Annotated in this window: 54 protein-coding genes and 4 tRNA genes (2 of these 58 cut by a window edge); 35 read left to right on the forward strand and 23 right to left on the reverse strand. The window is 58.8% G+C overall.

Annotated elements, in window-relative coordinates:
• The 3 genes from KDX39_RS20450 to yjiA all read left to right on the forward strand — a co-directional run.
• Positions 1-1,129, forward strand: partial view of a carbon starvation CstA family protein gene (locus tag KDX39_RS20450; RefSeq protein ID WP_099226423.1) — the 3' portion only. It extends 947 nt beyond the left edge of the window; the window shows 1,129 of its 2,076 coding nt (coding positions 948-2,076); the start codon falls outside the window, past its left edge; it ends in the stop codon at positions 1,127-1,129.
• Positions 1,130-1,156: 27 nt separating this feature from the next.
• On the forward strand, positions 1,157-1,354 hold the full coding sequence (locus tag KDX39_RS20455) for a YbdD/YjiX family protein (RefSeq protein WP_231661622.1): 198 nt from the start codon (positions 1,157-1,159) through the stop codon (positions 1,352-1,354).
• Between the two features lie 95 nt (positions 1,355-1,449).
• Entirely contained in the window at positions 1,450-2,427 is a 978-nt protein-coding gene (yjiA, locus tag KDX39_RS20460) for a GTPase (RefSeq protein WP_231661623.1), read from the forward strand.
• A 27-nt stretch (positions 2,428-2,454) separates the two neighbouring features.
• On the opposite strand, the gene KDX39_RS20465 is transcribed toward yjiA, so the two are convergent.
• The 3 genes from KDX39_RS20465 to KDX39_RS20475 all read right to left on the reverse strand — a co-directional run bounded on the left by KDX39_RS20465 (position 2,455) and on the right by KDX39_RS20475 (position 8,082).
• Positions 2,455-2,763 (reverse strand): hypothetical protein, encoded by a 309-nt coding sequence (locus KDX39_RS20465; protein WP_231661624.1) that lies wholly within the window; start codon positions 2,761-2,763, stop codon positions 2,455-2,457.
• Positions 2,764-2,874: 111 nt separating this feature from the next.
• Positions 2,875-4,128 (reverse strand): serine hydroxymethyltransferase, encoded by a 1,254-nt coding sequence (glyA, locus tag KDX39_RS20470; RefSeq protein ID WP_099226420.1) that lies wholly within the window; start codon positions 4,126-4,128, stop codon positions 2,875-2,877.
• 117 nt (positions 4,129-4,245) lie between these two features.
• Positions 4,246-8,082 (reverse strand): sensor domain-containing protein, encoded by a 3,837-nt coding sequence (locus KDX39_RS20475; protein ID WP_442964566.1) that lies wholly within the window; start codon positions 8,080-8,082, stop codon positions 4,246-4,248.
• A 383-nt stretch (positions 8,083-8,465) separates the two neighbouring features.
• Between KDX39_RS20475 and ettA the strand changes: the two genes are divergently transcribed.
• Positions 8,466-10,130 carry an energy-dependent translational throttle protein EttA gene (gene ettA / locus KDX39_RS20480; protein ID WP_004884041.1) on the forward strand — a complete coding sequence of 555 codons (1,665 nt, stop codon included), beginning with the start codon at positions 8,466-8,468 and terminating at the stop codon, positions 10,128-10,130.
• Positions 10,131-10,172: 42 nt separating this feature from the next.
• Here the strand turns inward: ettA and KDX39_RS20485 are convergent, their stop codons facing one another.
• The 4 genes from KDX39_RS20485 to KDX39_RS20500 all read right to left on the reverse strand — a co-directional run bounded on the left by KDX39_RS20485 (position 10,173) and on the right by KDX39_RS20500 (position 13,753).
• Positions 10,173-10,673 carry a GreA/GreB family elongation factor gene (locus tag KDX39_RS20485; RefSeq protein WP_231661625.1) on the reverse strand — a complete coding sequence of 167 codons (501 nt, stop codon included), beginning with the start codon at positions 10,671-10,673 and terminating at the stop codon, positions 10,173-10,175.
• Between the two features lie 78 nt (positions 10,674-10,751).
• Positions 10,752-11,105: a hypothetical protein gene (locus KDX39_RS20490; RefSeq protein WP_231661626.1), complete on the reverse strand. Its 354-nt coding sequence runs from the start codon at positions 11,103-11,105 to the stop codon at positions 10,752-10,754.
• A gap of 244 nt (positions 11,106-11,349) precedes the next feature.
• Positions 11,350-13,203: an Lnb N-terminal periplasmic domain-containing protein gene (locus tag KDX39_RS20495; protein ID WP_231661627.1), complete on the reverse strand. Its 1,854-nt coding sequence runs from the start codon at positions 13,201-13,203 to the stop codon at positions 11,350-11,352.
• A 61-nt stretch (positions 13,204-13,264) separates the two neighbouring features.
• Positions 13,265-13,753: a DUF3015 domain-containing protein gene (locus KDX39_RS20500; protein WP_099226415.1), complete on the reverse strand. Its 489-nt coding sequence runs from the start codon at positions 13,751-13,753 to the stop codon at positions 13,265-13,267.
• A 286-nt stretch (positions 13,754-14,039) separates the two neighbouring features.
• Between KDX39_RS20500 and KDX39_RS20505 the strand changes: the two genes are divergently transcribed.
• The 5 genes from KDX39_RS20505 (at position 14,040) to KDX39_RS20525 (ending at position 18,805) form a co-directional block, all read left to right on the forward strand.
• Positions 14,040-16,475: a Lon protease family protein gene (locus tag KDX39_RS20505; protein WP_231661628.1), complete on the forward strand. Its 2,436-nt coding sequence runs from the start codon at positions 14,040-14,042 to the stop codon at positions 16,473-16,475.
• 173 nt (positions 16,476-16,648) lie between these two features.
• The gene (locus tag KDX39_RS20510) at positions 16,649-16,981 is read left to right on the forward strand and encodes a PA4575 family protein (RefSeq protein ID WP_231661629.1); all 333 of its coding nucleotides are present in this window, start codon (positions 16,649-16,651) and stop codon (positions 16,979-16,981) included.
• 93 nt (positions 16,982-17,074) lie between these two features.
• Positions 17,075-17,581 carry a TIGR00645 family protein gene (locus KDX39_RS20515; protein WP_099226412.1) on the forward strand — a complete coding sequence of 169 codons (507 nt, stop codon included), beginning with the start codon at positions 17,075-17,077 and terminating at the stop codon, positions 17,579-17,581.
• A gap of 145 nt (positions 17,582-17,726) precedes the next feature.
• A complete protein-coding gene (locus tag KDX39_RS20520; protein WP_004884049.1) occupies positions 17,727-18,035 on the forward strand; it encodes a DUF6482 family protein in 309 nt (102 codons plus the stop codon).
• A 152-nt stretch (positions 18,036-18,187) separates the two neighbouring features.
• Positions 18,188-18,805 carry an FKBP-type peptidyl-prolyl cis-trans isomerase gene (locus KDX39_RS20525; RefSeq protein WP_025995629.1) on the forward strand — a complete coding sequence of 206 codons (618 nt, stop codon included), beginning with the start codon at positions 18,188-18,190 and terminating at the stop codon, positions 18,803-18,805.
• A 79-nt stretch (positions 18,806-18,884) separates the two neighbouring features.
• Here the strand turns inward: KDX39_RS20525 and KDX39_RS20530 are convergent, their stop codons facing one another.
• Complete coding sequence (locus tag KDX39_RS20530; protein ID WP_004884051.1) at positions 18,885-19,127, reverse strand: PA4570 family protein; 243 nt, start codon at positions 19,125-19,127, stop codon at positions 18,885-18,887.
• Positions 19,128-19,377: 250 nt separating this feature from the next.
• Complete coding sequence (locus KDX39_RS20535; protein WP_029243818.1) at positions 19,378-20,346, reverse strand: polyprenyl synthetase family protein; 969 nt, start codon at positions 20,344-20,346, stop codon at positions 19,378-19,380.
• A 240-nt stretch (positions 20,347-20,586) separates the two neighbouring features.
• On the opposite strand from KDX39_RS20535, the gene rplU reads away from it, so the two are divergent.
• The 5 genes from rplU (at position 20,587) to KDX39_RS20560 (ending at position 24,357) form a co-directional block, all read left to right on the forward strand.
• The gene (gene rplU / locus KDX39_RS20540) at positions 20,587-20,898 is read left to right on the forward strand and encodes a 50S ribosomal protein L21 (protein WP_002551971.1); all 312 of its coding nucleotides are present in this window, start codon (positions 20,587-20,589) and stop codon (positions 20,896-20,898) included.
• A 33-nt stretch (positions 20,899-20,931) separates the two neighbouring features.
• Positions 20,932-21,207, forward strand: coding sequence for a 50S ribosomal protein L27 (gene rpmA / locus KDX39_RS20545; RefSeq protein ID WP_002551972.1), 276 nt, complete (start codon positions 20,932-20,934; stop codon positions 21,205-21,207).
• Between the two features lie 216 nt (positions 21,208-21,423).
• On the forward strand, positions 21,424-22,647 hold the full coding sequence (gene cgtA, locus KDX39_RS20550; RefSeq protein ID WP_004884053.1) for an Obg family GTPase CgtA: 1,224 nt from the start codon (positions 21,424-21,426) through the stop codon (positions 22,645-22,647).
• A gap of 90 nt (positions 22,648-22,737) precedes the next feature.
• The gene (proB, locus tag KDX39_RS20555; RefSeq protein ID WP_231661725.1) at positions 22,738-23,856 is read left to right on the forward strand and encodes a glutamate 5-kinase; all 1,119 of its coding nucleotides are present in this window, start codon (positions 22,738-22,740) and stop codon (positions 23,854-23,856) included.
• 30 nt (positions 23,857-23,886) lie between these two features.
• Positions 23,887-24,357, forward strand: a complete 471-nt coding sequence (locus tag KDX39_RS20560) for a CreA family protein (RefSeq protein ID WP_184321341.1) — start codon at positions 23,887-23,889, stop codon at positions 24,355-24,357.
• A 138-nt stretch (positions 24,358-24,495) separates the two neighbouring features.
• Here KDX39_RS20560 and rpsT read toward each other — a convergent pair whose 3' ends face one another.
• Positions 24,496-24,774: a 30S ribosomal protein S20 gene (gene rpsT, locus KDX39_RS20565; protein ID WP_003344603.1), complete on the reverse strand. Its 279-nt coding sequence runs from the start codon at positions 24,772-24,774 to the stop codon at positions 24,496-24,498.
• Between the two features lie 251 nt (positions 24,775-25,025).
• Between rpsT and murJ the strand changes: the two genes are divergently transcribed.
• From murJ to ispH, 6 genes are all read left to right on the forward strand, one after another.
• Positions 25,026-26,564: a murein biosynthesis integral membrane protein MurJ gene (gene murJ / locus KDX39_RS20570; RefSeq protein WP_099226408.1), complete on the forward strand. Its 1,539-nt coding sequence runs from the start codon at positions 25,026-25,028 to the stop codon at positions 26,562-26,564.
• A gap of 132 nt (positions 26,565-26,696) precedes the next feature.
• The gene (ribF, locus tag KDX39_RS20575; RefSeq protein ID WP_231661630.1) at positions 26,697-27,647 is read left to right on the forward strand and encodes a bifunctional riboflavin kinase/FAD synthetase; all 951 of its coding nucleotides are present in this window, start codon (positions 26,697-26,699) and stop codon (positions 27,645-27,647) included.
• On the forward strand, positions 27,644-30,475 hold the full coding sequence (gene ileS / locus KDX39_RS20580; RefSeq protein WP_231661631.1) for an isoleucine--tRNA ligase: 2,832 nt from the start codon (positions 27,644-27,646) through the stop codon (positions 30,473-30,475). The genes ribF and ileS overlap by 4 nt, the downstream gene beginning before the upstream one ends.
• A complete protein-coding gene (gene lspA, locus KDX39_RS20585; protein WP_198692858.1) occupies positions 30,468-30,983 on the forward strand; it encodes a signal peptidase II in 516 nt (171 codons plus the stop codon). The genes ileS and lspA overlap by 8 nt, the downstream gene beginning before the upstream one ends.
• Positions 30,976-31,452 carry an FKBP-type peptidyl-prolyl cis-trans isomerase gene (locus tag KDX39_RS20590; RefSeq protein ID WP_231661632.1) on the forward strand — a complete coding sequence of 159 codons (477 nt, stop codon included), beginning with the start codon at positions 30,976-30,978 and terminating at the stop codon, positions 31,450-31,452. Before lspA ends, KDX39_RS20590 begins: the two co-directional genes overlap by 8 nt.
• A gap of 58 nt (positions 31,453-31,510) precedes the next feature.
• Positions 31,511-32,458, forward strand: coding sequence for a 4-hydroxy-3-methylbut-2-enyl diphosphate reductase (ispH, locus tag KDX39_RS20595; RefSeq protein ID WP_231661633.1), 948 nt, complete (start codon positions 31,511-31,513; stop codon positions 32,456-32,458).
• 6 nt (positions 32,459-32,464) lie between these two features.
• On the opposite strand, the gene KDX39_RS20600 is transcribed toward ispH, so the two are convergent.
• Positions 32,465-32,965 (reverse strand): GspH/FimT family pseudopilin, encoded by a 501-nt coding sequence (locus KDX39_RS20600; protein WP_231661634.1) that lies wholly within the window; start codon positions 32,963-32,965, stop codon positions 32,465-32,467.
• 131 nt (positions 32,966-33,096) lie between these two features.
• On the opposite strand from KDX39_RS20600, the gene KDX39_RS20605 reads away from it, so the two are divergent.
• The 7 genes from KDX39_RS20605 to thiO are packed head-to-tail and all read left to right on the forward strand — an operon-like array spanning position 33,097 to position 40,108.
• A complete protein-coding gene (locus tag KDX39_RS20605; protein WP_231661635.1) occupies positions 33,097-33,579 on the forward strand; it encodes a GspH/FimT family pseudopilin in 483 nt (160 codons plus the stop codon).
• Complete coding sequence (pilV, locus tag KDX39_RS20610) at positions 33,579-34,097, forward strand: type IV pilus modification protein PilV (protein WP_184321330.1); 519 nt, start codon at positions 33,579-33,581, stop codon at positions 34,095-34,097. Before KDX39_RS20605 ends, pilV begins: the two co-directional genes overlap by 1 nt.
• A complete protein-coding gene (locus KDX39_RS20615; protein ID WP_231661636.1) occupies positions 34,094-34,798 on the forward strand; it encodes a PilW family protein in 705 nt (234 codons plus the stop codon). The genes pilV and KDX39_RS20615 overlap by 4 nt, the downstream gene beginning before the upstream one ends.
• Positions 34,799-34,809: 11 nt before the next feature.
• Positions 34,810-35,319: a pilus assembly PilX family protein gene (locus KDX39_RS20620; protein WP_231661637.1), complete on the forward strand. Its 510-nt coding sequence runs from the start codon at positions 34,810-34,812 to the stop codon at positions 35,317-35,319.
• Positions 35,306-38,554 (forward strand): pilus assembly protein, encoded by a 3,249-nt coding sequence (locus KDX39_RS20625; protein WP_231661638.1) that lies wholly within the window; start codon positions 35,306-35,308, stop codon positions 38,552-38,554. Before KDX39_RS20620 ends, KDX39_RS20625 begins: the two co-directional genes overlap by 14 nt.
• Before the next feature lie 11 nt (positions 38,555-38,565).
• On the forward strand, positions 38,566-38,967 hold the full coding sequence (locus tag KDX39_RS20630) for a type IV pilin protein (protein ID WP_231661639.1): 402 nt from the start codon (positions 38,566-38,568) through the stop codon (positions 38,965-38,967).
• 28 nt (positions 38,968-38,995) lie between these two features.
• Entirely contained in the window at positions 38,996-40,108 is a 1,113-nt protein-coding gene (gene thiO / locus KDX39_RS20635; protein ID WP_231661640.1) for a glycine oxidase ThiO, read from the forward strand.
• 193 nt (positions 40,109-40,301) lie between these two features.
• Here thiO and KDX39_RS20640 read toward each other — a convergent pair whose 3' ends face one another.
• From KDX39_RS20640 to KDX39_RS20655, 4 genes are all read right to left on the reverse strand, one after another.
• Positions 40,302-41,642: a sigma-54-dependent transcriptional regulator gene (locus KDX39_RS20640; RefSeq protein WP_099226397.1), complete on the reverse strand. Its 1,341-nt coding sequence runs from the start codon at positions 41,640-41,642 to the stop codon at positions 40,302-40,304.
• Between the two features lie 2 nt (positions 41,643-41,644).
• On the reverse strand, positions 41,645-43,237 hold the full coding sequence (locus tag KDX39_RS20645; protein ID WP_231661641.1) for a sensor histidine kinase: 1,593 nt from the start codon (positions 43,235-43,237) through the stop codon (positions 41,645-41,647).
• Complete coding sequence (locus tag KDX39_RS20650; RefSeq protein WP_099226494.1) at positions 43,227-43,466, reverse strand: PP0621 family protein; 240 nt, start codon at positions 43,464-43,466, stop codon at positions 43,227-43,229. The genes KDX39_RS20645 and KDX39_RS20650 overlap by 11 nt, the downstream gene beginning before the upstream one ends.
• Before the next feature lie 123 nt (positions 43,467-43,589).
• Entirely contained in the window at positions 43,590-44,612 is a 1,023-nt protein-coding gene (locus KDX39_RS20655) for an outer membrane protein assembly factor BamD (RefSeq protein WP_231661642.1), read from the reverse strand.
• A gap of 149 nt (positions 44,613-44,761) precedes the next feature.
• Here KDX39_RS20655 and rluD point away from each other — a divergent pair, with 149 nt between their 5' ends.
• From rluD to KDX39_RS20690, 7 genes are all read left to right on the forward strand, one after another.
• The gene (rluD, locus tag KDX39_RS20660) at positions 44,762-45,724 is read left to right on the forward strand and encodes a 23S rRNA pseudouridine(1911/1915/1917) synthase RluD (RefSeq protein WP_099226394.1); all 963 of its coding nucleotides are present in this window, start codon (positions 44,762-44,764) and stop codon (positions 45,722-45,724) included.
• Complete coding sequence (gene pgeF, locus KDX39_RS20665; protein ID WP_231661643.1) at positions 45,721-46,449, forward strand: peptidoglycan editing factor PgeF; 729 nt, start codon at positions 45,721-45,723, stop codon at positions 46,447-46,449. Before rluD ends, pgeF begins: the two co-directional genes overlap by 4 nt.
• A 179-nt stretch (positions 46,450-46,628) precedes the next feature.
• Positions 46,629-49,193 (forward strand): ATP-dependent chaperone ClpB, encoded by a 2,565-nt coding sequence (clpB, locus tag KDX39_RS20670; RefSeq protein WP_099226392.1) that lies wholly within the window; start codon positions 46,629-46,631, stop codon positions 49,191-49,193.
• A gap of 296 nt (positions 49,194-49,489) precedes the next feature.
• Positions 49,490-49,565, forward strand: a tRNA-Asn gene (locus tag KDX39_RS20675).
• Positions 49,566-49,594: 29 nt separating this feature from the next.
• A tRNA-Pro gene (locus KDX39_RS20680) sits at positions 49,595-49,671 on the forward strand.
• 5 nt (positions 49,672-49,676) lie between these two features.
• Positions 49,677-49,752 (forward strand) — tRNA-Lys (locus KDX39_RS20685).
• Positions 49,753-49,849: 97 nt separating this feature from the next.
• Positions 49,850-49,926: transfer RNA gene (locus tag KDX39_RS20690), tRNA-Pro, on the forward strand.
• A gap of 494 nt (positions 49,927-50,420) precedes the next feature.
• Here the strand turns inward: KDX39_RS20690 and KDX39_RS20695 are convergent.
• The 4 genes from KDX39_RS20695 to KDX39_RS20710 form a co-directional block, all read right to left on the reverse strand.
• Complete coding sequence (locus KDX39_RS20695) at positions 50,421-51,719, reverse strand: NAD(P)/FAD-dependent oxidoreductase (protein ID WP_231661644.1); 1,299 nt, start codon at positions 51,717-51,719, stop codon at positions 50,421-50,423.
• 63 nt (positions 51,720-51,782) lie between these two features.
• Positions 51,783-51,956 (reverse strand): DUF3094 family protein, encoded by a 174-nt coding sequence (locus KDX39_RS20700; RefSeq protein WP_032632672.1) that lies wholly within the window; start codon positions 51,954-51,956, stop codon positions 51,783-51,785.
• 13 nt (positions 51,957-51,969) lie between these two features.
• Positions 51,970-52,515, reverse strand: coding sequence for an MOSC domain-containing protein (locus tag KDX39_RS20705; RefSeq protein ID WP_231661645.1), 546 nt, complete (start codon positions 52,513-52,515; stop codon positions 51,970-51,972).
• Positions 52,512-53,141 (reverse strand): DUF1780 domain-containing protein, encoded by a 630-nt coding sequence (locus KDX39_RS20710; RefSeq protein ID WP_004884092.1) that lies wholly within the window; start codon positions 53,139-53,141, stop codon positions 52,512-52,514. The genes KDX39_RS20705 and KDX39_RS20710 overlap by 4 nt, the downstream gene beginning before the upstream one ends.
• A 124-nt stretch (positions 53,142-53,265) precedes the next feature.
• On the opposite strand from KDX39_RS20710, the gene KDX39_RS20715 reads away from it, so the two are divergent.
• A complete protein-coding gene (locus KDX39_RS20715; RefSeq protein ID WP_231661646.1) occupies positions 53,266-53,727 on the forward strand; it encodes a hypothetical protein in 462 nt (153 codons plus the stop codon).
• Positions 53,728-53,916: 189 nt separating this feature from the next.
• Here the strand turns inward: KDX39_RS20715 and yacG are convergent, their stop codons facing one another.
• The 4 genes in view from yacG to KDX39_RS20735 are tightly spaced (at most 1 nt apart) and all read right to left on the reverse strand, a layout consistent with a single transcriptional unit that may run on beyond the window.
• Entirely contained in the window at positions 53,917-54,126 is a 210-nt protein-coding gene (gene yacG / locus KDX39_RS20720; protein ID WP_099226382.1) for a DNA gyrase inhibitor YacG, read from the reverse strand.
• Entirely contained in the window at positions 54,123-54,746 is a 624-nt protein-coding gene (gene coaE / locus KDX39_RS20725) for a dephospho-CoA kinase (protein ID WP_231661647.1), read from the reverse strand. Before coaE ends, yacG begins: the two co-directional genes overlap by 4 nt.
• Positions 54,743-55,615, reverse strand: a complete 873-nt coding sequence (locus KDX39_RS20730) for a prepilin peptidase (RefSeq protein WP_231661648.1) — start codon at positions 55,613-55,615, stop codon at positions 54,743-54,745. Before KDX39_RS20730 ends, coaE begins: the two co-directional genes overlap by 4 nt.
• 1 nt (position 55,616) lies before the next feature.
• Positions 55,617-56,431, reverse strand: partial view of a type II secretion system F family protein gene (locus KDX39_RS20735; RefSeq protein ID WP_231661649.1) — the 3' portion only. The gene runs 403 nt beyond the window's last position; 815 of the gene's 1,218 nt are visible here — the last part of the coding sequence; the start codon falls outside the window, past its right edge; it ends in the stop codon at positions 55,617-55,619.

Raw genomic sequence — 56,431 nt, forward strand, 5'->3', positions numbered from 1 at the left:
CACCAACGGCACAGGCCCGGTCTGGAAAGGCGCACTGTTCCCGTTCCTGTTCATCACCATCGCCTGCGGTGCGGTGTCCGGCTTCCACGCGCTGATTTCGTCGGGCACCACGCCCAAGCTGCTGGATAACGAGAAGAATGCCCGTTACATCGGTTACGGCGGCATGCTGATGGAATCCTTCGTGGCCATCATGGCGATGGTTGCCGCTTCGGTGATCGAGCCAGGCGTGTACTTCGCCATGAACAGCCCCGCTGCCGTGGTCGGCAGCGACGTGGTGACAGTCGCACAGACCGTGACCAGTTGGGGCTTCACGATCACACCTGAGCAACTGACGGCGGTGGCCAAGGATATCGGCGAGAACACTGTTCTGGCACGTGCCGGTGGTGCGCCGACCCTGGCGGTCGGTATCGCGCAGATCCTGCACCAGGTGCTGCCGGGTGAAAACACCATGGCGTTCTGGTACCACTTCGCGATTCTGTTTGAGGCGCTGTTCATTCTGACGGCAGTGGATGCCGGTACACGTGCCGGTCGTTTCATGCTGCAGGACCTGCTGGGCAGCTTCGTTCCGGCTCTGAAACGCACCGAGTCCTGGACTGCCAACGCCATCGGTACCGGTGGTTGCGTGGCGCTGTGGGGTTACCTGCTGTATCAGGGCGTTATCGATCCGCTGGGCGGCATCAACACCCTGTGGCCGCTGTTCGGTATCTCCAACCAGATGCTGGCCGGTATCGCCCTGATGCTCGCAAGCGTTGTGCTGATCAAAATGAAGCGTCAGCGCTATGTCTGGGTGACCATGCTGCCTGCCACCTGGCTGTTGATCTGCACCGTCACGGCTGGCCTGATCAAGCTTTTCGACTCCAACCCGGCGGTCGGCTTCCTGGCGCTGGCCAAGAAGTACAGCGCAGCGGCGGACGCCGGACAGATTCTGGCCCCGGCCAAGACCATGGACCAGATGCAGCATGTGATCTTCAACGCGTATACCAACGCGGGCCTGACCATACTGTTCCTGTTCGTCGTGTTCAGCATCCTGTTCTATGCCCTGAAAGTCGGTATCGCGGCCTGGGGCAAGAAGGAGCGCACCGACAAGGAATCTCCGTTCCAGGCCATGCCGCCAGCGTCGCAGGTGTGATGATGTTCACCCACAGAGGATATGCCCATGTTCAATGACCTGAGTCGCCTCGGGAAATACCTCGGTCAGGCCGCGCGCCTGATGGTGGGCATGCCGGACTACGACACCTACGTCGATCACATGCAGACCACACACCCGGACAAGCCGATGATGACCTACGAGCAGTTCTTTCGGGAGCGGCAAGAGGCGCGTTACGGCGGAAAGGGCGGCCCGAAGTGCTGCTGATCCTCTGATCTGCGTTATCGTTTGACCCGACGCGCCACAGGCTGCTACCTGTGGCGCGTTTTCATTTCAGCCCAATTGCACCTGTCTGGAGCCTTATGAGCGAGTTGCAACCTATCCCTGTTACCGTCCTGACCGGCTTTCTGGGCGCAGGCAAGACCACGCTGCTGCGCCACCTGCTCAAGGCCGAACATGGCCTGAAAATCGCGGTGATCGAGAACGAGTTCAGTGATGCCGGCATCGACAGCCAGTTGCTGGGCACCGATCCTGTACAAGTCATGACTCTGTCCAACGGCTGCGTCTGCTGCACCATCCACACCGACCTCACCAAAGCGCTGTACCTGCTGCTCGAGCGGCTGGACAGTGGCGAAATCGCTTTCGACCGGTTGGTGATCGAGTGCACCGGTCTGGCCGATCCCGCACCGGTTGCCCAGACTTTTTTCATCGACGAAGAACTGCGCGAGCGCTACATCCTTGACGGCATCATCACCCTGGTCGATGCCGCTCATGCCGATACGCATCTGACCCAGACCATCGCTCAGGCGCAGATCGGCTTCGCCGACCGTCTGTTAGTGAGCAAGCGTGATCTGGTGGATGACGCGGCCTTCGAGGCCCTGAGTGCACGCCTGACCCGTATCAACCGCCGCGCGCCGATCCGTATCGTCGAAAACGGAAAGATCGACCTGGCCGAACTGCTCGACGTGCGTGGCTTCAACCTCAATGCCGATCTGGGCGGTGGCATGGTTCTGCGTCCGCTGGCACCGGTTGGCAACTCGGGCGACCGCATCACGAGTCTCGTGCTGCGCAGCGACAAACCACTCGATCTGGATCGCCTCAGTGAGTTCATGAACGAGCTGCTGGAAGACCACGGCAAGCAACTGCTGCGTTACAAGGGCGTGCTCAACATCGCAGGCGAAGACCGGCGCATGGTGTTTCAGGGCGTACTCAAACTGTATGGCTTCGATTGGGACACTGAATGGGCCGAAGGCGAGTCGCGCGAGAGCGTAATCGTGTTCATCGCCGACGAGTTGCCGGAAGGGAAGATTCGGGCCGGGTTCGAGGCGATGGTTGGGTGAGATGGCGCTGCGGGCTACCTGGCCCGATCAGCTCCTGGCCGTCCACCAGTAGGCAGGCAGCGCCACCACTTCCCGGGCGATGGAGTACAGGTCGCGCCACTCGAAATAACGCGCGTGTGCAGTCGAGACCTGCGTCACACCGGCCTGCTTCAGGGCGTATTGGCTGCGGGTGATGTGAAAGTACTGGGTGACCACGACTGCGCTGGTGAAGCCTTTGTTTTTCATGATCCCGGCGCTGTTGATGGCGGTGTCGGACAGGCCATCTGTCACGATAGCGCCCGCAATCAGCATGAACAGCATCGGCAGGCTTATCGCAACGGTGCGCAACAGCTTCATGGATCGTCTCCCGATCGGTCAGAGGGCTCTCTGCTCTCGTCAGCGGTGTCACAAAAAAGCCCCGGCTCTTGCGAGTCCGGGGCTTTGAGTTACTGCTTCAGACGATACGGATCAAGCGCCGTAGACTGGCAGTTTTGCGCAGATGGCCTTGACCTTCTCGCGAACCGCGTCGATCACGGCTTCGTTGTTCAGGTCCGCCAGGATGTCGCAGATCCAGCCAGCCAGTTCCTTGCACTCTGCTTCCTTGAAGCCGCGCGTGGTCACAGCCGGGGTGCCGAAGCGCAGGCCGGAGGTGACGAACGGGGAGCGTGGGTCGTTCGGTACGGAGTTCTTGTTGACGGTGATGAAGGCGCGGCCCAAGGCGGCGTCGGCATCTTTACCGGAGATGTCCTGCTTGATCAGCGACAGCAGGAACAGGTGGTTTTCAGTACCGCCGGAAACCACGTCGAAACCGCGCTCGATGAACACACCGGCCATGGCCTTGGCGTTTTTGACCACTTGCTGCTGGTAAGCCTTGAACTCAGGCTGCAGCGCTTCCTTGAAGCACACGGCCTTTGCTGCGATGACGTGCTCCAGCGGGCCGCCTTGCGCGCCCGGGAATACGGCCGAGTTCAGCTTCTTCTCGATGTCGGCGTTGGCGCGAGCCAGGATCAGGCCGCCACGTGGACCGCGCAGGGTCTTGTGGGTGGTGGTGGTCACGACGTCAGCGAACGGCACCGGGTTCGGATAGACGCCAGCAGCGACCAGACCGGCCACGTGGGCCATGTCGACGAACAGGTACGCACCGACCTTGTCTGCGATGGCGCGGAAGCGCGGGAAATCCAGAATCTGCGAATAGGCAGAGAAACCGGCCACGATCATTTTCGGCTTGTGTTCAACGGCCAGACGCTCGACTTCGTCGTAGTCGATCATGCCGTTGGCGTCGATGCCGTACTGCACAGCGTTGTACAGCTTGCCGGAGGACGAAACGCTGGCGCCGTGGGTCAGGTGACCACCGTGGGCCAGGCTCATGCCCAGAATGGTGTCGCCGCCCTGCAGCAGCGCCAGGTAGACAGCGGAGTTGGCTTGCGAACCGGCGTGTGGCTGAACGTTGGCGTAATCGGCGCCGAACAGTTCCTTGGCACGGTCGATGGCCAGTTGTTCGATAACGTCGACGTATTCGCAGCCGCCGTAGTAACGCTTGCCTGGGTAGCCTTCGGCGTACTTGTTGGTCAGGACCGAGCCCTGAGCTTCCATGACGGCCGGACTGGTGTAGTTTTCCGAGGCAATCAGCTCGATGTGTTCTTCCTGACGCAGAGCTTCTTGCTCCATGGCGGCAAACAGATCGGCGTCGTACTTCGCGAGAGTCAAATCACGGCTGAACATGGCAGTCCTCAAGGGGGCATGGCGGAAAAGGGGGGCATTCTAACCCATCGGGTTTTATCTGGCATATGAAAGGCAGTCATGTGCCGGATGAATGGGGCGCATCAGCGACACGCCCATTCAATCCAGCATGAACAACGCATCATTGCTGAACTGCGCCTCGAACTGGCTGGCGGGCATCGGGCGGCCGAAGAGGTAACCTTGCACCTCGTCGCAGCCGTGTTCACGCAGGAAGTCCAGTTGCTCCTGGGTTTCCACGCCTTCGGCAATCACCGCCAGATTAAGACTGTGGGCCATGGCGATGATTGCCCGGGCGATCTGAGCGTCCTGTTCGCCTGAGGGCAGGCCGTCGACGAAGGTGCGGTCGATCTTCAGGACATCGATCGGGAACTGCTTGAGGTAGTTCAGCGACGAGTACCCCGTGCCGAAGTCATCCACCGCAATGCTCAGCCCCAGATTCTTCAGGCCGTCGAGTATCTGCATGGCTTCGTTGACCTCGCGCATCAGGATGCTCTCGGTCAGTTCCAGTTCCAGGCACGCCGGAGGCAAACCGATGGTGTGCAGAATGCTGGCGATACGTTTGCCAAGCTGGCCATCCGAGAACTGCCGGGCCGAGATGTTCACGGACACTTTCGGCACGCGGACCTTTGCCTGATGCCATTTTTTCAACTGGCTGCAGGCTTCGGTCAGCACCCAGTCGCCGACTTCGACCACCAGGCCGAGCTCTTCGAGCACCGGAATGAAGTCGTTGGGCGGCACCAGGCCACGGCGTGGATGACGCCAGCGCAACAGGGCCTCGGCTCCGGTCAGGCGTTTGCCATCGCCGCTGAATTGCGGTTGGTAATACAATGTGAATTCCTGTTGCTCCAAGGCGTGACGCAGGTCGCTTTCCAGCTCCAGACGCTCGAGCGCCGTCGCATTCATGTCGGCCTGATAGAACTGGAAGTTGTTCTTGCCGCGCTCCTTGGCGTGATACATCGCCGTGTCGGCGTTCTTCATCAACTGGCTCAACTCATCGCCGTCCTGCGGACTCAAGGCGATGCCGATACTGGCGGTCACGAAGAACTCGCGTCCTTCCAGCACGAAAGGCGTCACCAGGCTGTTAAGAATTTTCTCGGCAACGTGAATGGCACGGTTCAAGGCACTTTCCCGCGTCGGACCCGGCTGCAGCAGCAAAGTGAATTCATCACCGCCCATGCGCGCCACCGTGTCGTCGTCTGTGACGCAAGCCAGCAGACGCGTGGCCATTTCCTTGAGCATGCGGTCACCTGCAGCATGGCCCAGGGAGTCGTTGATCGGTTTGAAACGGTCCAGATCAAGGAACATCAGCACGACCCACGCCTGTTGCCGCTCGGCCTGCTGGAGGGCCGAATGCAGACGGTCCTGGAACAGCGTGCGGTTGGGCAGGTGCGTCAGGGCATCGTAGTAGGCCAGGCGATGGATGCGTTCTTCGCTGGCCTTGCGTTCGCTGATATCGCTGAAGAAGCACACGTAGCTTGCCAGATCGCCTTCATCGTCCACCACCGCAGTGATGCCGACCCATGCCGGATAATGCTCGCCATTGCGCCGCTTGAGCCTGACCTCGCCCTCCCAGGTACCGCTATGGTTGAGCTGCCTGAGGACGTAGCGCAGGTGCGCTTCCTGTTCCGCTTCCACCGTCAGCATGCCGGGCAACTGATCGAGCACCTGAGCCACTTCGTAGCCGCTGACCCGGGTGAACGCTTCGTTGGCCTGCACGATGTAGCCCGCAGGGTCGGTGATCAAAATGGCCGATGTGGAGTGCTCGAATACCGTGGCGGCCATGCGCAGGTCTTTTTCCGCGCGGCGTTGCTGGCTGATGTCACGGCCCACACCGAGAAGACCCTCGAAATTGTCATGTTCGTCCCAGACCAGGACCATGCGCAGTTCGACCGGCACCTTGCGGCCATCGGCACGCAGGCAGTCGAACACAAACAGACGCGGCGTGGCGTCGCTGCGCAACTTTGCCAGTTCTTCCGGCTTGTCGAGGACTTTGCGGATGTTGCGGATCAGCGCATCGAACCCCGTCAGCTGCTGCGGGTTGGCAACGGTCACGCCCCAGCCATGGGTAAGAATCCATTCGGCGGTGTAGCCCAGAACGCTCTGGACCGAAGGGCTCACGTAATTGGGCTCGAGCTGATTGTCGGTGGAAAAGATCACGTCGCTGATGCTTTCGGCGAGCATGCGATAGCGCTGTTCGCTGTCACGCAAGGACTGACTGGACGTCACCTGATCGGTAATGTCCTTGGCAACGCCGATGATGCGTGTCACCAGGTCCTGGCTATCCCGCGCCAGCGCCTGCTCGCGAATGTCGAAACAGCGCCACTGGTTATCACGGTCGCGGAAGCGCAGGACACATTGCAGCAGTTCGTTGTGCCCGTGATGACGCTGGCGCAGACGCATGTCCTGATAAGACTTGGCGTCTTCCGGGTGCAGCAGGATTTCCCAGAAAAACTCACCCATCCCACGCAGTTCAGACTTGCTGTAACCCAACGTCTTGCCGAGGTGGTGGTTGCTGTAGATCATCCGCTGGCTGAGCACATCCTGCACGTAGAGATGATCCGGCACGGTGCGGACCACGTCGGACCAGAAGCTTTCACGGTCCAGCAACGACAGTTCGATCTGCTTGCGGCTGGTAATGTCGCCAATGCTGAGAATCACGGCATCGAAGTCGGCGGGGCTTTCCGGCAGCCTCAGTACCAGCCACAGGTGCTGATCCTGGCCGTCCTCCCGGGTGCGGCGGATTTCCAGTTCAAGTCGCGGCTGTCTGTCGAGCACCGCGCGGATTACTTGAATGCCGATGCCGGGGCGCGTACGCGACTCGCCTTCGATCAATTGCTGCCATGCCTGCTCGCCGCATTCGACGTTCAGCAGGCCCAGAGCAACGTCGTTCACCTCGTTGATCCGCAGTTGTTGCAGCAGCCGGTCAAGCAATCCCGGCTGGTTCTTCAGCAGCAGATCGAGGTCTTCGCAGGTCCGGATTTGCAGGGTTTCCAGGCGGTCCGGCAGGCTGGACATGTCCAGCACACAGATGGCAACGCCAGCCCCTTCGAAAATATCGCGATAGCGGCGGCGGCTTTCCAGCAATTGACGCTGCCTGCCGCGCAGGCTCATGAGAGCGATCAGTGGCAGGATGGAAAATAGCAGGCCGACGATGCATTTGCCGACGAGTGGCGCGAGTAAATCCTGGCGAGCCTTGTGCGCGTCGAAAAGCCCGCGAAGCTGCCAGTCGCTGTTGCCCAGAGGCTGGAGCAAAACGGTCTCTGCGTGGCCGGTATCTGTCACGTTGTCAGGCATGGGCTCGCGCAGGATCACCTGCTGGGTGCCACGTTTTTCCAGCCGCCACAGGTGCTGGAAATCCTGTGTTGGCTGCTGGATGAAGCTCTTGAGCGTTTCGGGCAGCATGCGCACGGCCCAGTAGTCGCCGGTCGTGCTGCCGCTCTGACGCATCAGCAGGTAGATCTGCGACCCGTCTTCGTTGCTGGTGTAATAGAAGGGACGCCCCGTGGCGTGCTTCAGCGCACCTTTAAGCAGGGCTGCGTCGCTGCTCATGTCGGCACTGTCCCTGATGACTTCTCCGCCGGGGGAGAGGCTGACAACGCTGCGTAATGTCGGCAAGGCCGCGCGCAGTGCGCTCATTGGCGTCGCCTGCTCCGGCTTGTCTTCGCCTGACTGGATTTCTTCCAGCAGATTCATCGCAATCTGGGCGTTGAGCGCCATGTTCAGACTGATGCGGTCGGAAAGCTGCGTCGCGTAGTCGAGGCTTCGCTGGCGCTGGCGCTCCTGGGTCTGATGGAATTGTTCGATGAGTTGCCAGAGCAGCAGCGCGATCATCAGTAACACCAGCGCCGCCAGGACACCCTTCAGTGAGCCGCGCAGAGGCCTGACGGTACTGCTTTTGGCGATACTCGATGGCGAAGAGGTCGTTGATGTGGGCAAGTCGTTGTTCCTGACTACTGGACTGAAGCAGCGATGCACTATGCAATATAAGCTGGCCACCCAAAAGGGCGGCTAGCATGCCTTGAGTTGTGGCAGAGTGCCAGTCCCGCCGGGCTGGATGGTTTGCCCTGCAGGCCGCATTCGGGTAGCTTTGCGCAACGCGCGATTACAGCCCGACTCCTGCATGAGTGACTCCACTGTGTGCAAACAAGATCCAGCTTCATAGCTGCCCAGGCACTCGAGTCTGTTCTCTGCCTGTTCTGATTCAAGGCGTGGAACGCTCATGCGGCAAGTCTGAAAGACAAATAAAAGCTTTTTTTCGGTCGGGGCTTTAAGCTCGCGTCCCAGATCGGTCCTTATCACAGACACCAGGTTTTCATTCCATGGCTCAATACGTCTTCACCATGCATCGGCTGAGCAAAGTTGTGCCGCCGAAGCGGGAAATCCTCAAGAACATCTCCCTCTCTTTCTTCCCGGGCGCCAAGATCGGCGTTCTGGGCCTCAACGGTTCGGGTAAGTCCACACTGTTGAAGATCATGGCCGGTGTCGATACCGAATTCGACGGCGAAGCGCGCCCGATGCCTGATCTGAACGTAGGTTATCTGCCGCAGGAACCGCAACTTGATCCCACCAAGACCGTGCGTGAAGTGGTCGAGGAAGCGGTCAGCGTCATCAAGGACGCCCAGGCGCGTCTGGATCAGGTCTACGCCGAATACGCCGATCCGGATGCCGATTTCGACAAGCTGGCCGCTGAACAGGCCAAGCTCGAAGCCATCCTGCAGGCCAGCGACGGTCACAACCTGGAGCGCCAGCTGGAAGTCGCCGCCGATGCGCTGCGTCTGCCGGCGTGGGACGCAAAGATTTCCGTCTTGTCCGGTGGCGAGAAGCGCCGCGTCGCGCTGTGCCGCCTGCTGCTGTCCGCACCCGACATGCTGCTGCTCGACGAGCCGACCAACCACCTGGACGCCGACTCCGTCGCCTGGCTGGAGCACTTCCTGCACGACTTCCCGGGTACCGTGGTTGCGATCACGCACGACCGGTACTTCCTCGACAACGTCGCCGGCTGGATTCTGGAGCTCGACCGCGGCGCCGGTATTCCTTACGAAGGCAACTATTCGGGTTGGCTGGAAGCCAAGTCCGATCGTCTGGCCCAGGAATCCAAGCAGCAGTCGGCCCATGAAAAGGCCATGAAAGACGAGCTGGAATGGGTTCGCAAAGGTGCCAAGGCGCGCCAGTCCAAATCCAAAGCCCGTCTGCAACGCTTCGAAGAGATGCAGTCGCAGGAATTCCAGAAGCGCAGCGAGACCAACGAGATCTACATCCCGGCCGGTCCGCGTCTGGGCGACAAGGTCATCGAGTTCAAGAACGTCACCAAAGGCTATGGCGATCGCGTTCTGATCGACAACCTGTCATTCGCCATGCCCAAAGGCGCCATTGTCGGCGTGATCGGCGGTAACGGTGCGGGTAAATCGACCCTGTTCCGCATGCTGATGGGCAAGGAGCAACCGGATTCGGGCAGCATCGAAATCGGTGAAACCGTGCAACTGGCCTGCGTTGACCAGAGCCGTGACGATCTGGATGGCAGCAAGTCGGTGTTCCAGGCGGTCTCGGACGGTTCGGATGTGATCCGTATCGGCAACTACGAAATCCCGTCGCGCACCTATGTCGGCCGTTTCAACTTCAAGGGCGGTGATCAACAGAAGTTCGTCAAGGACCTGTCCGGTGGTGAGCGCGGCCGTCTTCACCTGGCGTTGACCCTGAAAGAGGGCGGCAACGTGCTGCTGCTCGACGAACCGTCCAACGACCTTGACGTAGAGACCTTGCGTTCGCTTGAAGAGGCACTGCTGGACTTCCCGGGCGCGGCCATTGTGATCTCCCACGATCGGTGGTTCCTTGACCGTGTGGCGACCCACATTCTGGCGTACGAAGACGACTCGCAAGCCGTATTCTTCGAAGGCAACTACACCGAATACGAAGCTGACCGCAAAAAGCGTCTTGGCGATGCCGCTGCCCAGCCGCACCGCGTACGTCACAAGAAGCTGGCGTAACACAGAGACAACAGGAGCGCCGTGTCTGGCGCTCCTGTTGTATCAGCTTTCGTCCGTCTCGATCAGCACCACCTCGATCACCTGATCACCCGCCGGTCGTTTCCATAACACTTCATCGCCCAACTGCGCACCCAGCAATGCACGGCCCAGCGGCGAGCCCCAGTTAATCAACCCATTGGCCGCATCGGCCTGATCTTCCCCAACCAGTTGCACACGCTGCTGGCGATCGTCCTCATCGGCAAATGTCACCCAACTGCCAATCTGCACCTTTTCGGTCGAAAGGGCGGGTGTGACCACCTGCGCGCTTTGCAGGCGCTGGTTGAAGTAACGCAGGTCGCGCTCCAGGTCTGCCAGACGCTGCTTGTCGGCATTGTCGCCCAACGTCGTCTGGGCGCTATGCTGCGACTGAAGATCGCTCACGTGCTGTTGCAGTAATACCAGGCCCTGAGCGGTGACGTAATTGGGCTGTTCGCTGACCGTTCGCTCCACCGGCTGGTTGGCATCCGCGGCGGCGTTGTCTTCGTTTACAAATGCGCGACTCATGAAGTGTCCTCCCTAATTGGGTTTGGGCCACGGTGCGAGGTGATTGGTTTCGTTGAAATACCGGATGCGACGTGCCAATCAGTTCGGGCGGTAGGCTTTTGCGGCGCTACGCGTCTTTTCCCGCTCCCAGTCGCGGTCCCGGTCATTGAAGATCTGGCCGGGGCTCAGTCGGTCACGATGGTCCTCGGACGCCTGGCACTGGCGAAAGCCATCGCTCCAGCCTTGAGCGTAAAGGCGATCTTTCAGGTAGCGGGGGACGTTTTTTCTGAACTGCCCGGAAAACGAGCCCGCTGCCGCCTTGCCACTGACGCATCCATCCTGATATCCGTCGGCGAAGCCTGGCGGGTACCCTTCAGCCAGCATCTGGTCACGGGCGGACTGACAACCTGCCAGCCCGATGGCCAGCGACAACAACACCCAATGCAGCTTCATGGCGACTTCCTCGACGTATGAGGTGAGTCTAGAAGCGAATGTGTGAGTTATTTGTAAAAACGATGTAGGAAATAGGTAGTGTCGCTGTGCCAGCCGATGAGCGATTCACGCTGAGTCGCTGGTCTCACGCATCCGCTGCAGTTTTTCACGGCTTCCACAGACTTGGCATCCTTTGCGTTGCTTGTTTTCGAAGCTGCGGGTCCGCGCCCTTTCAAGGGCGCAAGGGATCGCTATCCCAACGGTATCAATAGTGATACCACTTCACTTCGAGCATCACCTCGTTCTGCGGCGAACTCATCTGGCTGAATTCACGCTGGGCACTCAGGCGCAAGCCCACGTTTCGGGACAGTTCCCACTGCTGGTTGAGACTGACGCTGCGGCGTACTTCGCCGTTGGTGAAGTAGTCGCCCTTGGCTTCCAGGCTCAGGTTGCCCAATGGGTTGCGCCACAGCAGGCCGGTGTTGAAACCTGCGGCTGGCGAGATGAATGCCGAAAAATCATTGTTGTGCTCGACGCGCACTGTGCCCAGCGCGAAGCCCAGCACTTCGTCACCCAACTGCCAAGTGCCGCCTGCGCCGCCGTTGACGTGGCTGACCAGATTTTCATCACCATGTTTGCCCAGCACGCGCTCGAGGCCGCCGGTGACTTGCCATGACCACGGCTTGAGCAGTTCGGTACGTGGTGTCAGCGAGCGAATGGTCGCCAGATCCAGTTGCTGGACCTGCCAGTCGTTGCCTTCGTATTGGCGTACCTTGAGTTGCAGAATCTCGATCTGAGCGCCGAGTGGGAAGCCATAGGCATTGTCGTTCAGGTCGTGATACGCCATGCGCAGGCCGTACTCACCGAAAGCCCGGTCGCCCCGTGTGCCGACACCCAGCTGCCAGGTACGGGATTCATGTCCGTCTTCCGGCAGGCCGGGTCGCTGGATGTCCAGTTGCGGCGGTGGGTTCTGGTTGATGGCCTGCAGCAGTTCGAAACTGCGTTGGGAGCGCGCGGTGTCACGTTCCAGTCCGTTGGCACGATAGCGTTCGAGGCGATAGGCAGCGTCCTGAATCAACGCGCGGCGCTCCTTGGGCTGTGCCAGGTATTGACGGTCCTGCAGTTGTTTCTGGTCCGCGCTGACCTTTAATACCCATTGTTGTTCGTCAGCGTTCAGCGGTTCGGCACGGCTCAGCAGTTCGCGTTCGCGAGAAGGGCGGTAATCGATACTCTCCACCAGTCCAGCGGCCTTGATGGCTTTGACGGTGTCGGTCGGGATGGCTGTCAGGCCGAACTGTTCGGTCAGGTGCAGGCCGGGGCGGGCAACCTGCAACAGTTCCAGTAGACGATACGAGCAGTTTTCATCGAAGAAGAAGTAGCTGAAGCGAATCTGTTTCAGCTCCCAGACGTGCTCGACCATGCGTCCGGTTTCTTCGGGCGTCAGGTTCAGCCGGTACTCCCACAGATCGCGGTTTTCCAGGCTGCGGTATTCCGAGAGTTTTTCCTGATACGGCACCAGTGCAAAAAGACCGGGATAGCCGCCCATCAGGCCTTTCCAGGCATAGAGAATGCTGTTGTCCATGCCTTCGATGTAGGCGCCGAAGTTGATTGCGTAGCTCAACAACGTGGTGTTGTTTGCCTTCGCGCTGGCCGGATCGATGCGCAGCAGCGTGTGGCCGAACATGGACGACGGGCTGTTGAGGTAGGCCGCCGGGAAGATCAGCACGGTGCTGTCCGGCGCGACGTCCTTGTACCAGGTCTTGAATTCCTTGCAGTCCAGCACCGGCAGATCGGTCAGTTTCAACTGATCGCGCAGCCAGCGGGTCCTTGCAGGGTAGACGCACTGTGCGTGGGTCTGCTCGTTGGTAACGGGCGCATAAATGGCGTCGAGCGTCGCGCTCAGTTCAGCCGTCGGGTCATACGCGCCATCTGCCGCGAGAAAGAATTTGGGGTCGTCAACGTAACTGCGCCAGCCGCCGAGCTTGCCCGCCTCGTAATGGCCCAGTGAAATCCAGAATGGCTCGTTGGCCAGTTGCTGCAAACGGTCGGCAGCCACACGCGGGGCGGCAGACAAGGGGGCACAGACAAACAGCGCCAGCAAGACAAGACGTTTGAGCATAGAGGGCAACTAGTCAGGGAGAAGAGTCCCGCCCCTCATGAAGAGGGGCGGGCGAACGACTTTAAGCCTGGGTAGCGTACTTGGCCAGGGTTGGATCGTTTTTCAGAACGTTGACGGTGTTGGCGTGAACGTCTTCGGCAGTGGCGTCAGCCTTGCTGAAGATTTGCGAGAAGTGCTCGTGAGTGACAGCGGCGAAATGCGCGCGATCTTCCGGGGCGACACCGAGCACGACCGCGTAAGTGGTCAGTGCTTCGCCTTGGCCCATGGCCATGTCTTTGGAAAGCTCATCCATCATGCCGTTCATGGCCAGCCAGGATTTGCCACCATAAGTGAGGGCGCTGTTGGTAGAGCAGCCGTTGGTGCCGGACGTCATGCCGAACGTGGCGTTGCCCGAAGTACCGTTGGTAGTAGAAGCCAGGAAGTGAGCGGGAGTGCCGCGTTGACCTTCAAACAGCATGTTGCCCCAACCACAATCCGGGCCGCCTGGCGCTTGGGCCATGGCGTTGATGGATACAGCGGCGAAGAGCGTTCCTAGAAGAATCCGTTTCATAGCTTTTTTCTCTTTATGGTCAGCCAAGGGTCGAGTTTCTTTCGTGTCACACCATGCCGGAAAGCTGTTTTCAGCGATCCGCGACGTTTTGAGTTTAGGCAGGCTTCAAGGGTTCCGTGAGCTATTGCAGAATATTGCGTAAAACCGCGTTTTTTATTGCAGATGAAGCGTCTTTCATGGATGTAAAGTCTTTCAGACGTCTGCTGCCTTGAAAGCCTGTCTTGCAAGTCGTGTGCAGCGAGCGCCAGAATGCCTGCATCTGCCCCGCCTGATGTAAGGAACACTGATGCCCGATTCTGTCGCAGCCAACCTACGCCTGGCGCCACACGCGCTGACCCGTCCGTTTTCCGCTGAGCAGTTCAGCTTTACGACCACCAACGATCTGGAACCCTTTCGCGGTGTGCTCGGCCAGGAGCGAGCGGTAGAAGCCTTGCAGTTCGGGGTCGCGATGCCGCGTCCCGGTTACAACGTATTTGTCATGGGCGAGCCCGGCACCGGCCGGTTCTCGTTCGTGAAGCGCTACCTCAGGGCCGAAGGCAAGCGTATGCAGACGCCGTCGGACTGGGTGTACGTCAACAATTTCGACGAACCTCGCGAGCCGCGTGCGCTGGAGCTGCCGCCGGGCAGCGCGCAAGCGTTCATCGCCGACATCGGCGGCCTGATCGATAACCTGCTGGTGACCTTTCCGGCCGTGTTCGAGCACCCCTCGTATCAGCAAAAGAAGAGCTCGATCGATCGCGCCTTCAATCAGCGCTACGACCGCGCGCTGGACGTGATCGAGCGCCTGTCGCTGGAAAAGGACATCGCGCTTTACCGCGACAGCAGCAACATTGCCTTCACGCCCATGGCAGACGGCAAGGCGCTGGACGAAGCCGAGTTCTCGCAACTGCCGGAAGCGGATCGCGAGCGTTTTCATGAAGACATTTCCGCGCTTGAAGAGCGCCTGAATGAAGAGCTTGCCAGCCTGCCGCAGTGGAAGCGTGAGTCGAGCAATCAGTTGCGTCAGCTCAACGAAGAAACCATCACCCTGACCCTGCAGCCTTTGCTGGCACCGTTGTCGGAAAAGTACGCCGAGAACGCTGCCGTCTGCGCGTATCTGCAGGCGATGCAGGTGTACCTGCTCAAGACACTGGTCGAGCAACTCGTCGACGACAGCAAGACCGATGCTCAGGCCCGCAAGCTGCTTGAAGAGCATTACAGCCCGAGCCTGGTGGTCGGTCATACACACGATGGCGGCGCACCGGTGGTGTTTGAACCGCATCCGACCTACGACAACCTGTTCGGCCGCATTGAATACAGCACCGATCAGGGCGCGCTCTACACGACGTATCGTCAACTGCGCCCGGGTGCACTGCACCGTGCCAATGGCGGCTTCCTGATTCTGGAAGCGGAGAAAATGCTCGGCGAGCCCTTCGTGTGGGACGCGCTCAAGCGCACTCTGCAGTCGCGCAAGCTGAAAATGGAATCGCCGCTGGGCGAGCTGGGCCGTGTCGCAACGGTGTCCCTGACGCCGCAGGTCATTCCCTGGAACGTCAAGATCGTCATCATCGGTTCGCGCTCGCTGTATTACACGCTGCAGGACCTGGATCCTGACTTCCAGGAGATGTTCCGGGTGCTGGTCGACTTCGACGAAGAAATTCCGATGGTCGACGAAACCCTGGAGCAATTTGCCCAGTTGCTGAAAACCCGCACCTCGGAAGAAGGCATGGCACCGCTGACTGCCGACGCCGTTGCGCGTCTGGCGACCTACAGCGCGCGTCTGGCCGAGCATCAGGGGCGTCTCTCGGCGCGTATCGGTGATCTGTTCCAACTGGTCAGCGAAGCGGATTTCATTCGTCAACTGGCCAGCGACGACAGGACCGACGCAGGTCACATCGAGCGCGCGCTCAAGGCCAAGGCCACACGCACCGGGCGCGTTTCGGCGCGGATTCTCGATGACATGATGGCCGGTGTCATTCTGATCGACACCGACGGTGCGGCTGTCGGCAAGTGCAACGGCCTGACGGTTCTGGAAGTGGGGGATTCAGCGTTCGGCGTGCCGGCGCGTATTTCCGCCACCGTCTATCCGGGGGGCAGCGGCATCGTCGATATTGAGCGTGAGGTCAACCTCGGGCAGCCGATCCACTCCAAGGGCGTGATGATTCTGACCGGTTACCTGGGCAGCCGTTATGCGCAGGAATTTCCGCTCGCGATCTCGGCCAGCATCGCGCTTGAGCAATCCTACGGTTACGTCGATGGCGACAGTGCCTCGCTGGGCGAGGTATGCACGCTGATTTCGGCGTTGTCCCGCAGGCCGCTCAAGCAGTGTTTCGCGATCACAGGCTCTATCAACCAGTTTGGTGAAGTGCAGGCGGTCGGCGGAGTCAACGAGAAGATCGAAGGCTTCTTCCGGTTGTGCGAGGCGCGCGGTCTGACGGGCGAGCAGGGTGCAATCATCCCGCACGCCAACGTGACCACTCTCATGCTTGATGAGCGCGTGGTGCAGGCCGTGCGTGACGGTCAGTTCCACATCTATGCGGTGCGCCAGGCTGATGAAGCCTTGAGCCTGTTGGTGGGCGAGCCGGCCGGTTCGCCGGATGAGCAGGGCGAATTCCCCGAAGGCAGCGTCAATGCCCGTGTGGTCGAGCGTCTGCGCGACATCGCCGAAATGCTCAGCGATGAAGACCTGAAGGAAGAGCTGGAAAAGGAGCCTGCCCAGCTGCAACCAGAACTCAAGGTCTGATGCCGGACTGAAGGGCACCGGGTGTTCTCTTGAGCATCAGGTGCCCGTTCATCAGGCAAGTTTTTGCAATCCGACTTTTCTTCTATCCTCTCAGGTGATCGTGGTGGCCAAATGGACTGGCGCATTTTCCTGCCGTGGAGGAGGGTGATACCGCTGCTGAAAAGGAGCTCGCCATGTCGCGCAGCCTCTGCCTCAACCGTGAATGCCTCGGGCTCATTACCCGTATCGAATGCGTCATCCGGCCGATGCCCGGCGAGGATGGCCTGTGGATGCTGCTGTTTGCTGCCGGAATGTCTGGCGAGCAACCTTCTGCGCTTCGCTCCCAGGGACCGTTCAACAGTCTCGCTGCTGCCGAGTCCGTTCTGAGCAGCATTGCCGAAAATCTGCTATTGGGCGGCTATCATACTGCCGACGTGCCCATCTGGACGCTGCATATGCAGGCTGAACTGCGCCGGATCAACAGCGACAGTTCCAGCTATCAGCGTTCTTCTCCGTTCAAGTTATAGAGCGTGGTTTCTGCGTTATTTTGTCGCACACCTAGAGCCTTACGTTCCCGCTGATATACTCGCGCGTCTTTTTCAAAACACTTGCGAGTCTCAATGGAACGTTTCTTCGAAAATGCCATGTATGCATCGCGCTGGTTGCTGGCGCCGATCTATTTCGGTTTGTCCCTTGGGTTGCTGGCGCTTTGCCTGAAGTTCTTTCAGGAAATCTTTCACGTCCTCCCCAATATCTTCAGTCTGGCCGAAGCCGATCTGATCCTTGTGCTGTTGTCGCTGATCGACATGGCGCTGGTGGGCGGTCTGTTGGTCATGGTCATGATCTCCGGCTACGAGAACTTCGTTTCGCAGCTGGATATCGATGAAGACAAAGAAAAGCTCAACTGGCTGGGCACCATGGATTCCTCGTCGCTGAAGATGAAAGTCGCAGCGTCCATCGTGGCGATTTCGTCCATCCACCTGCTGCGCGTGTTCATGGACGCCACCAACATCAAGACTGAATACCTGATGTGGTACGTGATCATCCACATGACCTTCGTGATCTCGGCGTTCGCGATGGGCTATCTGGACAAGCTGACCAAACTGGACAAGCTGACCAAGCAGTAAACCCTTCGCTGCTTCAGGCTCATCTCCGCCTGCCCCGCGCTTGAAACGAACGAGGGGCGGGCGGTTTCGTTTCTGGATTGTTGTTTCGGCGTGCTGTAAAAAGTCCGCTGCGATGCTTTCAGCAAACGACGAAAGAGGTTCGATCATGAATTATCAGGAATTTACCGACCATGCTCAGGCTGGCCGGGTCAATGAGCTGAATCTGATCTCGATCGAGGGCGGCATTTATCTGCTGGAGGTGCTGATGAACGGCAGCTCCGGGATGCTCAAGGATCAAGCGGGCAAGACCTTGCATCTGCGCTCTGTCGAACATGCACGCGACCTGCTCAAGAACCTGCCGGTGGTGCCTTTCTATCTGGTCCACTGCGTGGTGCATGACGAACTGTGCGGCATGCCGGTCAATGACCGTTCCGAGATGCGCATGCCGATCTCCTTTCACTCATCCTGGTCCTGACGCAACGTAGCGCTTTGCCACGGTGGTAGGGCCTGTCAGGCCAATTGTGCTAGGCTGTTCGCCCTTTTGGTTCGGGGTGCCACCGAGCGGGTCGTGATTGCCACACAGGTTTTCATGTCCGCCGACAGCGCGCCCCTTTGCGGAGCAGTGTCATGTCCGAAGTCAATCTGTCCACCGACGAAACACGCGTCAGCTACGGTATTGGCCGTCAGTTGGGCGACCAACTGCGCGACAACCCGCCACCTGGCGTCAATCTGGACGCCATCCTGGCTGGCCTGACCGATGCGTTCAACAGCCTGCCGAGCCGCGTAGGTCAGGAAGAAATGTCCGCCAGCTTCAAGGTCATCCGCGAAATCATGCAGGCCGAAGCGGCTGCCAAGGCCGAGAAAGCGGCAGGCGCCGGTCTGGCTTATCTGGCGGAAAACGCCAAGCGTGAAGGCGTGACCACACTGGCTTCGGGTCTGCAGTTCGAAGTTCTGACCGCTGGCACAGGTCCAAAGCCGACGCGTGAAGATCAGGTTCGTACTCACTACCACGGTACGCTGATCGATGGCACCGTGTTCGACAGCTCGTACGATCGTGGCGAACCTGCCGAATTCCCGGTTGGCGGCGTGATCGCTGGCTGGACCGAGGCGCTGCAGCTGATGAACACCGGCAGCAAATGGCGTCTGTACGTGCCGAGCGAGCTGGCTTACGGCGCTCAAGGCGTTGGCAGCATCGCACCGCACAGCGTGCTGGTATTTGATGTGGAACTGCTGGCCGTTCTGTAACGGATTCAGGCGGTACGCAAGGTTGCTGAACGAGTCTTCTTGATCCGTTCAGCAACGGGGTTGTGCTGATGCTTCATGCTCAGTGCAACTCGCCTATCGGGCGCAACGCCCGCGCATAGCAGAACAGAAACAGATTGCGCACCAGCTCCTTGAGCACCACCGGCTCGCTGGAACTGAGGCTGTAAACATCCAGATCGCCCTGATCACGCAACTCCTCCAGCGCTTCCTCTTCCAGTACGGCACACACTTCCCCGGTTTCCCGATGAAGAATCCGCAGGTACGGGTGTGGACGGTCCAGCCATGCATCGATCAAATAAGTCATGTTCCATCTCCTGTGTCGGTTTGATGAGAATAATTCTTATTGAGATAATAGCAAGGCTCTATTGAGATTAATTCTCATTTTGTGCCGGGCGGTTGATGTGGCTCAATAAATGATGAAAGGCATGCCCACCCGGAGCGTGGGAGCGATCAAAGTTGTGTCCGATTATTTGGGGTGGATCAGGGCGATGGGCACGTTTTAGTGAAACAAAAAGCCCGTCACATGGACGGGCTTTTTCGTGCTGCTGATGCAATCAGTGCGTACGCGCGACTGCAAACTCGCTCAGTTCGACCAGCGCGTCGCGGTACTCGCTGGGCGGCAGGGCGTCCAGGCAGGCGATGGCCTTGGCGGCGTAGTCGCGGGCCAGTTGAGCGGTGTAATCCAGAGCGCCAGCGCTTTCGACGGCGTTGCGGATGCTTTCCAGATCTTCAAGGCCGCCTTTCTGAATGGCCTGACGAACCAGAGCAGCCTGCTCGGGCGTACCTTCGCGCATGGTGTAGATCAGCGGCAGGGTGGGTTTGCCTTCGGCAAGGTCATCGCCGACGTTCTTGCCCAGTGTTTCGGCATCGCCGCGGTAGTCCAGCAGGTCATCCACCAACTGGAAGGCGACACCCAGGTGATCACCAAAGGTGCGCAACGCCTCGGTCTGCTCGGCAGAAGCGCTGCACAGCGCAGCGGCGCTGTGGGTCGAGGCTTCGAACAGCATGGCTGTCTTGCCGCGAATCACTTCCATGTAAGTTTCTTCAGTGGTGCTGGCGTCGCGAACCTTGGACAATTGCAGCACTTCGCCTTCGGCGATGACACGTGTGGCCTTGGACAGGATTCTCATCACATCCATCGAGCCAAGTTCGACCATCATTTCGAAGGAGCGCGAATAAAGGAAGTCGCCGACCAGCACGCTTGGCGCATTGCCCCAGAGGGCGTTGGCCGTCGAGCGGCCGCGGCGCATGCCGGACATGTCGACGACATCGTCATGCAGCAGCGTGGCGGTATGCAGGAATTCGATGGTAGCGGCCAGCAGGCGCACATCGTCACCTTCGCGGCCCAGTGCCTTGCCACACAGCAATACCAGCAGAGGACGCAGGCGTTTGCCGCCAGCGGACGTGATGTAGTCGCCGATTTTCGAGACCAGCGGTACGCGTGACGTCAGTTGCTTTTTGATGATAACGTCAACGGCACTAAAGTCGTCCGCCACCGCGCGGTAGAAGGCTTGGGGTTGCATCAGCGACACGTGCTCCGGAAAGGTTGCGCCGCATGCTAGGTCGCGGGGTAGAGCGTGTCAAGGTATGACGAGCGGCCTCTTGCAACCCACCATAGGCTTGCGTACAATCGCGCACCCTAACTTTCCTGGGCAGCACCTGCCTTACGCAATTGCAAACGGGCCGTTCCAGCCTTATGCAGCCATGCCAGCCGATACTCTTCTTATAAAGAGCTGGGTGAGCAGGATTTTCGGAGAAATACCATGTACGCAGTAATTGTTACCGGTGGCAAGCAGTACAAAGTCGCCCCAGGTGAATACCTGAAAATTGAAAAGCTGGAAATCGCTACTGGCGAATCCGTCACTTTCGACCGAGTTCTGCTGGTTGGCAATGGCGACGACGTCAATATCGGTGCTCCGGTTGTTGCTGGCGCTACTGTCGTGGCAGAAGTGGTTTCGCAAGGTCGTCACGATAAGGTTCGCATCATCAAGTTCCGTCGTCGTAAGCACCACATGAAGCGCATGGGCCACCGCCAGTGGTACACCGAGATCAAAATCACAGGTATTCAGGCTTAATTTCAGCCTAATCCTCATTTGGAGAATTGACTCATGGCACACAAAAAAGCTGGTGGTAGTACCCGTAACGGGCGCGACTCAGAAGCCAAACGCCTTGGCGTGAAGATGTATGGCGGCCAGGCTATCATTCCGGGCAACATCATCGTGCGTCAGCGCGGCACCCAATTCCACGCTGGCTACGGCGTTGGCATGGGTAAAGATCACACCCTGTTCGCGAAAGTGGAAGGCGTGATCAAGTTTCAAGTCAAGGGCGCCTTCGGTCGCCGCTACGTGAGCATCGTTCCGAAGACTGAAGTCTCCGCAGCGTAATCATGCAGTAGCTTAAAAGCCCTGTCTTGCGACGGGGCTTTTTCGTTTGTAGAGGTAGAGAGTCAGGTGAGTCTCTTGCAAAACTGTTTGTGCGGGCTGTTGTGATGTTGACCCTTGGGGTCGCTGGTTTCTGATCGGTATCGCAACGCTCATTTTTGCAAGAGTCTTATGTAATTTATGTGGTTCTGCTCGTCCCTGTGGCGGGAGGCGTGCGTTATGAAATTTGTAGATGAAGTATCCATTCGAGTAAAGGCCGGTGACGGCGGCAACGGTTGCATGAGCTTCCGTCGCGAAAAATTCATCGAAAACGGTGGCCCTAACGGTGGCGACGGCGGCGATGGCGGTTCGGTCTATATGATGGCCGACGTCAACCTGAACACCCTGGTCGACTATCGCTATACGCGTCACTTCGATGCCGAGCGTGGTTCCAATGGTGGCAGCACTGACTGCACTGGTCGCAAGGGTGAAGAGCTGGTGTTGCGCGTGCCGGTCGGCACCACGATCATCGACGCCACCACTCAGGAAATCATCGGTGACCTGACTAAAGATGGTCAGCGCATCATGGTTGCCCAGGGTGGCTGGCACGGTCTGGGCAATACGCGCTTCAAATCCAGTACCAACCGTGCTCCACGCCAGACCACGCCGGGCAAGCCTGGCGATCAGCGTGATCTCAAGCTGGAATTGAAAGTGCTGGCAGACGTTGGTCTGCTTGGCTTGCCGAATGCGGGCAAAAGTACCTTCATTCGCTCTGTGTCTGCTGCCAAGCCGAAAGTGGCCGACTATCCGTTCACAACGCTGGTGCCGAACCTGGGTGTGGTCAGTGTCGATCGCTGGAAAAGCTTCGTCGTCGCCGACATTCCGGGTCTGATCGAAGGCGCATCCGATGGTGCAGGTCTGGGGATTCGCTTCCTCAAGCACTTGGCGCGTACTCGTTTGCTGTTGCACCTCGTCGACATGGCGCCGCTGGATGAAACCAGCGCTGCGGATTCGGCTGAGATCATTGTCAACGAGCTGGTCAAGTTCAGCCCGTCCCTGGCGGATCGTGATCGCTGGCTGGTGCTGAACAAATGCGATCAACTGCTTGAAGAAGAGCATGAGGCGCGCAAGCAGGAAATCGTTGATCGTCTGGAATGGACCGGTCCGGTTTACGTGATTTCTGCCATTGCCAAAGAAGGCACCGAGCAACTGACGCGCGACATCATGCGCTATCTCGAAGAGCGCAGCCTGCGCATCGCCGAGGAGCCTGGTTACGCCGAAGAGCTTGCCGAGCTGGATCAGCGCATCGAAGATGAGGCGCGTGCACAGTTGCAGGCGCTGGATGATCAGCGTGCGTTGCGCCGCAGTGGCGTGAAGAGCGTGCATGACATCGGCGACGATGACTGGGATGAAGAAGATGTGGACGATGAAGATGGTCCGGAAATCATTTACGTCCGTGACTGATCGCTTGAAGTAAACTTGAACGCCGCTACGTTTGTCAGCGGCGTTTTTGTATCTCGAATTTGAAAACTCTCTGGCTAAGGTTGGAAGATGATGCGCAGCAAAGTGACGGGTGCCCAGCGCTGGGTCGTGAAGATCGGCAGTGCCTTGCTGACGGCAGATGGCAAGGGTCTGGATCGTGCGGCCATGGGTGTGTGGGTCGAGCAGATGGTGGCGCTGCACGAAGCAGGCGTCGAGCTGGTGCTGGTTTCCTCCGGGGCGGTCGCTGCCGGCATGAGTCGCTTGGGCTGGACTGTTCGACCCAGTGCGATGCACGAGCTGCAGGCTGCGGCCGCCATCGGTCAAATGGGGTTGGTGCAGGCGTGGGAGTCGAGCTTTGCCGAGCATGATCGGCATACTGCGCAGATCCTTCTGACTCACGACGACCTGTCTGATCGCAAGCGCTATCTGAATGCTCGCAGCACGCTGCGCACTCTGGTCGAGCTGGGCGTGGTGCCGGTCATCAACGAAAACGATACCGTGGTCACTGATGAGATCCGCTTCGGCGACAACGACACGCTCGCGGCGCTGGTGGCCAATCTGGTCGAGGCTGATCTGCTGGTCATTCTTACGGATCGTGACGGCATGTTTGATGCTGATCCGCGCAAGAACCCCGATGCGCAGTTGATTTTCGAGGCTCGCGCTGATGATCCTGCTCTGGATGCGGTGGCGGGCGGCACGGGCGGGGCGCTGGGGCGTGGCGGGATGCAAACCAAGCTGCGTGCTGCACGTCTGGCGGCTCGTTCAGGGGCGCACACCGTGATTGTCGGCGGTCGCATCGAGCGCGTTCTGGCGCGGCTCAAGGGTGGTGAGCGGCTGGGTACGCTGCTATCGCCTGAGCGCGGCATGCTGGCTGCGCGCAAGCAGTGGCTGGCGGGGCATTTGCAGACTCGCGGTACGCTGGTGCTGGATGACGGTGCGGTGTCGGCCCTGGCTCGGGATCACAAGAGTCTGCTGCCGGTCGGCGTCAAGCTGGTGCAGGGCAGTTTCCGGCGCGGTGAGATGGTGGTTTGCGTTGCGCAAGACGGGCGTGAAGTGGCGCGGGGCTTGAGTAACTACAGTGCAGTGGAGGCGCAGAAGATCATCGGTCAGTCGTCAGAGGCTATCGTGCGCGAGCTGGGCTACATGGCTGAGCCTGAATTGATTCACCGCGACAACCTGATTCTCGTCTGAGTCGGGTTATTAACTGGAAGGGAAGGCTCGATGCGCGTCATGAAAGGTTTGTTGACTGCTTTGCTGTTCGTGCCTGTGCTGGTCTCGGCAGAAGAGATTGGTCAGGTGTCGACGGTGTTCAAGATGGTCGGGCCGAACGACCGGATCGTGGTGGAGGCCTTCGATGATCCAAAGGTTGATGGTGTGACCTGCTACCTTTCGCGTGCCAAGACGGGCGGCATCAAGGGTGGTCTGGGGTTGGCCGAGGATCGGGCGGAGGCGTCGATTGCCTGTCGTCAGGTTGGTCCGATCCACTTCAAGGAAAGCCTCAAGGATGGTGACGAGGTTTTCAAGGAGCGCACGTCGCTGGTGTTCAAGACTATGCAGGTGGTGAGGTTCTTCGACAAGAAGCGTAACTCGCTGGTGTATCTGGTCTACAGCGACCGAATCATCGAAGGCAGTCCGCAGAATGCGGTTACCGCCATTCCGATCCTGCCATGGTCGCCTGCGCCTGCTCCCTGATTGCGTGCAACTCGAGCTGATCGTTCCTCACGCTCTGCGTGGGGATGCGTCTCGGGGTGCTCTGCGTCCAGGTGCGCTTGCTTTCTCGCAGGCAATAAAAAACCGACCCTGAGGTCGGTTTTTCAACAAGCTGATCGCTTAGGCTGCAGCAGCAAGGCTCAGGGCCTTGATGTGACCGTTCAGGCGACCTTTATGGCGAGCAGCCTTGTTCTTGTGGATGATGCCTTTATCGGCCATACGGTCGATAACAGGTACAGCCAGAACATAAGCAGCTTGCGCTTTTTCAGCGTCTTTTGCGTCGATGGCTTTAACTACATTCTTGATGTAGGTACGAACCATGGAACGCAGGCTGGCGTTGTGGCTGCGACGCTTCTCAGCCTGTTTTGCACGTTTTTTGGCGGAAGGTGTGTTGGCCACCGTCGAGCTCCTCGAAAGACTTTGTGAAATAGCAAACAAAATAGGCCGCGAATCATGCCGATGAGTTGAAGTCTTGTCAAGGGCAGTTAAGGTGTTCCGCTGAGTGGTCGCTGCTTTTATCCGGATGATTTATTTCCGGCGTGCGACCTGTAAACTCGCGGCCTTTGGCTTCGGGCTTTTTATCGGCGCGAAGTATCGCATAAATGGACGGCTTAATCGCCCATCCTTTGCCAAGGCATACAAGTCTTTCAATGAATCTACTCAAGTCACTCGCCGCCGTCAGCTCTATCACAATGGTTTCCCGGGTCCTGGGCTTCATACGGGACACCATCATTGCGCGCACTTTCGGGGCCGGAATGGCGACCGACGCCTTCTTCATCGCCTTCAAATTGCCCAATCTGCTGCGGCGCATCTTTGCCGAGGGCGCTTTTTCCCAGGCATTCGTGCCGATCCTGGCCGAATACAAGAGCCAGCAGGGCGAAGAGGCGACTCGCACGTTCGTGGCTTACGTCACAGGGTTGCTGACGCTCGTTCTGGCACTGGTGACCCTGCTGGGTGTGATCTTCGCGCCCTGGGTGATCTGGGCCACCGCGCCGGGCTTTGTCGACACGCCTGAAAAATTCGCGCTGACCTCGGATCTGCTGCGGGTGACATTTCCTTATATATTGCTGATCTCGCTGTCATCGCTGGCGGGCGCGATCCTCAATACCTGGAACCGCTTTTCCGTACCGGCCTTCGTGCCGACCCTGCTCAATGTCAGCATGATCTTTTTTGCGTTGTTTCTGACCCCGTATTTCGATCCGCCGGTCATGGCGCTGGGCTGGGCCGTGCTGGCGGGCGGTCTGCTGCAGCTGCTGTATCAACTGCCACACCTGAAAAAAATCGGCATGCTGGTACTGCCGCGCCTGAATCTGCGTGATTCAGGTGTCTGGCGTGTGATGAAGCAGATGCTTCCTGCCATCCTCGGCGTCTCGGTCAGTCAGATTTCTCTGATCATCAACACGATATTTGCCTCGTTCCTCGTCGCCGGGTCTGTGTCGTGGATGTACTATGCCGACCGCCTCATGGAGTTGCCGTCTGGTGTTCTGGGAGTTGCGCTGGGTACGATTCTGCTGCCGATCCTCTCTAAGACCTACGCCCAGCGGGATCGTCAGGAGTATTCGCGCATTCTCGACTGGGGCCTGCGTCTGTGCTTCGTGCTGGTTCTGCCTTGCACGCTGGCCTTGGGTCTGCTGGCTGAACCGCTGACCGTTTCTCTGTTTCAATACGGCAAGTTCGATGCACTGGACGCTGCGATGACTCAGCGGGCGCTGGTCGCTTACTCGGTCGGCCTGCTGGGGATTATCCTGATCAAGGTCCTGGCTCCCGGCTTTTATGCGCAGCAGAATATTCGTACCCCGGTGAAAATCGCGATCTTTACCCTCATCGTGACTCAGTTGCTCAACCTGGCCTTCATTGTGCCGTTGCAGCATGCGGGGCTGGCGCTGGCGATCAGTGTCGGGGCGTGCATCAATGCCGGCCTGTTGTTCTGGCAGTTGCGCAAGCAGGCCCTGTTTCAGCCGCAGCCGGGCTGGGCGAAGTTTCTGTTCAAGCTGGTGATCGCTGTGGCGGCCATGTCAGGCGTTCTGCTGGGGATGATGCATGTCATGCCCGCGTGGGATGAAGGACACATGCTGGAGCGTTTCCTGCGTCTGGGCGCGCTGGTGGCAGCCGGTGTGGTGACGTATTTTGCGATGCTTTTGTTGCTGGGTTTCCGACTTCGGGATTTTGCCCGCAAAGCCATCATGTAAGCGGTATTTCAAAGGTGAGCTGTCGGATTTGTGCATTGCGCGCCGACTGCTTTGATCGGGTCCTGGTGTGTTGCCTGTCGTCCAGGGCCGTGTGTGGTTATAATCGGCCACTTTATGAGCAAGAAGTGCGTTATGCAGCTGGTTAGAGGTCTTCACAACCTGCGTCCCCAGCATCGGGGCTGCGTCGCCACGATTGGCAATTTCGACGGTGTTCACCGCGGCCACCAGGCTATTCTGGCGCGTCTGCGTGAGCGGGCTGTCGAATTGGGTGTGCCTAGCTGCGTGGTCATCTTTGAACCCCAGCCGCGCGAGTTCTTCGCGCCGGAGACTGCGCCGGCGCGCCTGGCCCGTTTGCGCGACAAGCTGGAACTGTTGAGTGCCGAGGGCGTGGACCGGGTCCTGTGCCTGTCCTTCAACCAGCGCCTGAGCAAGCTCAGTGCCGCCAGCTTCGTGGAAACCGTGCTGATCGACGGGCTAGGCATTCAGCATCTTGAAGTAGGCGATGACTTTCGTTTTGGCTGCGACCGGGTCGGCGATTTCGACTTCCTTCAGCAGGCCGGAACGACTTACGGATTTACGGTGGAAGCGGCGCAGACCGTTGAAATCGATGGCCTCCGCGTCAGCAGTACCAAGGTGCGTAAAGCCCTGGCTGTCGCGGATTTTGCCCTGGCCGAGCGTATGCTCGGTCGCCCGTTCCAGATCAGCGGACGGGTTTTGCATGGCCAGAAGCTGGCGCGTCAGTTGGGTACGCCCACTGCCAACGTGCAACTCAAGCGTCGTCGTGTACCTTTGAGCGGGGTTTACCTGGTCAGCGTGGATATCGATGGCAAGGCTTGGGCGGGTGTCGCCAACATCGGCGTGCGTCCCACGGTGGCGGGTGATGGCAGTGCCCATCTTGAAGTGCATCTTCTGGATTTTGCCGGCGACCTTTACGACCGGCGTTTGACGGTGGCTTTCCACCACAAGCTGCGTGATGAGCAGCGTTTTGCCTCTCTGGAGGCGCTCAAGACGGCGATCAATGCGGACGTCGCCGCCGCCCGTGCCCATTGGCATGGTCAACCGCTAACCAAGAGCCTGAAATGACCGACTATAAAGCCACGCTAAACCTTCCGGACACCGCCTTCCCTATGAAGGCCGGCCTGCCCCAGCGCGAGCCGCAAACTCTGCAGCGCTGGGACAGCATTGGCCTGTACCAGAAGCTGCGCGAAATTGGCAAGGATCGTCCGAAGTTCGTCCTGCACGACGGCCCTCCGTACGCCAACGGCAACATTCACATCGGTCATGCCGTCAACAAGATTCTCAAGGACATGATCCTGCGTTCCAAGACCCTGGCGGGCTTCGATGCCCCGTATGTGCCGGGCTGGGACTGTCATGGCCTGCCGATCGAGCACAAGGTCGAAGTCACTCACGGCAAGAACCTGTCCCCGGACAAAACCCGCGAGCTGTGCCGCGCCTATGCTGCGGAGCAGATCGAAGGCCAGAAGTCCGAGTTCATCCGTCTGGGTGTGCTGGGTGACTGGAGCAATCCGTACCTGACCATGAACTTCGCCAACGAAGCCGGGGAAATCCGCGCACTGGCCGAGATGGTCAAGGGCGGTTTTGTCTTCAAGGGGCTGAAGCCGGTCAACTGGTGTTTCGACTGCGGTTCGGCACTGGCTGAAGCAGAAGTTGAATATCAGGACAAGAAGTCCTCGACCATCGATGTCGCGTTTCCGATCGCTGACGACGCGAAGCTGGCTGCTGCATTCGGCCTGGCCTCGCTGGACAAGCCGGCCTCCATCGTCATCTGGACCACCACCCCTTGGACCATACCGGCCAACCAGGCGCTGAACGTCCATCCCGAGTTCAACTACGCGCTGGTCGATATCGGCGACAGGCTCTTGGTGCTGGCTGAAGAACTGGTCGAGTCCTGCCTGTCCCGCTACAAGCTGGAAGGTTCGGTGATCGCGACTACCACTGGCCAGTCGCTGGAACTGATCAACTTCCGTCATCCGTTCTATGACCGTCTGTCGCCGGTCTATCTGGCTGACTACGTCGAGCTGGGCGCCGGTACCGGTATCGTTCACTGCTCGCCAGCCTATGGCGTGGACGACTTCAATATCTGCAAGGCTTATGGCCTGAGCAACGACGACATCATCAGCCCGGTGCAGAGCAACGGCGTGTATGTCGAATCGCTGGAGTTCTTCGGTGGCCAGTTCATCTTCAAGGTCAACCAGAACATCATCGACAAGCTGGCCGAAGTCGGCAGCCTGATGCTCACCGAAACCATCAGCCACAGCTACATGCACTGCTGGCGTCACAAGTCGCCGCTGATCTACCGCGCCACTGCGCAATGGTTTGTCGGCATGGACAAGCAGCCCGCCACCGGCGATACGCTGCGTGAGCGTGCGGTCAAGGCCATCGAAGACACCGAGTTCGTTCCGGCCTGGGGTCAAGCGCGTCTGCATTCGATGATCGCCAATCGTCCCGACTGGTGCATCTCGCGTCAGCGCAACTGGGGCGTACCGATTCCGTTCTTCCTCCACAAGGAAAGCGGCGAGCTGCATCCACGCACCGTCGAACTGATGGAAGAAGTGGCGCAGCGCGTCGAGAAAGAAGGCATCGAGGCCTGGTTCAAACTGGACGCCAGCGAACTGCTGGGTGACGAGGCGGCCAAGTACGACAAGATATCCGACACACTGGACGTCTGGTTCGACTCCGGCACCACGCACTGGCATGTGCTGCGCGGCTCGCACCCGATGGGCCACGAAAGCGGTCCGCGTGCCGACCTGTACCTGGAAGGCTCCGACCAGCATCGCGGCTGGTTCCACTCGTCGCTGCTGACCGGTTGTGCCATCGACAACCATGCGCCGTATCGCGAACTGCTGACCCACGGATTCGTGGTCGACGAGAACGGTCGCAAGATGTCCAAGTCGCTGAACAACGTGGTAGCGCCGCAGAAGGTCAACGACTCGCTGGGCGCCGACATCATGCGTCTGTGGGTTTCTGCGACTGACTATTCCGGCGAAATGGCCGTGTCTGACCAGATCCTGCAGCGCAGCGCCGATGCCTATCGTCGTATTCGCAACACGGCCCGCTTCCTGCTCTCCAACCTGTCCGGCTTCAACCCGGCGACCGACCTGCTGCCGGCCGATGAAATGCTTGCGCTGGACCGTTGGGCTGTTGATCGCACCTTGCTGCTGCAGCGCGAGCTGCAAGAGAACTACAGCGAATACCGTTTCTGGAACGTGTACTCCAAGGTCCACAACTTCTGCGTGCAGGAGTTGGGTGGGTTCTACCTGGACATCATCAAGGATCGCCAGTACACCACGGGCGCGAACAGCACGGCACGTCGCTCGTGCCAGACCGCGCTGTTCCACATCTCCGAAGCGCTGGTTCGCTGGATCGCGCCGATCCTGGCATTTACCGCCGATGAGTTGTGGCAGTTCCTGCCGGGCGAGCGCAACGAATCCGTGATGCTGAACACCTGGTACGAAGGCCTGACCGAAATGCCTGCCGACTTCGAAATGGACCGCGCCTACTGGGAGCGGATCATGGCGGTGAAGACTTCGGTCAACAAGGAAATGGAGAACCTGCGCGCTGCCAAGGCTATTGGCGGCAATCTGCAGGCTGAAGTGACCCTGTATGCCGAAGACTCGCTGGTGGCGGATCTGTCGAAGCTGAGCAACGAGCTGCGCTTCGTGCTGATCACGTCCACAGCCAGCGTCGCGCCTTTGGCAGCGGCTCCGGCTGATGCAGTGGTTACCGAGGTCGCCGGTCTGAAGCTGAAGGTCGTCAAATCCAGTCATGCCAAGTGCGCCCGTTGCTGGCATCACCGTGAGGATGTGGGTGTGAACCCTGAGCATCCGGAAATCTGCGGTCGTTGCGTGGACAACATCAGCGGTGCCGGCGAGGTGCGTCACTATGCGTGATTCCGCTCCGGGCCGTTTCGGTCGTCTGAGCTGGTTGTGGTTGAGCGTGCTGGTGCTGGTCATCGACCAAGCCAGCAAGTTCTACTTTGAAAACCGCCTGGACCTGTACGAACAGATCGTGGTGATTCCGGACTACTTCAGCTGGATGCTGGCGTACAACACCGGTGCCGCCTTCAGCTTTCTGGCTGACGGTGCCGGCTGGCAGCGCTGGTTGTTTGCCCTGATCGCCGTTGTGGTCAGCGCGGTGCTGGTGGTCTGGCTCAAGCGCCTGGGGCGCGACGACACCTGGCTGGCCATTGCGCTGGCGCTGGTGCTGGGCGGCGCATTGGGCAACCTCTATGACCGCATCGTGCTGGGCCACGTGATTGACTTCATTCTGGTTCACTGGCAGAACCGCTGGCACTTCCCGGCCTTCAACGTGGCCGACAGCGGCATCACCGTTGGTGCGATCATGCTGGCGCTGGATATGTTCAAGAGCAAGAAAGCCGGAGAGCCTGCCCATGACTGAACAGTCTTCGACCCAAGGCTTGTCCGACGAGCTGCGCATCGGTCAGAACACGCAGGTCACGCTGCATTTTGCCCTGCGTCTGGAAAACGGCGACACCGTCGACAGCACCTTCGAAAAGGCCCCGGCCACGTTCAAGGTCGGTGACGGCAACCTTCTGCCGGGCTTTGAAGCCGCCATTTTCGGCTTCAAGGCAGGCGATCGGAAGACCGTGCAGATCCTGCCGGAAAGCGCCTTTGGTCAGCCCAACCCACAAAACGTGCAGATCATGCCACGCTCGCAGTTTGCGGGTATGGAACTGTCCGAAGGGTTGCTGGTGATCTTCAATGATGCGGCCAACACCGAGTTGCCCGGCGTGGTGAAAGCATTCGATGATGAACAGGTCACCATCGACTTCAATCACCCGCTGGCAGGCAAGACGCTGAGCTTTGAAGTGCAGATCTTCGAAGTGAAAGCGATTCTGGCGTCCTGATCCCGATATCGAGCCCGGCTCCGGCCGGGCTGCTTCGCACGTAACCATGAGGCACAGCATGCAAATCAAACTCGCCAACCCCCGCGGCTTTTGTGCCGGTGTGGACCGCGCGATCGAAATCGTCAATCGTGCCCTGGAAGTGTTTGGTCCGCCGATCTATGTGCGCCATGAAGTGGTTCATAACAAATTCGTCGTCGAAGACCTGCGCTCCCGTGGTGCGATCTTCGTCGAAGAGCTGGAGCAGGTGCCGGACGACGTCATTGTCATCTTCAGTGCCCACGGCGTTTCCCAGGCCGTACGTACCGAAGCAGCCGGGCGTGGCTTGAAGGTGTTCGACGCTACCTGCCCGCTGGTGACCAAGGTCCACATCGAAGTCGCCCGTTACAGCCGTGATGGTCGCGAATGCATCCTGATCGGTCATGAAGGCCATCCGGAAGTGGAAGGCACCATGGGGCAATACGATGCCGCCAACGGTGGTGCGATCTATCTGGTCGAGGACGAAGCCGACGTTGCAAGCCTGCAAGTGCGTAACCCGGATTCGCTGGCGTTCGTGACCCAGACCACGTTGTCCATGGATGACACCAGTCGCGTCATTGATGCATTGCGTCAGAAATTCCCGGCCATCGGCGGCCCGCGCAAGGATGACATCTGCTACGCCACCCAAAACCGTCAGGATGCGGTCAAGCAACTGGCCGACGAATGCGATGTGGTCCTGGTAGTGGGCAGCCCGAACAGCTCCAATTCCAATCGCCTGCGTGAACTGGCCGAGCGCATGTCCACACCTGCCTATCTCATCGACGGTGCCGAAGACATGCAGCGCAGCTGGTTTGATGGAGTCGAGCGCGTTGGCATCACCGCAGGTGCCTCGGCGCCGGAAGTGCTGGTGCGCGGTGTCATCCAGCAACTGCAGGCCTGGGGCGCCACCGGTGCCGATGAACTGGCCGGTCGCGAAGAGAACATTACGTTCTCCATGCCCAAGGAATTGCGGGTCAAGTCGCTGCTCTGAGTCGGCTCAGCCGCACAGTGGCGCCTCAGCTTTCTTATTGTCGATCCTGACCCGCCCGGTCCTGGCCACTATCACGCGATAGTGGCTGACCGGCTGGTCTTTGACGCACACATGTATCGTCCCGTTGGCCGAGTTACGCAGGCCGCCCAGCTCGGTGAATGTCAGATGTTCAGCCACTTTCCTGTTGCCGACGATTCTGGTGTCGGTCGACCTTGCGCGTTCGACGAGCAACACGTCCTGATCGTCGGGGCCTTTGCCGTCCGAGTCGAGAATAATCCGCCAACCGTTACTCCAGTCGCCGTCTATTGCATGGATCGTCGTCCATTGGTTGCGCGTGATGGCCGCTACTCGTGCCGACCGTATTCCGCTGGCCAGTTCCTGGGCAGCGACGAGTCTGCGGTTGTTGTCGATCACGTCCGTAAGAGAAGGCATGGCGACATGAGCAAGAATGGCAACCAGTGCGACAACCACCAGCAGTTCGATCAGCGTAAATCCTGCCTGCTTCATCTGTTTTCCTTCCCTGGAAAGACCGTTTCAAACGCGTCCGGGCGTTCGTCATTGCAAAACAACCGTACGTCCCGCTATAGATTTTCCGACGGCATTGCTGCCTTATAGTCGTAACGTCTAGGAGACACTCAATGCGTCATATAGCCAAGGGATTCAGCCTCATCGAATTGTTAGTCACTGTGTCCCTGGTGGGCATCCTGGCAGCTATCGCGATCCCGAACTTCACCAGCACTCTGCAGAGCAACAAGGCTGATACCGAGCTCAATGATTTGCAGCGCGCCCTCAACTATGCGCGGCTCGAGGCGATAAACAGAGGAGTGAGTGTGCGAATCGCGCCCACCACCGGGACTGCATGGAATACCGAGTTGCAGGTGTATCGAGTCGCCGATGCGACCACGGTCGCTTCCGACTCGACCAAGGTCTTGCGCAAGGTGGCGGCCATGAGCAGCGGCGGCGCGCTCGTGGCGGCCAACGTGAATGCCATTGATTTCAATAATCTGGGCGGACTCATCGCGCCTGCTACGGCGGTAGCCATGACTTACACCCGAGGCTCCGTCACCAGAACCATGAATATTTGCCTGACCGGCCGGATTGTCCTCGGTGGAAGCTGCTGATGCCCAATAAACCCCGACATCGCCAGACCGGCATGACCCTTATCGAAGTACTGGTTTCGGTGTTGATCCTTGCCATCGGCCTGCTGGGCGCGGCGGCAATCCAGCTGAACGCCTTGAAGTACACGGACAGTGCGGCGATGACCAGTCAGGCCAGTTTCATTGCCTACGACATGATGGATCGCATTCGGGCGAATGTGGATGGCAACGCGGCCAGTACAGGCGGACAAAACGTCCTGGCAACCTATGGTCTGAACAGTCTGGCAGCGGCTCCGGGGGCCAATATCAACGTCGCGCGGGATCAGGATCTGTTTGATTTCAAAAACAACATCAACAATTTTGCAGGCGCGACCGGGACAGGGGTGATCAACGTTGCCAATGCGCCTGAAGTGACCATCACCATCACCTGGGACGACACGCGTGCCGCGAGCGCCAATACCGTAGCGAACACGGGGACTGCACCCGCCAGCCCCACGACCCGGACGTTCACGCTTACTTCGCGTATCGGGGTGAATCCATGAGAAGGCTGTCCAGAGGCTTCGGCCTGGTCGAAATCATGGTCGCTCTGGTGCTCGGGCTTGTTGTCAGCCTGGGTATCGTCCAGATATTCACCGCATCCAGAGGCACGTACCAGAGTCAGAATGCGTCGGCACGCATGCAGGAAGATGCGCGCTTTGTGTTGAGCAAGATGATTCAGGAAATTCGCATGACCGGCATGTATGGATGCCTGAGTTTCAGTAACAACATTCCCGTAGCGCCTGCCATTGCTCTGCCGCCAGCGCTTGATAATCCTATCCTCTGGGATAACGCCAACAAGATACTCACGCTGGTGACGGCCGACGTGGGAACCACCGGCAGTGCGCCGACTTGGACAATCGTGTCGAACTGCCTGACTACGACGCAGCTTTATGTTGGTGCAAGAACTCCTGCGACGGGGCAGACGGCGTTTCCGCTGAGGCAGTTGGTCTATGTCCTGACCGGAACCAATCTGATGATCAAATTCGGTACGGGTGGCGATCCGCAGCCACTTCTGCAAAACGTTGCCGATTTCTCTGTTTCCTTCGGCATGGCAGGTAATCCCATGTCCTATAAGACGGCGATCACCCCAGCCAACGCTGGCGACATTCGCAGTGTGCGAATCAACCTCACGTTACTTGATCCGGACAACCGGGTCGAAGACCAGACGTACAGCGTTGTCGCCTATTTGCGTAACCGCTTTTGAACGGGCCGAGCATGAACAAGACCTTTAGACTCAATTTGACCAAAAGCTTCCCGGTCCGTCAGAGCGGAATGGTGCTGCTGGTCAGTCTGGTGTTTCTGTTGCTGCTCACGTTGTTGGGGATTTCCTCGATGCAGAACGCCACATTGCAGGAAAAAATGGCGGGCAGCGTGGTGGTCCGCAATCAGTCGTTTCAGTTGGCCGAAAGTGTGTTGCGTCTTGGCGAGTCGGCTATCAAGGCGGGCAGGGTGGTACCGGCTGCCTGCTCGAGTCTGGCTACATGCGCGCCACCTGCCGAGTCTACCGTGGTAACTTCCGCTGGCCTGGGCCCATCCGGGGTGACCTGGATTTCAGAGGGGGGAGGGTTTTATGCCGTTCAAAACCTGGGGAACACGGCCGCTCCCATAAAGCGGCCTGCCTGCGCGAGTGGCGGTTCAGTTTTTACGTTGTACCGAGTGACCGCTGTTGCGATAAATGGCGGAACGTCGCGAACCGTGCTGGAGAGCATCTATGCCAATTGCTGAAGCGCTTCGCCGTGGAATGAAGTATGTCTACGGTATGTTGCTGGCGTTGTATCTGGCGTCGCCGGTCTATGCCTTCACACCGGCACAGGTGCCGTTGCTCAGTTCCTCGGCAGTGCCGCCCAACCTGATGCTGCTCGTGGACAACTCGGGCAGTATGTACAACATCATCTGGGCGTCCGGGTTTGATCCGAACGTCAATCGCCCTGATATCCAGTATTACTCCACGCAGTGTGTGAGTGGTCTGATTACGGTTCCGTGTCCGTTCATAAGCACCATCTCGGGCGGGGAAACGCTCTCAGTGGGCGCCATCAACGCGACAGGTGTGGCCGGCATTTCACTGTCATGCCTGTTCGGTGGGCGCACGATCTTTCGCAACGGCATTCGTTACTGCGTCGTTTTGCCTGATCCTGCCGGGAATGGCCTGACGCGTTATACCGCAGATTATCTGTCGTATCTGATCGATCTGGTCACGCCTGGCCTCTTCGATTTGGGTGTGCGAAATTACACCAACGGTGTGATCCCCAACGATTTCCGCATGAACGTCGCGAAGACCGTTGCGACCAATCTGGTTTCCAACAACCTTACGCTCAGGATCGGACTGGCGACCTTCAACGAGCCGAATAACTTCGATCTCGGGCCGGGTGGCAGGATTTCCAGAGTGGTCACCGATCTGTCTCCGGTCGCAGCCTCGACGTTTCAGCCAGCAGTCACTCAGACGCAGGCCACCGCCAACGTTAACGCGCTCAAGCAGGCCATCGCCAACCTGACCCCTTCCGCCAACACGCCGCTGGCGGAAACCTATTACGAGATCACCCGTTATTTCCGTGGTATGGCGCCCTTTTATCAGAGTGCTGCCAACTATGTGAGCCCCATTCAATACCGCTGTCAGAAGAACTACGGCGTGGTGGTCACCGATGGTTTGCCGACCTACGACCGCACGTTCCCCACCAATGATCCGGAAGATGTCGCTGACACCACACGTTCATTGCCCAACTGGGATCTGAATGCAGCCAACGACGGAAACAATCTGTCGGGTGATGGAGAGGGTGACACGCTGTATCTGGATGACCTGGCCAAGTTCGCCTACGACATCGACCTGCGTCGCGATGCTTCGGCTGCCGGGGGCGATCTGACCGGGAAGAGCTGGGACACCGCAGGTTTCCCTAAACAAAATCTGAGTACCTACACCATTGGCTTCACAGCCAACAACCAGATGCTGGTCGATGCGGCGAACGACGCTCACGGCCGTGGAAAATACTTCCAGGCCAATGACAGCTCAGGGCTGAATGCTGCCTTGAACCTTGCGCTGAGTGATATCTATGCCAAGGCGGGTTCTGGCGGCGGGGGGGCTGCTAACTCTGCGACCCTGCAAGCAGGTACGCGTTTTTTCCAGACGTTGTATGACCCTTCCGACTGGCACGGGACGATCAATGCGTTCGATCTGGATGCAGCGACCGCAGATACAGGTACTGCGGTCTGGACGACCGACACGACTATAACCTCCAGCTCGGCCGCGCCTACTTTCGAAACCTGGAACACCGCCACGCTCGCCAGAGTGACTCTGGACTTCAATTCGATCTCGCAGCCGCAAAGGGACGCCGTCAACGCTACCTTGCCAACGGGTGTCACTGGCGTTCAGCTGATTTCCTGGGCCAAAGGCACTGCCAATACAGCCTTGCGAACACGTACCCGTCTGCTGGGTGATCTGATCAATACCAATCTGGCCGTGGCGCTTCCGACCGAAAAAACGTCAACTGACATGACGGGCAGCACCTCTTACAGTACTTACCTGGCGAATAAAGCCAGCAATATGGCGTACAACGTGTTGGTAAACGCCAATGACGGCTTTTTGAATGTGATCAGTGCCGACAATGGCAGGCGCACCTATGCCTACATGCCCTCGACTGCGCTGACATCACTGGCAACCGTGGCATCGATCAATTATGGTCTTGGCTTGCACAAATTCACTGCTGACGGTCAGATTTCGATATTCGACACTCAGGCAGGCAGCAATGCTTCATGGCGCACTGTAGCGGTCAGTGGTCTTGGGGCAGGCGGTAAGGCATTCTTCGCCCTCAAGCTGTTCGAGGGGACTGCCAATAACGTCAGTGCATTGTGGGAGGTCAAGGCGCCTGATGTTTCCACACCCACAAACGGCTTCAACAATCTGGGTTACACCTATTCAAAGCCCGAAGCGGCACGTATGGCGGATGGGACCGGGATTGTCGTTGTCGGTAATGGTTATGGAAGTTTTACGGGCCGGGCCTCGCTTTTTGTCCTGAACGCCAACACCGGAGCACTCATCGCTGAGATACCCACCCCTGTAACGGGCAGCGAAACCGATAACGGACTGTCGTCGGTCAGGCTGCGGGTCAATGCGCAGAACGTAGTGCAGGCCGCATATGCAGGTGACTTGAAAGGCCGTCTGTGGAAGTTTGATCTAAGCGGGACATCAGCCAGCAGTTGGAAGGTGGCTTTCAATGGTGCGCCATTGTTCACTACGCCAAGAGGTGCGAACCAGCCGATCACCGTTCAGCCGCTGATTCTGGATCACCCGCTGAACGGCAAGATCATCTATTTCGGGACCGGCAAGTTTCTCGAGACAGCGGACAAGCAGACGACAGCGCTTCAGGATTTCTATGCAATCTGGGACGCTGACACGGCATCGGGCAACTATGTGGAAAGCAACTTGCAGGCTCAGGCAGTCACGGGCACGGTGACTGGCAGCGACGCGACCTACTTCACTTCCACTTCCAATGATGTTGACTGGGCATCGAAGCGGGGGTGGTTCCTGCCGTTGTCCACCGTCGAACCCTATGTTGGCGAACGCATCATTTACCCTGCTCAAACAAGCAGGGGGCGCATCATCTTCACCACTGCCGCCGTTAACTCGACAGACCCCTGTGAAAGCACGGGTACAGGGCGTCTGTTTGAGCTGGAATCTGCAACTGGCAGTATGCTCAATTATCAGGTGCTGGACACCAACGGAGATCTGGACGTAAACGCACTGGACGTGCGTGTTTCGGGCCGTGCGGTAGGCAGTGGCATTCCGATTCTGGCTTCTATTCTGGCGGGAACGGTAAGTCTTGGAACCGATACCAACGGCAATCCAAAGGACCCGGAAGATCGGAAAATATTGATCGATTCCAGTGGCAACATACTCCGGCTTCCTGAGGACAGTGGCTCAGGCGCAAAAAACACATTCCAACGCATCATGTGGCGACAAATCCAATAGGGAAGCTGACCATGCGAGCAACAACCAGGGGCTTTACGCTGATCGAACTCATGATCGTCGTGGCGATTGTCGGTATCCTTGCGGCGGTGGCTTACCCCAGTTACACCGAGTACGTGAGGCGCACCCATCGTGCTGAAATTGCCAGTCTGCTGTCCGAGCAGACACAGGCGCTGGAGCGCTTTTATTCCCGGAGCGGTACTTACGCGGGGGCACAAGGTCTGAGCCAGGGAAACACCTATTACGGCATCGTTCCTGTGCTGAACGCCTCCGACTTCACCTTGACGGCGACGCCCAACGGCAACGCGATGATGAATGGCGACAAGTGTGGCAGTTTCGTCATCAAGAATACGGGTGAGTACAGCAACTCAGGCGCGTCCAGCGGCGTGACGAAGAAAGACTGCTGGGGCCGATAACCTTTTTTCAACTTGCCCAGAGAGCAAAATGCCCAAGCAACACGTAGTGATCGTCGGCGGTGGTGTTATCGGTTTGCTGACCGCCTTCAATCTGGCATCGGCGCACATGAGCGTTGTACTGCTGGACAGGTCGGGCGTTGGGCTTGAGTCTTCATGGGCGGGTGGGGGAATCGTCTCTCCGCTATACCCTTGGCGCTACAGCCCGGCAGTGACAGCGCTGGCGCACTGGTCCCAGGATTTCTATCCGCATCTGGGCGAACGGCTTTTCAGGCAGACTGGCCTTGATCCCGAGGTCCACACCACCGGCTTGTACTGGCTGGATCTGGAGGACGAACAGCAGGCGCTCGACTGGGCGGTACGGGAAAACCGGCCACTGAGCAGCATTGATATTTCTGCGGTGCATGATGCTGTGCCAGTGCTCGGACAGGGGTATTCGCGGGCGATCTACATGGCCGACGTGGCCAATGTGCGTAACCCTCGACTGGTCAAATCCCTCAAGGCTGCCTTGCTGGCGATGCCCGGTGTCGAGATCCGCGAGCAGTGCGAGGTCACTGGCTTCCTGCGTCGCAGCGATAGAATCGAAGGCGTGAAGACGGCTTTGGGCGATGTGCTCGCCGACCGCGTGATTCTCGCTGCGGGTGCCTGGAGTGGTGAGCTGTTGAAACACCTTGGCCTGGAGCTGCCAGTCGAGCCTGTCAAAGGGCAGATGATCCTCTACAAGTGCGCATCGGATTTCCTGCCCAGCATGGTGCTGGCCAAAGGGCGCTACGCAATCCCTCGGCGTGACGGGCATATTCTGATTGGCAGTACGCTGGAGCACGCAGGTTTCGACAAGAGCACGACCGAGGTGGCGCTTGAAAGCCTCAAGGCCTCGGCTGTCGAACTGATTCCGGCATTGGCGGAGGCCGAGCCTGTCGCTCAATGGGCGGGGCTGCGTCCGGGGTCGCCTGAAGGCATTCCGTTCATTGGCCCGGTGCCCGGCTTCGAAGGGCTGTGGCTCAACTGCGGTCATTACCGCAACGGCCTGGTGCTGGCACCCGCGTCGTGTCAGTTGCTCGCTGATTTATTGCTGGAGCATGAGCCGATCATTGATCCTGCGCCCTATGCGCCGCACGGCCGCATCACGCCCGCCCGGATATGAACTGCACCTTCATCAATAAACTATAACGTGCTGAATAATAAATGCGGTTTTTGTGGGAGGCAGCTTGCCGGCGAAGCGATTTTCCAAGCGCCACGCTGGTGACTGCAATGACGCCATCGCCGGCGAGCCGCCTCCCACGGGGTTGTACTGACTGCTAAAGCGCTGAAAGCCTCAAAGGCCAATGCCTTCCCGCTCAATCCAGCCCCAGCTTTTTCAACCGATAACGCATCGACCTGAATGACAGGCTGAGTCGCTGGGCTGCCGCTGTCCGGTTCCAGCGGGTCTCTTCCAGAGCCTGCAGAATCAGCTTGCGCTCGATGCCTTCAAGATAATCTTCCAGGTTGTCGATGTCGGCCAGGTTCGGGCCGTCGCTCTCCTGAGGTCTGGCAGACTCGGCCAGGCGCAGGTCAGACGCATGGATTTCGTCGTTCTCGCACAGCGTGTAGGCACGCTCCAGCATGTTCTCCAGCTCACGGACGTTGCCGGGGAAACGATAGTTTTTCAGCGTATCCAGTGCCTGAGCGTCGAGCGTGGCGGCGGGCAGGCCGCTGTTGGTCGCCAGTCGCTGAAGGACGATGGCCGCCAACTGGTCGATGTCTTCACGACGTTCGCGCAGCGACGGTACGCGCAACTCGATAACGTTCAAACGGTAATACAAATCCTGTCGGAAGCGTCCTGCGGCCACCTCCACGTTCAGGTCCTTGTGGGTCGCACAGAGAATCCGTACATCGACCACCTGTTCCTGCTGACCGCCGACGCTGCGAATGGACTTCTCCTGTATCGCGCGCAGCAGTTTGACCTGCATGGCCAGCGGCAGATCGGCCACCTCGTCCAGAAACAGCGTGCCGTTCTGCGCCGCCTGGAACAGTCCGGGCTTGTCTTCATGGGCGCCGGTGAAGCTGCCTTTGCGGTGTCCGAAGAACTCGCTTTCCATCAGGTCGGACGGAATGGCGCCGCAGTTGACCGGCACGAACGGTTTTTCTCCGCGCGGGCCTTGTTCGTGAATCAGCTTCGCCACCAGCTCTTTTCCGCTGCCCGACTCGCCGCTGATGTAAACGGGGGCCTGACTGCGCGACAGTTTGGCGATCTGGCTGCGCAACGTGCGCATGGGCGGTGAATCGCCCAGCAGGCGGTTGTCCAGAGTTCTCACCGGCTGCACGACGGGTGTGAGGCGCAACGCGCTGTTGACCAGTTCCCGCAGTCGACCGAGGTCCACCGGCTTGGTCAGGAAGTCGAACGCTCCGGCCTTGAGCGCATGGATAGCGGTGTCCAGACTGCCATGCGCCGTGATCATCGCCACCGGGACGTGAGCAAAGCTCTGCTGGATATGCTGCACCAGTTCCAGTCCGTTGCCGTCCGGCAGGCGCATGTCCGTCAGGCAGAGGTCGAATGCTTCGCGAGCCAGACACTGGCGTGCCTCGGCGACGTTGCAGGCGCTGCGGGTCTCCAGCTTCATCCGGCCCAGAGTGATCTCCAGGAGTTCGCGAATGTCCGGCTCATCATCGACGATCAGGATCTTTTGCCGTGGGGTCATGTTCAGCTCGGTTTGAACGGGTGGGCGAAGGTAATCCGCATGCAACTGCCGCCGCCTTCCCGAGGGGCGTAGTCCAGATGGGCCTGATTGCTTTCGCATAGCTCGCGCGACAGGTAGAGGCCAAGCCCCGTCCCTTTGCTTTCGGTGGTGAAGAACGGTTCGAACAATCTGCTCAGGTGCTTCTCGCTGACGCCGGGGCCGTTATCCAGGACCTCCAGCGTCGGCAGATCGCTTTTTCGGTCGTGATACAGCCTCAGCAGCACCTCTGCGCTAGGGTGGCCCTGACGACTGTAGCGCAGGCCGTTCTGCAGCAGGTTGGTGACCACCTGATTCAACTGCTCGGGGTCCATGCGTGTGGTCAGCATGCCGACACCTATTTCGGTCTCGACTCGTTGGTCAGGCAGAGCGGTGCTGCGAAACTCCGCAACAAAGTCTTCCAGCCAGTTTTTCAGATCAAGCAGTTCGCGCTGGGCTTCACGCCGTCTGGACAGTTGCAGCACGTTCTCGATGACCAGATTGATGCGTCGTGACTGATCATGAATGATCTGCCCAAGACGCCTGTCCGGCGCGGTCAATTCTTCCGACTCGTTCAATAACTGCGCCGCATGGCTGACAGCCCCCAGCGGGTTGCGGATTTCGTGGGCGATACCGGCCGTCAGACGACCCAGTGCAGCGAGTTTAAGCTGCTGGGCCTGATGGGCGACCTGCGACAGGTCCTCCAGGAAAATCAGGGTCTGGAGCTGATCGCCTCGGTTGACTGCTGCAAAGCTGGGTTGCAGTTCCGGCCCGATGGCGGAAGTCGAGAGACTGCGCGGCACCATGACCGGATTGATCAGCCAGTGGCGAAGGCGATCCACCAATTGCGGGCAGTAATGATCGATCACCTGGCCGACCAGTTGCTCATGCCCCAGCAGGTTCAGCGCGCCCTGATTGGCCAGCAGCACCTGACGCCGCGCATCCAGCACCAGAATGCCGGTGCGCATGCGTTGCAGAATCAAGGCGTTGAGTTCTTCCAGGTTATCGACATCGGCAGCACGCTGCTTGGCCAGCACTTCGCTATTGAGCATGCGTGCGGTGAGTGCCTGCACCAGCATGGCGGCAGCGAAGCACATGGCACCCAGCAGGCCAGCCTGCACGTAGTCGCTGGAAACCGATGGCGTCCCGAGGCTGATGTAGAAGGTCAGGTAGATGATCCCGATGGCCGAGACTGCAGCGATCAGCAGCCCGATGCGACCACGCAGCAGCACATTACTGATCGCGACCGAGGCGATCAGCAGGTTGCCGATACCGCTCGAAGGGCCCCCGGCTGCGTAGAAAAGGCCGGACAGCATGATCGCGTCTGCCAGTGCCAGGCTGAAGAGATGAGACTGGCGACTCGGCCGCTCCAGCAGCACCACTACCAGGATATTGGACACCAGATACAGCCAGCAGCCTGCGCGGAACAGGTTCGGGTTGGCCATCTGCAACAGTTCGGTGTCCAGGCTGCTGGAAATCAGCGATACCAGCAGGACACCGATGACGAGGCGATAAAGATGATAAAGCCGCAGGATCCGTTGCGCTTGGGCAGTGCCGAGCGAAAGGGGCTCAGCGGTCACGTGCCGCTGGGCCTTCTAGCCTGTGCGCCTCGCTGCAGTACCATTGTTTTTCCTGGCTCAATGCACGGTCACGAGGAAGATGAACGCCGCAATGGGCGCAACGCACCATGGGAGCTGCGGTGGTGTCGGGCGGCGCCGGACGTGATTTTGGTTTCGGGGGATTGAGCAGCCGCTTGATAAACCAGACCACCGCCGCGATCAACGCGGCCCACATTAATAACCGAAGCATGACTACCAGCTTAGTGAGTTGAGTCTGCGCAGTGTAGCCAAGGAGCAGGCGGGCGGACAGAGGCGAATGCGCATAAAAAAAGAGGCCTTGCAAAGGCCTCTTTTTTCGTGAGTCGTGTTCGAATCAGTCGAACAGACCCAGCGTCATGTAGCTGAACCACGAACGGCTCTTGGTGCCTTTCTCTTCGGCTTCTTTCTCGGCCTGCTCATCCAGCTCTGCCTGATTTTCCGGCAGCAGCTCTTTAGGGATGGAGTCTTTGGCTTCCTGATATTGCTTTTTGATGTCCTGATCGGCACGGGTTTCACCCGGTGGCAGCGGTGCGCTGCCACTGATCAGGCCCAAAGTCGCCTTGGACAGCCACGAACGGTTGTCCGCTTCGGCCTGACGAGGCATGAATTCGCCGTTATCCAGCTGTGGATGGTTCGGGTAGTTGGCTTTCAGTACTTCAAGGCTGGTCGCTGCCAGATCATCGAGGTGCAGACGCTGGTAAGACTCCACCATGACTGCCAGGCCGTCACCGACAGACGGTGTTTCCTGGAAGTTTTCGACCACATAACGACCGCGGTTGGCGGCGGCCACGTAGGCCTGACGGGTCAGGTAATAGTCAGCCACGTGAATTTCGTACGAAGCCAGCAGGTTGCGCAGGTAGATCATGCGCTGCTTGGCGTCGGGCGAGTAACGGCTGTTCGGGAAACGGCTGGTCAGTTGCGCGAACTCGTTGAACGAGTCACGGGCGGCGCCCGGGTCACGCTTGGTCTGGTCCAGTGGCAGGAAGCGGGCCAGCAGGCCGACGTCCTGGTCGAACGAGGTCAGGCCTTTCATGTAATAGGCGTAATCGACGTTCGGGTGCTGCGGGTGCAGGCGAATGAAGCGTTCGGCGGCAGATTTCGCGGCCTCCGGTTCACCGTTCTTGTAGTTCGAGTAGATCAGCTCAAGCTGGGCCTGGTCGGCATAGCGACCGAACGGATAGCGAGATTCCAGCGCCTTGAGCTTCTCAGTGGCACTGTTATAGCTGTTATTGCCCAGGTCGGCCTGCGCCTGCTGGTACAGCTCGACTTCGCTGAGGTTTTCGTCGATGACTTCCTTCGACGAACAGGCCGCAGTCAATGCGAGGATGGCGATCAGCAGCAGGTGTTTCACTTGCATGGCGGCTTGCGTCCCTATAACGGCCTGCTGTCTTGGGCGGGGCCGTCCTGTTATGATGAGCGCCCCGCGATACCGGCGGGACAAAAGACGCCGTATTTAACCACAAGCGCGCTGCCGAAACCAAAGGCTAGCCGCCACCTAGTCTGGTCATGTCCGAAAATATAGAACTCCGCGCAGAGGTGCCGTCCGAATTGGGCGGTCAACGCCTCGATCAAGTCGCCGCACAATTATTCGCTGAGCACTCGCGCTCGCGCCTTTCCGCCTGGATCAAGGACGGCCGCCTGACTGTGGACGGTGGCGTTCTGCGCCCGCGTGACATCGTGCATGGTGGTGCCATTCTCGAGCTGATTGCCGAGCAGGAGGCCCAGGGTGAATGGGTCGCTCAGGACATCGAACTGGATATCGTCTACGAAGACGATCAGATCCTGGTCATCAACAAGCCTGCGGGCCTGGTGGTGCATCCGGCTGCCGGTCACGCTGACGGCACGCTGCTCAATGCCTTGCTGCACCATGTGCCGGACATCATCAACGTTCCGCGCGCCGGCATCGTGCATCGCCTGGATAAAGACACCACGGGTCTGATGGTGGTCGCCAAGACGATTCAGGCGCAGACCCAACTGGTCACCCAGTTGCAGAGTCGTAGCGTCAGCCGCATCTATGAATGCATCGTGATCGGTGTCGTGACCGCAGGCGGCAAGATCGACGCGCCGATCGGCCGTCACGGCCAGCAGCGTCAACGCATGGCGGTGATGGAAGGCGGCAAGCAGGCGGTGAGTCATTACCGTGTGCTGGAGCGCTTCCGGTCGCACACCCATGTACGGGTCAAGCTGGAAACCGGTCGTACGCACCAGATTCGTGTGCACATGGCGCACATCAACTATCCGTTGGTCGGCGACCCTGCCTACGGTGGTCGTTTCCGTATTCCGCCTGCTGCCAGCCTGACCATGGTCGATTCGCTCAAGACCTTCCCGCGTCAGGCGCTGCATGCGCGCTTCCTGGAGCTGGATCACCCGACCACTGGCAAGCGCATGAGTTGGGAATCGCCTCTGCCCGACGACTTCGTCTGGCTGCTGTCGCTGCTCAAGCAGGACCGCGAGGCGTTTATCGGGTGAATGACTGGCTGATACCTGACTGGCCCGCGCCAGCGCATATCAAGTCCTGCGTCACCACCCGCTCGGGCGGGGCCAGTCAGGCTCCGTTCGACACCTTCAATCTCGGCGATCACGTTGACGATAGCCCCCAGGCTGTTGCCAGCAATCGTTCTGTTCTGACCGCCAGCCTCAACGTTCAACCCGCCTGGCTGCGCCAGGTGCATGGTGTGGTCGTTGCACAGGCTGATCCTTCGCGCGTCATGGAAGCCGACGCCAGCTGGACGGATAAGCCCGGCGTCGCCTGCACCATCATGACCGCCGACTGCCTGCCTGCGCTGTTCTGTCGCCGTGACGGCACCCGAGTCGCTGCCGCGCATGCCGGCTGGCGTGGTCTGGCGGCAGGTGTGCTGGAAGCGACGGCCGACAGCTTGCAGGTTGCTCCCGATGACGTGATGGTCTGGCTGGGTCCTGCGATCGGTCAGCCTTCGTTCGAAGTCGGGCCGGAGGTTCGCGAGGCCTTCGTGAGTCAGCACCCTGAAACGGTCGAAGCATTCATCGCCAGCTCCAACGCCGGTCGATTCATGGCCGACATCTATACCCTGGCGCGCCTGCGGCTGGCGGCGTATGGCATCTCCTCTGTTTATGGTGGCGGCTTTGACACCTTCACCGATCCGCGCTTCTTCTCCTATCGCCGTGCAGCCCGCACCGGCCGATTTGCCTCGCTGATCTGGATCGATCACGCCTGACTCCTGCTCTTTCGCTCAAGCCAGCTAGTCTTGCCTGAGCGTGAGGCTGATCCACATCAAGCGATGTCAGTCTTGAAACACGCAGAATTGCCCGCATCTATTGCGCATCCATAAGTGTTTCAGCAGGTTTTCGTCACAGGTGTGTTCATTGCTCCGGCCTGCTCTAAAGGAAGGTGACTATGCGTATCGACAGATTGACCAGCAAATTACAGTTAGCGTTATCAGATTCACAATCACTGGCAGTGGGCCTCGACCACCCAGCCATTGAGCCTGCGCATTTGATGCAGGCATTGCTAGAACAACAAGGTGGCTCGATCAAACCTTTGCTGCTGCAGGTAGGTTTCGACGTGAATAGCCTGCGCAAGGAATTGAGCAAAGAGCTCGATCAACTGCCCAAAATCCAGAACCCGACCGGCGACGTCAACATGTCGCAGGAGCTGGCGCGTCTGCTCAATCAGGCTGATCGCCTGGCCCAGCAAAAGGGTGACCAGTTCATTTCCAGTGAGTTGGTGCTGCTCGCCGCCATGGACGAGAACAGCAAGCTCGGCAAGTTGCTGCTGGGGCAGGGTGTCAGCAAGAAGGCGCTGGAAAATGCCATCAATAATCTGCGCGGCGGCGGGGCGGTCAATGATCCCAACGTCGAAGAGTCGCGTCAGGCGCTGGACAAGTACACCGTTGACCTGACCAAGCGGGCCGAAGAAGGCAAGCTCGACCCGGTGATTGGTCGTGACGACGAGATCCGTCGCACGATTCAGGTTTTGCAGCGCCGCACCAAGAACAATCCGGTGTTGATCGGTGAGCCGGGTGTGGGCAAGACCGCCATAGCCGAAGGCTTGGCGCAGCGTATTATCAACGGTGAAGTGCCTGACGGTTTGCGTGGCAAGCGTCTTCTTTCGCTGGACATGGGCGCACTGATTGCCGGTGCCAAATACCGCGGCGAGTTCGAAGAGCGCCTGAAATCGCTGCTCAACGAGCTGTCCAAGCAGGAAGGCCAGATCATCCTGTTCATCGACGAACTGCACACCATGGTCGGCGCGGGTAAAGGCGAAGGCTCGATGGATGCGGGCAACATGCTCAAGCCGGCTCTGGCACGCGGCGAGTTGCACTGCGTCGGCGCGACCACGCTCAACGAGTACCGCCAATATATAGAGAAGGATGCCGCGCTGGAGCGTCGTTTCCAGAAAGTGCTGGTGGACGAGCCAAGCGAAGAAGACACCATCGCGATTCTGCGTGGCCTGAAAGAGCGCTATGAAGTCCACCACAAGGTCGCTATCACCGATGGTGCGATCATCGCAGCGGCGAAGTTGAGCCATCGCTACATCACTGATCGTCAGTTGCCGGACAAGGCCATCGACCTGATCGACGAAGCGGCCAGCCGCATTCGCATGGAAATCGACTCCAAGCCGGAAGTGCTCGACCGCCTCGAGCGCCGCCTGATCCAGTTGAAGGTGGAAGCTCAGGCGCTCAAGAAAGAGAAGGACGAGGCAGCCATAAAGCGTCTGGGCAAGCTTCAGGACGATATCCAGCGTCTGGAGCTGGAATATGCGGATCTGGAAGAAATCTGGACATCGGAAAAAGCCGAAGTAACCGGTTCTGCGCAGATCCAGCAGAAAATCGAGCAGTCGCGTCAGGAACTGGAAGCGGCACGCCGTCGTGGCGACCTGAACCGCATGGCTGAATTGCAGTATGGGATCATCCCGGATCTGGAGCGCAGCCTGCAGATGGTCGACCAGCACGGTAAGCCGGAGAACCAGTTGCTGCGCAGTAAAGTGACCGAGGAAGAAATCGCTGAGGTGGTGTCCAAGTGGACCGGTATTCCGGTCTCCAAGATGCTGGAAGGCGAACGCGAAAAGCTGTTGAAAATGGAAACCCTGTTGCACAACCGCGTAATCGGCCAGGAAGAGGCGGTGGTCGCGGTATCGAACGCTGTGCGTCGTTCGCGTGCGGGCCTGTCCGATCCCAACCGCCCAAGCGGTTCGTTCATGTTCCTCGGCCCGACCGGCGTGGGCAAGACCGAGTTGTGCAAGGCGCTGGCCGAGTTCCTGTTCGACACCGAAGAGGCCATGGTGCGGATCGACATGTCCGAGTTTATGGAGAAGCATTCGGTGGCGCGGCTCATCGGTGCACCACCGGGCTATGTCGGGTACGAGGAAGGCGGCTACCTGACCGAGGCCGTACGTCGCAAACCGTACTCGGTAATCCTGCTCGACGAGGTCGAGAAAGCGCATTCGGACGTGTTCAACATTCTGTTGCAGGTACTGGAAGACGGTCGCCTGACCGACAGTCATGGCCGTACGGTGGATTTCCGCAATACTGTGATCGTCATGACCTCCAACCTGGGCTCGGCGCAGATTCAGGAGCTGGTGGGAGATCGTGAAGCGCAGCGCGCAGCGGTGATGGATGCCGTCAGCACGCACTTCCGGCCGGAGTTCATCAACCGGATCGACGAAGTGGTGATCTTCGAGCCGTTGGCGCGTGATCAGATTGCCGGTATCACCGACATCCAGCTGGATCGTCTGCGCAAGCGTCTGACCGAGCGCGAGCTCTCTCTGACGCTCAGCCCCGAAGCGCTGGACAAGCTGATTGCCGTTGGCTACGACCCGGTCTATGGCGCGCGCCCACTGAAGCGTGCCATTCAGCGCTGGATCGAAAACCCGCTGGCGCAACTCATCCTCTCGGGCAGCTTCGTACCCGGGACTGGCATCACTGGTCGGGTGGTCGACGACGAGATCGTATTTGCCTGATGAGGTCCGTTGCCTTATAAAGGAGGGCTCCCCGAGTGGGAGCCCTTTTTGTTGAGGACGATGTCCGCAGCAAAATCAGCCCTGAAAGGCGATCTGAAAAAAAATCGCAAATCATTGTCTTAAAAAGCAATTTAGAGGGTTGACAGGTGTTTTTAAAATTGTAGAATAGCGCGCCTCAGAGACGTGAACGCAACGATACAAACGAAGCGCAAACGTCATTGAGATTGAAATCAAAGAGTTAACAGCGATGTGATTTCAATGCGGCAAGTGGTAACGTTGAATCTGAAATCGATAGTTCCGCGATAGCTCAGTTGGTAGAGCAAGTGACTGTTAATCACTGGGTCCCTGGTTCGAGTCCAGGTCGTGGAGCCAGATTTCACAAGGTTCGATGACGTTTCAGTCGGGGTATAGCGCAGTCCGGTAGCGCGCCTGCTTTGGGAGCAGGATGTCAGGAGTTCGAATCCCCTTACCCCGACCATATTTGGGTCGTTAGCTCAGTTGGTAGAGCAGTTGGCTTTTAACCAATTGGTCGTAGGTTCGAATCCCACACGACCCACCATTTTTGGCCAGTTTGTATCTGGCTGGATCTTAGGGAGTGATGCCACAAGCATCATCCAAATAAAAAGCGCCTCTTCCGAGGTGCTTTTTAGCATCATCGGGGTATAGCGCAGTCCGGTAGCGCGCCTGCTTTGGGAGCAGGATGTCAGGAGTTCGAATCCCCTTACCCCGACCATTTTCGCCCAGCTGTATCAGGGTTGAAGATCAGGACTCAAGAACAGTGGTCTTGAGTCCAACAAAAAAGGCGTCCTTCGGGACGCCTTTTTTGTTTCTCCGTAAAGCCGGTCTGACTGCTCAGCCGCTGGCCAACTCTCTCAAGTGACGGCCACACCAGCGTCAGAACACGGGTGAATCCGCCATCCGTTCAGAAAACCCCTTTCATGTTCCTTGATTACTAAGCCGGTCGAAGCGAGCATCGAACGACCTGATTGCCTGCAATGCACACCGTACCCGCATCAGAGATCCGGGCAGGAGCTTGGTTCAGCGCCAGCAGTGTGAGGTCGACATGCCAATCAATATAGTCAGCCAGCGTCTGGTTCGTGCCCCTTCCATCCTGGTGAAGCACGATCAGCATTCTGATAGGTATCAGATTGACGCCTGCTCGGCCATGGCGCAAACCTCTGCGCAGACATGCCAATGCATAACATTGGCATGCTCGACCACAGTCTTTTAGTGCAGCTTCATCCGTGGCTCGGTGCCCTTGCCGATGCGACTGCCCAGCATCAGCATCAGCGTGCGGAACATGCCGTAAAGCGCCATCTGGTGCATGCGGTACAGCGACACATAAAACATCCGCGCCAGCCAGCCTTCGAGCATGACGCTGCCTGTCAGGTTACCCATCAGGTTGCCCACCGCCGAAAAACTCGACAGTGAGATCAGCGAGCCGTAGTCCTTGTAGGTGTATTCCGGTAATGCCTTGCCTTCGATCCGCAGACGCAGGGATTTGACCAACAGTGAAGCCTGCTGATGTGCCGTCTGGGCGCGAGGCGGGACGTTGCGATCAGTGCCTTTTTGCGGGCAGGCAGCGCAGTCGCCAAAGGCAAAGATGTTTTCGTCGCGAGTGGTTTGCAGTGTCGGCAGCACCTGCAATTGGTTGATACGGTTGCTCTCCAGTCCGTCCAGCTCGTGCAGGAACGCCGGGGCTCGAATGCCTGCCGCCCAGACTTTCAGGGTTGCGGGGATGACTTCACCGGACGCCGTGATCAGGCTGTCGGCTGTGACCTCGCTGACGGCCGCGTTGGTCAGCACCGTCACGCCGAGCTTGCTGAGGGTCTTGTGGACCGGGCTGCCAATGCGCTCGGGCAGTGCCGGCAGAACCCGCGGGCCTGCCTCGATCACAGTGATGCGCAGGTTTTCCGGTTTGATCTGCCCCAGCCCGTAAGCAGCCAGTTCATGGGCTGCGTTGTGCAACTCGGCCGCCAGTTCCACCCCTGTGGCACCGGCACCAACAATGGCAACCGTGATCTCCTGAGTTGCGTCAGCCTGACCGGCATGCGCACGCAGGTAGTGATTCAACAATTGCTGATGGAAACGCTCGGCCTGCTTGCGGGTGTCGAGGAACAGGCAGTGTTCCGCCGCACCCTTGGTGCCAAAATCATTGGTGGTGCTGCCGACTGCCAGAACCAGTGAGTCGTAACCCAGGCTGCGGGCCGGGACCAGTTCAGCACCGTTTTCATCCAGCGTGGCAGCCAGATGCACCTGTTTGCTGGTGCGATCAAGCCCAGTCATACGGCCCAGCTGGAACTGAAAATTGTTCCATTTGGCTTGCGCCACGTAGTTGAGCTCGTCCTCGTACGAGTTCAGTGAGCCGGCCGCCACTTCGTGCAGCAGGGGTTTCCAGATGTGGGTGAGGTTGGCGTCCACCAGCGTAACGCTGGCCGTACCTTTCTTGCCCAGGGTTTTACCCAGACGGGTGGCCAGTTCCAGACCGCCGGCGCCTCCGCCAACGATGACAATACGATGAGTCATAAGGGTTACTCAGAAGGTTTAAGGAATTCGGGGGGAGCTTGATCTTCGCGAGCGCAAGGCAGCTCATAGCGTCAGATGGCTCAGAAAACGGCTCAGCAGGCCCAGTCCGATGACCACGACTACCAGCATGATCAGGAGCAGCCATGGCCGGAAAGGCCTGCGCTCGACTTGATGCTGGGGCGCCTGAAGGTATTCTTCGACACGCCGTTGGTCGTCCGGGTTCAGACGGCTGCTCATTTTATGTCTCGTGTTACGTTTCGTTTCGCGTGTACTGCCTGGCAGGAGGCCATGAATCGGTGCTTTCCAGCGGTTCGACCTGAAGCGTGTCGTCCAGCCGGATGATTCCGCTTTGTATCACTCGGGCGGTAATTCCGCCATGCCCCCGCACCGCCTGAAAGGTCCCGTGGCCGAGCCGTTGCTCGAGGCGCGCGCAAGGCTGACACCAGCCTGTGGTTTCGAAAATCGCCTGGCCGATCCTGAATCGCCGTCCCTTCAGGCTGAACAGATTGATGCCGCTGATCGCCAGATTGCGCCGCAGATCCTGCGGTACGATGGGATTTTCCGCTGACCGGTTCAGGAGAGAGCTGACCACGGCCAGATGTTCCCACTGGATCAGTGTGACCTGCCGGGCGTTGCGCGGCCCTGGGCGCGAGTGGTCACCGGTCAACCCAGCATCGCGCCGCGCTTCCACGGCATCCAGCTCGATCATGTCGACACGTGATTCGGGGCGCACGCCGATCCAGCGCACACGACCGTGCTGCGGGACGTCGGCCAGCAGTTCCTGTAACGGGCTCATAAACTGATTCCAACATCGAAAACGACACTGCGGCCCAGATTGGTACGCAGAAAGTCCGGAGCATCCGGGTGCGCGAACAATACACGGGCAAAGGTCGGCCCTACCAGTGACAGCGAGCGCCAGCCTTGACGCAGGTACTCGGTGGGCGGCGGGAAATGGCTGTTGAGGTCCAGTACTTCGCGCTTGAGGCTGGCGAAGGCAATGATGTCCAGCTCGCCGAGGTCCAGGCCCCGCTCGCGGTAGTTATGGGATTTCTTGCGCAGGGTGGGGGCGAGGCGTCGAAGCAGTTCTGAAGCCGGGATGCGCTTGGGCTTGGCCTCACGGCGCACCAGTTGGCTGAGGGAAAAGGCACTGCGTCGTCGCTCCAGCTCCTCGCGCCACTCGTCATTGAGACGGCGACCCTCGTCCAGCACGAAAAACACCTCGAAGCAGGCATCACGAAACAGCACGTCCGGCGGCTCCTGGCCTGCCGGTGTGAAGTCTTCGTTGCGATGCGGGATGTTCAGGCCCTGTAGCAGGCGCTGACAAACCCATCGCTCACGCTCCCACTTTCGCGCATTGGAAAGAAAGGCGTTGGCTTGTTCGGCCTGGATCGTCAACAGGCGTAAGTAGTCTGAGTCATCCATGGGCCCAAGCTTAGCGTTCTAATCGCTGTCACTGGAAGAGAGAATGTGTGGGTGTAAACTGGCTTTCATTTTGGCTGTTCGTAATCGCCTTATGGCAAACAGTACCTTTTCGAGGAGTGCCGCGTTGAAATTTCTGCCCATACTGCTTCTGGCCCTGTTGCCGCTGACGGCCAATGCCCTGCAAACCGGCGAGCGCCTCGCGCCGTGGACACTGCTCGACCAATACGATCAGCCCTACACCCTTAACAACCAGACGCAAACCTTGTTGGTCGCCAGAAGCATGGACGCCGCCAAACTGGTCAATGCCGCGCTCGCGGATAAACCCAAAGGCTTTCTCGAAGCGCGCAATACCGTCTTCGTCGCCGACATTCAGAAGATGCCGACTATCATCGCCAAGATGTTCGCCATCCCCAAGATGCGTGACTATACCTACCGCGTCATGCTCGACCGCGACGCCCGTATCGTGCCGCAGTACGCGGGTGACGAGGATAAAGTCCTGTGGTTGCAATTGCGCGACGGGCAGTTAGTGAGTCAGCAGCAGTTCGGGAGTGCCGAGGCGTTGCGTGCAGCGCTGGAAAGGCCGTAACGGAGGGTGTAACAACCTTGTCGGAGGCGGCTTGCCGGCGATGGCGTCAGTTCAGTCGCTGATAGGACGCTTCAGAAACGCATCGCCGGCAAGCCGCCTCCCATGCTCCACGTCGCATTCGAGAGCGGACGCAGAGCGTGGTAACGGTCATCAGGCGATGGAGTTGCTCGCCAAAAGAATCAGGCAGCCTCAGTGGCCTCTGTGCGGTACTTCCAGATCGCCCGAAAACAGGTCGTCTTCTGCATCCGGGCTCACCGGAATGGCGTGTTCTTCCGATGCCCAGGCACCGAGGTCGATCAGTTTGCAGCGGTCCGAGCAGAACGGACGATTGGGGCTGGCCGCGCTCCACTCCACGGGCGCGCCGCAGGTTGGACATTGAACGGTCATTGGTTGGCTCATGATTGGCCTCCACGCAAAGTAAGGTAAAAGTGGTGCAGCCGCTCGACTTCGCTTTTCAGCCAGGCAGTATTCTGGTCGTTGACCAGCACATCGTCGGCATGGCGCAAGCGCTCCTCGCGCTGTACCTGAGCCTTGAGGATGGCCTGGACCTGTTCCTGGCTTGAACTGTCGCGCAGCATGGTGCGCTCTATCTGCAGTGCCTGAGGTGCATCGATCACCAGCAGTCGCTGGACCGTGCGGTACTGACCGGATTCGATCAGCAACGGTGATACCAGAATGGCGTAGGGTGACGTGGCACGCGCCAGATAGCGGCTGATTTCCTGATTGATCAACGGATGCAGCAGTGACTCAAGCCAGCGTCGTTCTTCGGGCTGTTCGAAAATCAGCTTGCGCAGCGCACCCCGATCCAGTTCTCCGCTGGTCTGTAGAACGCCAGTGCCAAAGTGCTCGACGATCTGTTCCAGCGCCGGCCGGCCAGGTTCCACGACCCAGCGCGCAGCGTGATCGGCATCCACCGTTTGAATACCCAGGTCGATAAAGCACTGTGCCGCGGCACTTTTACCGCTGCCGATACCGCCAGTCAGGCCGAGAATCCAGGGTTTTTGATCAGGGTGGGTCATTTGAAACCGGCAAACTGCAAATAGGAGTCGGTTATTTGACCACCCCAGAGCAAAGCGATCCACCCCGCGATGGCCAGATAAGGACCGAAGGGGATCGGTGTGCCGGATTCGACGCTGCGCAATCGCATCATGATCACGCCAAGAATGGCGCCCACCAGTGACGAGAGCAGGATTGTCAGTGGCAGGATTTGCCAGCCGCCCCAGGCGCCGAGCATGGCCAGCAGCTTGAAGTCGCCGTAGCCCATGCCTTCCTTTCCGGTGATCAGCTTGAACAGCCAGAACACCGACCACAACGACAGGTATCCCGCCACGGCGCCCCACAAGGCATCGCTTAACGAAGTAAACAGGCCAAACGCGTTCGCGATCAGGCCCAGCCACATCAACGGTAGTACCAGTGAATCAGGCAGCAACTGCGTATCGGCGTCGATCAGGCTCATCGCCAGCAAGCCCCAGCTCAGTACCAGCATTGCCGCCGCCTGCCAGCCAAAGCCGAAATGCCAGGCCACATAGGCCGACAATAGCGCGCAGGCCAGCTCGACCAGCGGGTAGCGCTTGCTGATCGGAGCCTTGCATTGCGAACACTTGCCGCCAAGCATCAGGTAGCTGACCACCGGCAGATTTTCCCACGGGCGGATCTGGTGAGCGCAGTGCGGGCAGCGGGAGTGAGGGAGGATCAGGTTGAAGGTGGGCTGCTCAGGCTCGGCGGGTAAGCCAAGCATTTCCCGCGACTGGGCTTTCCAGTCGTTCTCCATCATCTTGGGCAGGCGGTAAATCAGGACGTTGAGAAAGCTTCCGACCAGCAGGCCGAGCACGCCGATGAAAATAACGAAGGCCAGCGTTGAGCTGGCCAGGAAGTCGAGGAGGGGCATGTCAGGCGACTTCCCCAAGCTTGAAGATTGGCAGGTACATAGCAATCACGAGGCCGCCAACAACTATACCCAGTATTGCCATGATCATCGGCTCCATAAGGCTTGTTAGGCTGTCGACCATATTGTCCACTTCATCTTCGTAATAAGTCGCAACCTTATCGAGCATACTATCTAAAGCTCCAGATTCTTCGCCGATGGCGGTCATCTGAATCGCCAGACTTGGAAACACGCCGGTAGAGCGCATTGAAAAATTCAACTGCATACCTGTAGAGACATCTTGCTTGATTTTGTGCACTGCATTCCTGAAGACTACGTTGCCTGTCGCACCAGCGACCGAGTCGAGGGCCTCAACCAAAGGCACGCCGGCTGCGAAAGTGGTTGCTAGTGTACGAGCGTAGCGGGCCACCGAAGACTTGAATATCAAAGGGCCGATGACCGGAATTTTTAACAAAAATCTGTCGACGGCATCACGGAATTTTTGTGATTTTTTATAGGCACGCTTGAACATGAAAAAGCCGCCTACGAATAGGGCGAGAATCGCCAACCACCAAGTCTGTACAACTTCAGACAGCGCGATGACCATAAGTGTGAACGCAGGCAGTTCTGCGCCGAATCCAGCAAAGACTGACTGGAACTGCGGCACGACTTTGATCAGAAGAATCCCTGAGACAATGATTGCTACCGTTAAAACTGCAGCAGGATAAGTCATGGCCTTCTTGATCTTTGCTTTGAGTTTTTCGGTTTTTTCTTTATAGGTTGCAACTCGATCCAGTAAGCTTTCCAGGGCACCCGCCTGCTCGCCAGCGTCCACTAGAT

This window comes from Pseudomonas sp. CDFA 610 (assembly GCF_021147865.1).
Taxonomy (GTDB): domain Bacteria; phylum Pseudomonadota; class Gammaproteobacteria; order Pseudomonadales; family Pseudomonadaceae; genus Aquipseudomonas; species Aquipseudomonas alliivorans.

Coding starts and splice junctions, on each gene's coding strand:
- KDX39_RS20590 (WP_231661632.1), top strand. CDS start 30,976: ATGACTGAACAGTCTTCGACCCAAGGCTTGTCCGACGAGCTGCGCATC.
- KDX39_RS20560 (WP_184321341.1), top strand. CDS start 23,887: ATGCGCGTCATGAAAGGTTTGTTGACTGCTTTGCTGTTCGTGCCTGTG.
- ileS (WP_231661631.1), top strand. CDS start 27,644: ATGACCGACTATAAAGCCACGCTAAACCTTCCGGACACCGCCTTCCCT.
- KDX39_RS20710 (WP_004884092.1), bottom strand. CDS start 53,141: ATGGATGACTCAGACTACTTACGCCTGTTGACGATCCAGGCCGAACAA.
- KDX39_RS20655 (WP_231661642.1), bottom strand. CDS start 44,612: ATGCAAGTGAAACACCTGCTGCTGATCGCCATCCTCGCATTGACTGCG.
- yjiA (WP_231661623.1), top strand. CDS start 1,450: ATGAGCGAGTTGCAACCTATCCCTGTTACCGTCCTGACCGGCTTTCTG.
- glyA (WP_099226420.1), bottom strand. CDS start 4,128: ATGTTCAGCCGTGATTTGACTCTCGCGAAGTACGACGCCGATCTGTTT.
- KDX39_RS20695 (WP_231661644.1), bottom strand. CDS start 51,719: ATGACTCATCGTATTGTCATCGTTGGCGGAGGCGCCGGCGGTCTGGAA.
- KDX39_RS20465 (WP_231661624.1), bottom strand. CDS start 2,763: ATGAAGCTGTTGCGCACCGTTGCGATAAGCCTGCCGATGCTGTTCATG.
- KDX39_RS20455 (WP_231661622.1), top strand. CDS start 1,157: ATGTTCAATGACCTGAGTCGCCTCGGGAAATACCTCGGTCAGGCCGCG.
- cgtA (WP_004884053.1), top strand. CDS start 21,424: ATGAAATTTGTAGATGAAGTATCCATTCGAGTAAAGGCCGGTGACGGC.
- KDX39_RS20535 (WP_029243818.1), bottom strand. CDS start 20,346: ATGCAACCCCAAGCCTTCTACCGCGCGGTGGCGGACGACTTTAGTGCC.
- lspA (WP_198692858.1), top strand. CDS start 30,468: ATGCGTGATTCCGCTCCGGGCCGTTTCGGTCGTCTGAGCTGGTTGTGG.
- coaE (WP_231661647.1), bottom strand. CDS start 54,746: ATGACCCACCCTGATCAAAAACCCTGGATTCTCGGCCTGACTGGCGGT.
- ispH (WP_231661633.1), top strand. CDS start 31,511: ATGCAAATCAAACTCGCCAACCCCCGCGGCTTTTGTGCCGGTGTGGAC.
- KDX39_RS20625 (WP_231661638.1), top strand. CDS start 35,306: ATGCCAATTGCTGAAGCGCTTCGCCGTGGAATGAAGTATGTCTACGGT.
- KDX39_RS20505 (WP_231661628.1), top strand. CDS start 14,040: ATGCCCGATTCTGTCGCAGCCAACCTACGCCTGGCGCCACACGCGCTG.
- KDX39_RS20630 (WP_231661639.1), top strand. CDS start 38,566: ATGCGAGCAACAACCAGGGGCTTTACGCTGATCGAACTCATGATCGTC.
- KDX39_RS20700 (WP_032632672.1), bottom strand. CDS start 51,956: ATGAGCAGCCGTCTGAACCCGGACGACCAACGGCGTGTCGAAGAATAC.
- KDX39_RS20600 (WP_231661634.1), bottom strand. CDS start 32,965: ATGAAGCAGGCAGGATTTACGCTGATCGAACTGCTGGTGGTTGTCGCA.
- KDX39_RS20605 (WP_231661635.1), top strand. CDS start 33,097: ATGCGTCATATAGCCAAGGGATTCAGCCTCATCGAATTGTTAGTCACT.
- rluD (WP_099226394.1), top strand. CDS start 44,762: ATGTCCGAAAATATAGAACTCCGCGCAGAGGTGCCGTCCGAATTGGGC.
- KDX39_RS20510 (WP_231661629.1), top strand. CDS start 16,649: ATGTCGCGCAGCCTCTGCCTCAACCGTGAATGCCTCGGGCTCATTACC.
- KDX39_RS20515 (WP_099226412.1), top strand. CDS start 17,075: ATGGAACGTTTCTTCGAAAATGCCATGTATGCATCGCGCTGGTTGCTG.
- KDX39_RS20495 (WP_231661627.1), bottom strand. CDS start 13,203: ATGCTCAAACGTCTTGTCTTGCTGGCGCTGTTTGTCTGTGCCCCCTTG.
- KDX39_RS20615 (WP_231661636.1), top strand. CDS start 34,094: ATGAGAAGGCTGTCCAGAGGCTTCGGCCTGGTCGAAATCATGGTCGCT.
- KDX39_RS20620 (WP_231661637.1), top strand. CDS start 34,810: ATGAACAAGACCTTTAGACTCAATTTGACCAAAAGCTTCCCGGTCCGT.
- KDX39_RS20530 (WP_004884051.1), bottom strand. CDS start 19,127: ATGACTTATTTGATCGATGCATGGCTGGACCGTCCACACCCGTACCTG.
- KDX39_RS20705 (WP_231661645.1), bottom strand. CDS start 52,515: ATGAGCCCGTTACAGGAACTGCTGGCCGACGTCCCGCAGCACGGTCGT.
- rplU (WP_002551971.1), top strand. CDS start 20,587: ATGTACGCAGTAATTGTTACCGGTGGCAAGCAGTACAAAGTCGCCCCA.
- pilV (WP_184321330.1), top strand. CDS start 33,579: ATGCCCAATAAACCCCGACATCGCCAGACCGGCATGACCCTTATCGAA.
- clpB (WP_099226392.1), top strand. CDS start 46,629: ATGCGTATCGACAGATTGACCAGCAAATTACAGTTAGCGTTATCAGAT.
- KDX39_RS20500 (WP_099226415.1), bottom strand. CDS start 13,753: ATGAAACGGATTCTTCTAGGAACGCTCTTCGCCGCTGTATCCATCAAC.
- KDX39_RS20650 (WP_099226494.1), bottom strand. CDS start 43,466: ATGCTTCGGTTATTAATGTGGGCCGCGTTGATCGCGGCGGTGGTCTGG.
- KDX39_RS20525 (WP_025995629.1), top strand. CDS start 18,188: ATGTCCGAAGTCAATCTGTCCACCGACGAAACACGCGTCAGCTACGGT.
- KDX39_RS20520 (WP_004884049.1), top strand. CDS start 17,727: ATGAATTATCAGGAATTTACCGACCATGCTCAGGCTGGCCGGGTCAAT.
- KDX39_RS20485 (WP_231661625.1), bottom strand. CDS start 10,673: ATGAGTCGCGCATTTGTAAACGAAGACAACGCCGCCGCGGATGCCAAC.
- yacG (WP_099226382.1), bottom strand. CDS start 54,126: ATGAGCCAACCAATGACCGTTCAATGTCCAACCTGCGGCGCGCCCGTG.
- KDX39_RS20640 (WP_099226397.1), bottom strand. CDS start 41,642: ATGACCCCACGGCAAAAGATCCTGATCGTCGATGATGAGCCGGACATT.
- ettA (WP_004884041.1), top strand. CDS start 8,466: ATGGCTCAATACGTCTTCACCATGCATCGGCTGAGCAAAGTTGTGCCG.
- KDX39_RS20730 (WP_231661648.1), bottom strand. CDS start 55,615: ATGCCCCTCCTCGACTTCCTGGCCAGCTCAACGCTGGCCTTCGTTATT.
- thiO (WP_231661640.1), top strand. CDS start 38,996: ATGCCCAAGCAACACGTAGTGATCGTCGGCGGTGGTGTTATCGGTTTG.
- murJ (WP_099226408.1), top strand. CDS start 25,026: ATGAATCTACTCAAGTCACTCGCCGCCGTCAGCTCTATCACAATGGTT.
- proB (WP_231661725.1), top strand. CDS start 22,738: ATGCGCAGCAAAGTGACGGGTGCCCAGCGCTGGGTCGTGAAGATCGGC.
- KDX39_RS20490 (WP_231661626.1), bottom strand. CDS start 11,105: ATGAAGCTGCATTGGGTGTTGTTGTCGCTGGCCATCGGGCTGGCAGGT.
- rpmA (WP_002551972.1), top strand. CDS start 20,932: ATGGCACACAAAAAAGCTGGTGGTAGTACCCGTAACGGGCGCGACTCA.
- ribF (WP_231661630.1), top strand. CDS start 26,697: ATGCAGCTGGTTAGAGGTCTTCACAACCTGCGTCCCCAGCATCGGGGC.